Source organism: Haladaptatus rarus, from assembly GCF_054177585.1.
The window spans coordinates 1-57,039 of sequence record NZ_JBPEHG010000008.1; the positions used below are offsets into that span (position 1 = coordinate 1).

The 57,039-nt window shown below is 54.7% G+C and carries 55 protein-coding genes and 4 pseudogenes; 35 read left to right on the forward strand and 24 right to left on the reverse strand.

Going from position 1 to position 57,039, the window contains the following annotated elements; translation table 11 throughout:
- Positions 1-933: 933 nt before the first annotated feature.
- Entirely contained in the window at positions 934-1,680 is a 747-nt protein-coding gene (locus tag ACR3FE_RS16880) for a hypothetical protein (RefSeq protein ID WP_458208534.1), read from the reverse strand.
- A 1,058-nt stretch (positions 1,681-2,738) separates the two neighbouring features.
- Here ACR3FE_RS16880 and ACR3FE_RS16885 point away from each other — a divergent pair.
- Both ACR3FE_RS16885 and ACR3FE_RS16890 read left to right on the forward strand, forming a co-directional pair.
- Positions 2,739-3,146: a nuclear transport factor 2 family protein gene (locus tag ACR3FE_RS16885; RefSeq protein WP_458208535.1), complete on the forward strand. Its 408-nt coding sequence runs from the start codon at positions 2,739-2,741 to the stop codon at positions 3,144-3,146.
- Positions 3,147-3,480: 334 nt separating this feature from the next.
- Positions 3,481-4,383 carry a VOC family protein gene (locus ACR3FE_RS16890; RefSeq protein WP_458208536.1) on the forward strand — a complete coding sequence of 301 codons (903 nt, stop codon included), beginning with the start codon at positions 3,481-3,483 and terminating at the stop codon, positions 4,381-4,383.
- Positions 4,384-4,537: 154 nt separating this feature from the next.
- Here the strand turns inward: ACR3FE_RS16890 and ACR3FE_RS16895 are convergent.
- Both ACR3FE_RS16895 and ACR3FE_RS16900 read right to left on the reverse strand, forming a co-directional pair.
- A pseudogene (locus tag ACR3FE_RS16895) lies at positions 4,538-4,793 on the reverse strand (alpha/beta hydrolase fold domain-containing protein); the annotation flags it as partial.
- A 327-nt stretch (positions 4,794-5,120) separates the two neighbouring features.
- Positions 5,121-6,566, reverse strand: coding sequence for a phenylacetate--CoA ligase family protein (locus tag ACR3FE_RS16900; RefSeq protein WP_458208538.1), 1,446 nt, complete (start codon positions 6,564-6,566; stop codon positions 5,121-5,123).
- Between the two features lie 122 nt (positions 6,567-6,688).
- On the opposite strand from ACR3FE_RS16900, the gene ACR3FE_RS16905 reads away from it, so the two are divergent.
- The 3 genes from ACR3FE_RS16905 to ACR3FE_RS16915 all read left to right on the forward strand — a co-directional run bounded on the left by ACR3FE_RS16905 (position 6,689) and on the right by ACR3FE_RS16915 (position 8,241).
- A complete protein-coding gene (locus ACR3FE_RS16905) occupies positions 6,689-7,063 on the forward strand; it encodes a DUF7475 family protein (RefSeq protein ID WP_458208540.1) in 375 nt (124 codons plus the stop codon).
- Between the two features lie 297 nt (positions 7,064-7,360).
- Positions 7,361-7,825 (forward strand): Lrp/AsnC family transcriptional regulator, encoded by a 465-nt coding sequence (locus tag ACR3FE_RS16910; RefSeq protein ID WP_458208541.1) that lies wholly within the window; start codon positions 7,361-7,363, stop codon positions 7,823-7,825.
- A gap of 134 nt (positions 7,826-7,959) precedes the next feature.
- The gene (locus ACR3FE_RS16915) at positions 7,960-8,241 is read left to right on the forward strand and encodes a HalOD1 output domain-containing protein (protein ID WP_458208543.1); all 282 of its coding nucleotides are present in this window, start codon (positions 7,960-7,962) and stop codon (positions 8,239-8,241) included.
- 208 nt (positions 8,242-8,449) lie between these two features.
- On the opposite strand, the gene ACR3FE_RS16920 is transcribed toward ACR3FE_RS16915, so the two are convergent.
- Positions 8,450-8,848: a hypothetical protein gene (locus ACR3FE_RS16920; protein ID WP_458208544.1), complete on the reverse strand. Its 399-nt coding sequence runs from the start codon at positions 8,846-8,848 to the stop codon at positions 8,450-8,452.
- 84 nt (positions 8,849-8,932) lie between these two features.
- On the opposite strand from ACR3FE_RS16920, the gene ACR3FE_RS16925 reads away from it, so the two are divergent.
- The 3 genes from ACR3FE_RS16925 (at position 8,933) to ACR3FE_RS16935 (ending at position 10,612) form a co-directional block, all read left to right on the forward strand.
- Positions 8,933-9,184: an AbrB/MazE/SpoVT family DNA-binding domain-containing protein gene (locus tag ACR3FE_RS16925; protein ID WP_458208545.1), complete on the forward strand. Its 252-nt coding sequence runs from the start codon at positions 8,933-8,935 to the stop codon at positions 9,182-9,184.
- Positions 9,185-9,619: a type II toxin-antitoxin system VapC family toxin gene (locus ACR3FE_RS16930; protein WP_458208546.1), complete on the forward strand. Its 435-nt coding sequence runs from the start codon at positions 9,185-9,187 to the stop codon at positions 9,617-9,619.
- A 138-nt stretch (positions 9,620-9,757) separates the two neighbouring features.
- Positions 9,758-10,612 (forward strand): hypothetical protein, encoded by an 855-nt coding sequence (locus tag ACR3FE_RS16935; RefSeq protein WP_458208547.1) that lies wholly within the window; start codon positions 9,758-9,760, stop codon positions 10,610-10,612.
- Positions 10,613-11,121: 509 nt separating this feature from the next.
- On the opposite strand, the gene ACR3FE_RS16940 is transcribed toward ACR3FE_RS16935, so the two are convergent.
- From ACR3FE_RS16940 to ACR3FE_RS16955, 4 genes are all read right to left on the reverse strand, one after another.
- Positions 11,122-11,424 carry a HalOD1 output domain-containing protein gene (locus tag ACR3FE_RS16940; protein ID WP_458208548.1) on the reverse strand — a complete coding sequence of 101 codons (303 nt, stop codon included), beginning with the start codon at positions 11,422-11,424 and terminating at the stop codon, positions 11,122-11,124.
- A 19-nt stretch (positions 11,425-11,443) separates the two neighbouring features.
- Positions 11,444-12,295, reverse strand: coding sequence for a DUF7344 domain-containing protein (locus ACR3FE_RS16945; protein ID WP_458208550.1), 852 nt, complete (start codon positions 12,293-12,295; stop codon positions 11,444-11,446).
- 225 nt (positions 12,296-12,520) lie between these two features.
- On the reverse strand, positions 12,521-12,832 hold the full coding sequence (locus tag ACR3FE_RS16950; protein WP_458208551.1) for a HalOD1 output domain-containing protein: 312 nt from the start codon (positions 12,830-12,832) through the stop codon (positions 12,521-12,523).
- 480 nt (positions 12,833-13,312) lie between these two features.
- Positions 13,313-13,705, reverse strand: a complete 393-nt coding sequence (locus tag ACR3FE_RS16955) for a winged helix-turn-helix domain-containing protein (RefSeq protein WP_458208552.1) — start codon at positions 13,703-13,705, stop codon at positions 13,313-13,315.
- A gap of 111 nt (positions 13,706-13,816) precedes the next feature.
- On the opposite strand from ACR3FE_RS16955, the gene ACR3FE_RS16960 reads away from it, so the two are divergent.
- Positions 13,817-14,488: a DUF7509 family protein gene (locus tag ACR3FE_RS16960; RefSeq protein WP_458208553.1), complete on the forward strand. Its 672-nt coding sequence runs from the start codon at positions 13,817-13,819 to the stop codon at positions 14,486-14,488.
- A 328-nt stretch (positions 14,489-14,816) separates the two neighbouring features.
- Here the strand turns inward: ACR3FE_RS16960 and ACR3FE_RS16965 are convergent, their stop codons facing one another.
- A complete protein-coding gene (locus ACR3FE_RS16965) occupies positions 14,817-15,578 on the reverse strand; it encodes an HpcH/HpaI aldolase family protein (RefSeq protein ID WP_458208554.1) in 762 nt (253 codons plus the stop codon).
- 937 nt (positions 15,579-16,515) lie between these two features.
- Between ACR3FE_RS16965 and ACR3FE_RS16970 the strand changes: the two genes are divergently transcribed.
- Both ACR3FE_RS16970 and ACR3FE_RS16975 read left to right on the forward strand, forming a co-directional pair.
- Positions 16,516-17,235 (forward strand): hypothetical protein, encoded by a 720-nt coding sequence (locus ACR3FE_RS16970; RefSeq protein ID WP_458208555.1) that lies wholly within the window; start codon positions 16,516-16,518, stop codon positions 17,233-17,235.
- 99 nt (positions 17,236-17,334) lie between these two features.
- Positions 17,335-17,625: pseudogene (locus tag ACR3FE_RS16975) on the forward strand (DUF7961 domain-containing protein); the annotation flags it as partial.
- Here the strand turns inward: ACR3FE_RS16975 and ACR3FE_RS16980 are convergent.
- The 3 genes from ACR3FE_RS16980 to ACR3FE_RS16990 all read right to left on the reverse strand — a co-directional run bounded on the left by ACR3FE_RS16980 (position 17,561) and on the right by ACR3FE_RS16990 (position 20,729).
- Positions 17,561-18,460: a hypothetical protein gene (locus ACR3FE_RS16980; RefSeq protein ID WP_458208791.1), complete on the reverse strand. Its 900-nt coding sequence runs from the start codon at positions 18,458-18,460 to the stop codon at positions 17,561-17,563. The pseudogene ACR3FE_RS16975 and the gene ACR3FE_RS16980 sit on opposite strands and share 65 nt — an antisense overlap.
- Positions 18,420-19,862 (reverse strand): amidase, encoded by a 1,443-nt coding sequence (locus tag ACR3FE_RS16985; protein ID WP_458208557.1) that lies wholly within the window; start codon positions 19,860-19,862, stop codon positions 18,420-18,422. Before ACR3FE_RS16985 ends, ACR3FE_RS16980 begins: the two co-directional genes overlap by 41 nt.
- Positions 19,863-19,955: 93 nt before the next feature.
- Complete coding sequence (locus ACR3FE_RS16990; protein ID WP_458208559.1) at positions 19,956-20,729, reverse strand: fumarylacetoacetate hydrolase family protein; 774 nt, start codon at positions 20,727-20,729, stop codon at positions 19,956-19,958.
- Between the two features lie 227 nt (positions 20,730-20,956).
- Here ACR3FE_RS16990 and ACR3FE_RS16995 point away from each other — a divergent pair, with 227 nt between their 5' ends.
- Positions 20,957-21,745: an HpcH/HpaI aldolase family protein gene (locus ACR3FE_RS16995; RefSeq protein WP_458208561.1), complete on the forward strand. Its 789-nt coding sequence runs from the start codon at positions 20,957-20,959 to the stop codon at positions 21,743-21,745.
- Positions 21,746-21,855: 110 nt separating this feature from the next.
- On the forward strand, positions 21,856-22,710 hold the full coding sequence (locus tag ACR3FE_RS17000; protein ID WP_458208563.1) for a fumarylacetoacetate hydrolase family protein: 855 nt from the start codon (positions 21,856-21,858) through the stop codon (positions 22,708-22,710).
- Between the two features lie 29 nt (positions 22,711-22,739).
- On the opposite strand, the gene ACR3FE_RS17005 is transcribed toward ACR3FE_RS17000, so the two are convergent.
- Complete coding sequence (locus tag ACR3FE_RS17005; RefSeq protein ID WP_458208564.1) at positions 22,740-23,558, reverse strand: aldo/keto reductase; 819 nt, start codon at positions 23,556-23,558, stop codon at positions 22,740-22,742.
- 301 nt (positions 23,559-23,859) lie between these two features.
- Between ACR3FE_RS17005 and ACR3FE_RS17010 the strand changes: the two genes are divergently transcribed.
- The 7 genes from ACR3FE_RS17010 (at position 23,860) to ACR3FE_RS17040 (ending at position 31,494) form a co-directional block, all read left to right on the forward strand.
- Positions 23,860-24,525: a thioredoxin family protein gene (locus tag ACR3FE_RS17010; protein WP_458208566.1), complete on the forward strand. Its 666-nt coding sequence runs from the start codon at positions 23,860-23,862 to the stop codon at positions 24,523-24,525.
- Between the two features lie 201 nt (positions 24,526-24,726).
- Positions 24,727-25,632, forward strand: coding sequence for an ABC transporter permease (locus ACR3FE_RS17015; RefSeq protein ID WP_458208567.1), 906 nt, complete (start codon positions 24,727-24,729; stop codon positions 25,630-25,632).
- Positions 25,633-25,634: 2 nt separating this feature from the next.
- Positions 25,635-26,675, forward strand: a complete 1,041-nt coding sequence (locus ACR3FE_RS17020; protein WP_458208568.1) for an ABC transporter ATP-binding protein — start codon at positions 25,635-25,637, stop codon at positions 26,673-26,675.
- Positions 26,676-26,812: 137 nt separating this feature from the next.
- Positions 26,813-27,697, forward strand: coding sequence for an oligopeptide/dipeptide ABC transporter ATP-binding protein (locus tag ACR3FE_RS17025; RefSeq protein ID WP_458208569.1), 885 nt, complete (start codon positions 26,813-26,815; stop codon positions 27,695-27,697).
- Positions 27,698-27,806: 109 nt separating this feature from the next.
- Positions 27,807-28,805 carry an ABC transporter permease gene (locus ACR3FE_RS17030; RefSeq protein ID WP_458208570.1) on the forward strand — a complete coding sequence of 333 codons (999 nt, stop codon included), beginning with the start codon at positions 27,807-27,809 and terminating at the stop codon, positions 28,803-28,805.
- A gap of 362 nt (positions 28,806-29,167) precedes the next feature.
- Positions 29,168-30,862, forward strand: a complete 1,695-nt coding sequence (locus tag ACR3FE_RS17035) for an ABC transporter substrate-binding protein (protein ID WP_458208571.1) — start codon at positions 29,168-29,170, stop codon at positions 30,860-30,862.
- Between the two features lie 458 nt (positions 30,863-31,320).
- Positions 31,321-31,494: a DUF5786 family protein gene (locus ACR3FE_RS17040; protein WP_458208573.1), complete on the forward strand. Its 174-nt coding sequence runs from the start codon at positions 31,321-31,323 to the stop codon at positions 31,492-31,494.
- Positions 31,495-31,819: 325 nt separating this feature from the next.
- On the opposite strand, the gene ACR3FE_RS17045 is transcribed toward ACR3FE_RS17040, so the two are convergent.
- Positions 31,820-32,113 (reverse strand): UPF0175 family protein, encoded by a 294-nt coding sequence (locus ACR3FE_RS17045; RefSeq protein ID WP_458208574.1) that lies wholly within the window; start codon positions 32,111-32,113, stop codon positions 31,820-31,822.
- 319 nt (positions 32,114-32,432) lie between these two features.
- Between ACR3FE_RS17045 and ACR3FE_RS17050 the strand changes: the two genes are divergently transcribed.
- Positions 32,433-32,954, forward strand: a complete 522-nt coding sequence (locus ACR3FE_RS17050) for a DUF7342 family protein (RefSeq protein WP_458208576.1) — start codon at positions 32,433-32,435, stop codon at positions 32,952-32,954.
- A gap of 90 nt (positions 32,955-33,044) precedes the next feature.
- Here ACR3FE_RS17050 and ACR3FE_RS17055 read toward each other — a convergent pair whose 3' ends face one another.
- On the reverse strand, positions 33,045-34,778 hold the full coding sequence (locus tag ACR3FE_RS17055; protein WP_458208578.1) for a DUF8186 domain-containing protein: 1,734 nt from the start codon (positions 34,776-34,778) through the stop codon (positions 33,045-33,047).
- Positions 34,779-34,812: 34 nt separating this feature from the next.
- On the reverse strand, positions 34,813-35,058 hold the full coding sequence (locus tag ACR3FE_RS17060) for a hypothetical protein (protein WP_458208579.1): 246 nt from the start codon (positions 35,056-35,058) through the stop codon (positions 34,813-34,815).
- A gap of 429 nt (positions 35,059-35,487) precedes the next feature.
- Here ACR3FE_RS17060 and ACR3FE_RS17065 point away from each other — a divergent pair, with 429 nt between their 5' ends.
- Positions 35,488-35,784: an AbrB/MazE/SpoVT family DNA-binding domain-containing protein gene (locus ACR3FE_RS17065; RefSeq protein WP_458208580.1), complete on the forward strand. Its 297-nt coding sequence runs from the start codon at positions 35,488-35,490 to the stop codon at positions 35,782-35,784.
- Positions 35,781-36,221 (forward strand): PIN domain-containing protein, encoded by a 441-nt coding sequence (locus ACR3FE_RS17070; protein WP_458208582.1) that lies wholly within the window; start codon positions 35,781-35,783, stop codon positions 36,219-36,221. Before ACR3FE_RS17065 ends, ACR3FE_RS17070 begins: the two co-directional genes overlap by 4 nt.
- A gap of 527 nt (positions 36,222-36,748) precedes the next feature.
- Here the strand turns inward: ACR3FE_RS17070 and ACR3FE_RS17075 are convergent.
- Complete coding sequence (locus ACR3FE_RS17075) at positions 36,749-36,955, reverse strand: DUF7567 family protein (protein WP_458208583.1); 207 nt, start codon at positions 36,953-36,955, stop codon at positions 36,749-36,751.
- A 96-nt stretch (positions 36,956-37,051) separates the two neighbouring features.
- Positions 37,052-37,714 (reverse strand): helix-turn-helix domain-containing protein, encoded by a 663-nt coding sequence (locus ACR3FE_RS17080; RefSeq protein ID WP_458208585.1) that lies wholly within the window; start codon positions 37,712-37,714, stop codon positions 37,052-37,054.
- Positions 37,715-37,951: 237 nt separating this feature from the next.
- Between ACR3FE_RS17080 and ACR3FE_RS17085 the strand changes: the two are divergent.
- Together ACR3FE_RS17085 and ACR3FE_RS17090 are read left to right on the forward strand one after the other, a co-directional pair.
- A pseudogene (locus tag ACR3FE_RS17085) lies at positions 37,952-38,677 on the forward strand (SDR family NAD(P)-dependent oxidoreductase).
- Between the two features lie 168 nt (positions 38,678-38,845).
- Positions 38,846-39,760: a glycosyltransferase family 2 protein gene (locus ACR3FE_RS17090; protein ID WP_458208586.1), complete on the forward strand. Its 915-nt coding sequence runs from the start codon at positions 38,846-38,848 to the stop codon at positions 39,758-39,760.
- 29 nt (positions 39,761-39,789) lie between these two features.
- Here ACR3FE_RS17090 and ACR3FE_RS17095 read toward each other — a convergent pair whose 3' ends face one another.
- Positions 39,790-40,068 (reverse strand): hypothetical protein, encoded by a 279-nt coding sequence (locus ACR3FE_RS17095; RefSeq protein ID WP_458208588.1) that lies wholly within the window; start codon positions 40,066-40,068, stop codon positions 39,790-39,792.
- Positions 40,069-40,147: 79 nt separating this feature from the next.
- Here ACR3FE_RS17095 and ACR3FE_RS17100 point away from each other — a divergent pair.
- From ACR3FE_RS17100 to ACR3FE_RS17120, 5 genes and pseudogenes are all read left to right on the forward strand, one after another.
- Positions 40,148-41,397, forward strand: a pseudogene (locus ACR3FE_RS17100) (RNA-guided endonuclease InsQ/TnpB family protein).
- A gap of 687 nt (positions 41,398-42,084) precedes the next feature.
- On the forward strand, positions 42,085-42,825 hold the full coding sequence (locus tag ACR3FE_RS17105; RefSeq protein WP_458208589.1) for a mechanosensitive ion channel family protein: 741 nt from the start codon (positions 42,085-42,087) through the stop codon (positions 42,823-42,825).
- A gap of 553 nt (positions 42,826-43,378) precedes the next feature.
- Positions 43,379-44,389, forward strand: a complete 1,011-nt coding sequence (locus ACR3FE_RS17110; RefSeq protein WP_458208590.1) for an AAA family ATPase — start codon at positions 43,379-43,381, stop codon at positions 44,387-44,389.
- A gap of 33 nt (positions 44,390-44,422) precedes the next feature.
- On the forward strand, positions 44,423-46,639 hold the full coding sequence (locus ACR3FE_RS17115) for a hypothetical protein (protein ID WP_458208592.1): 2,217 nt from the start codon (positions 44,423-44,425) through the stop codon (positions 46,637-46,639).
- A 66-nt stretch (positions 46,640-46,705) separates the two neighbouring features.
- Positions 46,706-47,227, forward strand: a complete 522-nt coding sequence (locus tag ACR3FE_RS17120; protein WP_458208594.1) for a hypothetical protein — start codon at positions 46,706-46,708, stop codon at positions 47,225-47,227.
- A gap of 87 nt (positions 47,228-47,314) precedes the next feature.
- Here ACR3FE_RS17120 and ACR3FE_RS17125 read toward each other — a convergent pair whose 3' ends face one another.
- Positions 47,315-47,665 carry a hypothetical protein gene (locus ACR3FE_RS17125; protein WP_458208595.1) on the reverse strand — a complete coding sequence of 117 codons (351 nt, stop codon included), beginning with the start codon at positions 47,663-47,665 and terminating at the stop codon, positions 47,315-47,317.
- Between the two features lie 79 nt (positions 47,666-47,744).
- Between ACR3FE_RS17125 and ACR3FE_RS17130 the strand changes: the two genes are divergently transcribed.
- A complete protein-coding gene (locus ACR3FE_RS17130) occupies positions 47,745-49,001 on the forward strand; it encodes an aryl-sulfate sulfotransferase (protein WP_458208597.1) in 1,257 nt (418 codons plus the stop codon).
- Positions 49,002-49,057: 56 nt separating this feature from the next.
- Here the strand turns inward: ACR3FE_RS17130 and ACR3FE_RS17135 are convergent, their stop codons facing one another.
- Positions 49,058-49,738 (reverse strand): helix-turn-helix domain-containing protein, encoded by a 681-nt coding sequence (locus ACR3FE_RS17135; RefSeq protein ID WP_458208598.1) that lies wholly within the window; start codon positions 49,736-49,738, stop codon positions 49,058-49,060.
- Positions 49,739-49,949: 211 nt separating this feature from the next.
- Between ACR3FE_RS17135 and ACR3FE_RS17140 the strand changes: the two genes are divergently transcribed.
- The 4 genes from ACR3FE_RS17140 (at position 49,950) to ACR3FE_RS17155 (ending at position 53,858) form a co-directional block, all read left to right on the forward strand.
- Entirely contained in the window at positions 49,950-50,201 is a 252-nt protein-coding gene (locus ACR3FE_RS17140; RefSeq protein ID WP_458208600.1) for a hypothetical protein, read from the forward strand.
- Positions 50,202-50,505: 304 nt separating this feature from the next.
- Entirely contained in the window at positions 50,506-50,841 is a 336-nt protein-coding gene (locus ACR3FE_RS17145; RefSeq protein WP_458208602.1) for a DUF7344 domain-containing protein, read from the forward strand.
- Between the two features lie 578 nt (positions 50,842-51,419).
- Positions 51,420-52,172, forward strand: coding sequence for a hypothetical protein (locus ACR3FE_RS17150; RefSeq protein ID WP_458208603.1), 753 nt, complete (start codon positions 51,420-51,422; stop codon positions 52,170-52,172).
- A 222-nt stretch (positions 52,173-52,394) separates the two neighbouring features.
- Positions 52,395-53,858: an extracellular solute-binding protein gene (locus ACR3FE_RS17155; protein ID WP_458208604.1), complete on the forward strand. Its 1,464-nt coding sequence runs from the start codon at positions 52,395-52,397 to the stop codon at positions 53,856-53,858.
- A 221-nt stretch (positions 53,859-54,079) separates the two neighbouring features.
- Here the strand turns inward: ACR3FE_RS17155 and ACR3FE_RS17160 are convergent, their stop codons facing one another.
- The 3 genes from ACR3FE_RS17160 to ACR3FE_RS17170 form a co-directional block, all read right to left on the reverse strand.
- Positions 54,080-55,264 (reverse strand): inorganic phosphate transporter, encoded by a 1,185-nt coding sequence (locus ACR3FE_RS17160; RefSeq protein WP_458208605.1) that lies wholly within the window; start codon positions 55,262-55,264, stop codon positions 54,080-54,082.
- Between the two features lie 197 nt (positions 55,265-55,461).
- Positions 55,462-56,244: a winged helix-turn-helix transcriptional regulator gene (locus ACR3FE_RS17165; protein ID WP_458208606.1), complete on the reverse strand. Its 783-nt coding sequence runs from the start codon at positions 56,242-56,244 to the stop codon at positions 55,462-55,464.
- A gap of 236 nt (positions 56,245-56,480) precedes the next feature.
- A complete protein-coding gene (locus ACR3FE_RS17170; protein WP_458208607.1) occupies positions 56,481-56,858 on the reverse strand; it encodes a formate/nitrite transporter family protein in 378 nt (125 codons plus the stop codon).
- Positions 56,859-57,039 lie beyond the last annotated feature (181 nt).

Consider the following 57,039-nt stretch of genomic DNA (forward strand, 5'->3'; position numbering starts at 1 on the left):
CGCGTATCTCAGACTGTTCCAGCTTCGGCGGCGAATCCTTCGCAAACCCGGTCGAGAAGTGCTCAAACAAATCTTCCGAGAAGTTGTTTGAGTCACCAACAATGTACTTCACAAGAGCGAAGGTTTTAATAGATTCCGGACGAAGTTCGTACATAATCTGAACCATTCTCAGAGTGCTTTAAATACTTTTTCTGAGCTGGCTGTATATATATCGCGGAACAATCACCCGTCGCTTTTTTTGGTTTAATAAGCATTCCATCACTTTCTAATATAATTGCATATATTTACAGATGGGAGTGAACTCACGGATAAATATTGAAGTGATTTGAAATTGACCATTGAAAGATGCTTGAGCGCGATGAGTTCCGCGAAGTAAGTAGACCGTACAAAGGTTGGTGAAAATCCATGGATGTTGTACCGTTTCTCTAGTCGGATGTCCTCCTCGGGGAAATTCCATTATTTTCTATTGACTGAATCCCCCAAGAGATCGCTTCGAAGAATGGCTGAGTGCCCTGAATCGAGCACGGATATAGACGAACCATTGAAGGAGTAAAGCGAGCCAATTACCATAATTCACTAAGAATCTCTTTTTAATCTTAGTATTAAATATATATCACTCAATTGTGTGTTCGGAACCCAATAATTTTTCTTATCTATTGTCGACTTATTTTGATTCATCTCACGTCGGACACATAATATCTTCGTCCCTTCGGACGTAGTCGTTATCGGTTGCAGTCGATTACAACATCATAATAACGGGGGAGCACAGTGGCGCTCCCCCGTTCTCCCGCAGAAACACCGCAGAAACAACCGCACTCAGCAGTACTCGTCCGTTGCATACACGGCGCGTCGTGGGTGGAAATTGTGTCCCTGTGGTGAGTGGCGTGCAGCGCACGGGGGGTTCACCGAACCCCACGTATTATGACGTTGTAATCAGCCCTCCCGGTGGGCGCGAACCCACCCGCGAAGGTCGGGATGGTTCCACTCGACGCGAATACTCTTCTCCTCGACTTTCGTGGTGGCGTCGATGTCCGGATTGGCGAGATGCCCGTCGACGTACTCGACACCGGGCACGCGGTCGCCCATCTCCTCCATCACGCGATAGCCGTCTGTCGTGTACGCACAGCCGTAGTGGGTCGCCACTTCGCGGTAGTTGAGGTAGACGACCGGTGACCCACTCTCGCGTGTTTTCTCCTCTGCGCGTCCAAGGACGTTAAGATACTTCTCGTGGATCGAATCCTTCTCTGGCCGTTGGGTTGTGAAATCCAGCAAACTCGCATTCTGGTGAGCGCGGTCGATGGTGTCGTGCAGTTCTTGGCCGACGTTTGCAGCTTCGGCGACGATGTTCGGTGAAGTGGCGTCGACACTGCTGTCATCCTCACTTGTGTACTCACGCACGTCGTTGATGATCCGCGAAACGGACGCCCGGATACGCTGGTTCCGTTCGATTTCATCGTCGAGATCGTCGTCCAATTGGTCGGTCTCGCTTTCGAGCTCGTCGACACGCGCTTCGAGTTGATCGGTTCGCTCGCGTTCCTCTTCGAGTTCAGTTTCCAGCGTCTCGAACTGCTGGTCTTTTTCGTCGAGTTCCGTTTCGAGTGTCTCGACGCGCTCAGTGAGTTCTTCGAGTTGCTTTACGACGTCGTCAGCCGTGATATCGGACTGGATCGACTGACTCATCGGTCGTCCACCCCCACTATTTCCGCTGTTTGTTCGGGGCTATGGAGCACGGGGCCTTTGTGATTGCTTCGAACGACGATGTCGACGCCAATCTCCCCGTCAGGGACGCAGTATGTGCATGGGTCGTCAAACGCGAGCATGCCATCACTGACGGGGAAGGTGTGCCACTTCGAATCCGGCCTCTGTATGGCGGTACTACACTCAGGACGAGGGGTGTGGTCGGTGGGCGATTGGTGGTCGTTCATCGCTCACACCCCCGCTCTGGGTCACTGTTTTCATCGGAAGGACGGTGTCCCGTGTGTTCATGTGTCGTGGTGTGTGTCTCAGAGTGGGGAGTGTCCGGGTAGGGAACATCTTCGATGCTAGTGTGCGTTTGCACCCCGGTGTATATGCTGGTAGGAGTGAGTTCGTAGCGGTCACACTGGTCTTTGGCGTCGAGTTCGCTTGCGCTTGCTGGCAACACTAAGTGTTCTACGTGATATTGTTGTGGGCTAGCCTCAGAGACGGATTAGCGAGGGTGCTTCAGCTGGAGGTAGTCGAGTTGCCTATTGGAACCCTCACTGGGCAATCATCAAACCCTCGCCCCAACATTGTGAGTTCACCGTCTGGAGCCAGCCGAAGCACCGGAAAGACACACCTCTCCTCACCATCTGCGAGATCGACTGCCAGCGAACTCACGCGGGTCTCTCCGACCGCCGTAAACACAGTGAAGTCGTCACGAACGTCGGTTCCACGCTCGCTGATCAGTGTGCTATTGGCATCTACCTCCAGCTCGAAATCGTATGTATCAGTGTCGCCGCTATCCGTGATACCGATTCGGAAGCCCTGGCTGCCGCCAGTTTCATTGTGGAGATAGAAGCCAGCAACCTGAATACCGGTCGGCGGCGAGCTGGTAATGAAGCCGAGCCAGTAGCTCCAGCAGCAATGCCACAACGCCGACAGCGGAATACAACAGCGTTTGAGGGGGAGAAGAGCAGTGTCAAATTGTGGTGATGGTGTGCTAGCACATATCTAACTTTATATTTTTGGGTGACGTACACACTACTTGGTGACAAACCATGGCGAGAGCCGCTGCTAAGAGCAATGTCGAACTGGTACAGGACGTCTACAACGCATTCAATGAGGGCGACCTGGACACCCCGATGGCCACGATGGCCGAGGATATCGAGTGGATCGAACCGAAGGGTGACATCTACGGTGGAACGTACCACGGCCCTGAGGGTGTCCTGGAGAATGTTTTCGTCCCCTGTCTTGAGGACTTCGAGGATTTCACAGTCGACGCCGACGAGTTCATCGACGGTGGTGACACGATTGTTGTCCTCGGTACCTTCCATGGGATGCACAGAACGACAGGCAAGCATCTCGATGTTCCCTTTGCGCACGTCTGCGAACTGGAGGATGGTCGTATGACTCGATTCATCGACCACTTAGATACGGTTCTCTGGAATGAGACGTACGAGACGTAATCGGGACACAGGGGGCTCACACCTCGTATTTGCGTCTAGAACGTCACAGACCGTCCTAACAGAGAATTTCACGTTCTACCTACAGGGGCGATTAACCTGATTTACATCAGCCCCGTTGGATTCACATATCATCTTTGGGACTGCTACAGTGGCTTCACTTACACTCCACTAGGCACTCCTATTTCTTGGTTGCGAGCCTCTGTTATCGTGGAGGATTGACCTCCGGGAGGAGCACAGACGATGACTCACAAAACGAGGTCAAGAGGGACGATAACCGTCCCAGAAACGCGAGTGAAATCACCCCGATCGATAGCGAACATCGTGGAGTAAGATCATGCAGAAACTCACACCGAACTTGTGGTTTGATGGGGAAGCCGATGAAGCGGCGGCGTTTTACGTTTCGGTTTTTGACGATTCAACACTCGGAACCAGCAGTCAGTACGATGCGGCGTCAGCAGACGCCTCCGGACAACCGGAAGGGAGCACCATGACGGTGCCATTCGAATTGGAAGGCCAGGGATTTGTCGCGCTCAACGGCGGGCCACAATTCACGTTCACGCCTGCCATCTCGTTCATCGTTAACTGTCCGACGAAAGCCGAAGTGGACGAACTCTGGGCACAGTTGTCGGACGGTGGGACTGAGCTCATGCCGCTTGACGAATACCCATTCAGCGAACGGTACGGTTGGACCGAAGACAAGTATGGCGTCTCATGGCAGCTACTATTCGCCGACTACATTCCAGAGCGGAAGATCGTGCCGTCATTGCTGTTTGTCGGTGAGCAGTGTGGTAACGCGGAAGCGGCAATCGATTTTTACACATCGATATTCCATGAGTCGGGAGTCGGCGAAATCGCCCGCTACGGCCCGGATCAGGAACCGGACGAGGAGGGAACTGTCATGTTTGCCGATTTCACACTCGAAGGGCAACAGTTCGCGGCGATGGATAGCGCAAGAGAACATGAGTACAGCTTTACCGGGGCGATTTCGTTCATTGTTGACTGTCGGAATCAGGAGGAGGTTAACTATTTCTGGAAAGAACTCACCGCGGGCGGTGGAGAGGAAGGGCAGTGCGGTTGGTTGACCGACCGCTACGGCATATCATGGCAGATCGTGCCGGCTGTATTACCCGAACTCTTGCAGGACGATGATGCCGAAAAATCGGGGGAAGTCATGGAAGCAATGCTTCAAATGAAGAAGATCGACGTTGATAGACTACGAGAAGCACACGCAGGGTAAGGCACAGTAGTCTGTAACCTATTTATCGCTATTCCAGATTGTAGAGATAGCACCAGATCGAGTAGCACGTCACCCTCTCAACGGACAGCTCGGTTTTCGGCTGTCGTATCCAACCGTCTGTGTATTGTTCCTGCCGATACTGCAGATAGATGAATCAGGACACCAACAGCGCATCGGTGAGATCACGCCCTACGCCGCAATCGCGTCCTCGGCCCGGTCGATGCCAAGCTGGGTGAGAAAGCCGTGTTTCATGGCCTCGTAGTCACGATACCGAACCGAAATTCCTCGCTGACGAGTCGCTCCGCATACGCTGTCCCACCGTCACGGAGCGGATCGAACCCAGCAGTGAGTATCGACGCGGGTGCCATCCCAGAGAGGTCACCAGCGTGCATCGGATCTGCGTACGGATTTCCCGGCGAACCACGATGGCCTATTCGTGTCACAGCCTTTTGAAGGAGTGAGTCTGTACAACGCAGAGTCGGGTGAGCGAGTGAAGAAGCTTTCCGACGATGGCAATCACTTTACACCAGTGATAGTGCATGATGGCGTGGTGTTCTTCGGTTCAAAACCGGATTCATCAGGCATGGGTATGTGCCACGCAAGGGATCTATATGACCTCCTGCAAGAGGCGTATTGACATCCTCCCCCGCCCTAAAGCATGAGGCTTCCACGAAGTGGATAGTTAACAACTACCTGAGTGCCTCATCTTTGAACGGTCGACCACCGAATCGAGGAGGCTACTCCTCCAGGTCGGACCACACGTGACGGAATTTCCCACTCCGTGAATCTCGTTGTGGAACGTCTGACGTGGCTTCGATGGTGATTCCGGTGATACCCTGGTCATCCAGAAACGCCTGGAGATCCGCTCTCACTTGCTCCCATACGATCGCTTCGTCACACTCGGACGTCATCTCCAGGCGAACGCGAATGACGGACGGTGCCGTTCGAACGAGTTGCGTTCGACGCACCCCGGGCACCTCTTCGACCACGCTCGAGAGTGCAAGCGGAAAGACCGGGCGCTCTCGTCCGTCCGCCGTCTCGAAGTGAAGGACATCACCTTGCCGCCCCTCGACCTCGATGATGGGAAACCCACTCCCACACGAACAGCGCTCGTCATACATCGTGATGCTGTCGCCGAGGTCGTACCGAACGAGCGGCTGCACGCGATTCGCGAGGTTCGTTATCAAAACCGTCTCCGAGGGAACACCGGGGTCGACCGGCTGGTAGTCCTCGTCAACCGGTTCGACGACGACCCAGTCGATGTTGGCGTGAAGGTTCCCGTGGCCACACTCGACCGCGATCGGAAAGAATTCAGTCGCACCATACAGCTCGCGTACTGCACAGTCGAATGCCCGCTCGAGGTCTCGTTTCTCCGACTCCGAGATAGGCTCTGCTGTGGGGCAGACAATTGCGGGGTTGATGTCGAGGCGACCGTCCCGCTGGGTTCGTGCCAGTTCCCGGAGAACGGTTGCGTATCCAACAAGGAGAGCGGGCTGATAACGGTTCAGCTCCGCAACGAGGTCGGTGAGTGGCTGTGTCGGTGAGAACATCCGAACCCGGTTCTCAAGGAATGTCGATTCACGCTGCAGCAGTGCCATTCCGGAGGCGCCGGCAAAGTGACCGCCGGTGACCGCGATTTCGGCCTGTCGAAGGTTGTGCTCGGCGAGACGTCTGAGCGGGTCGATGCCGAAGAATACATCGAGTATCCAGCGGTCGGGGAGAACGTTGAGGAGCGTCAGAGCCATATCGTCCTGGACGAAGATACCGGGCTCGCCGGTAGTCCCGGACGTGGTCCAGATCGGATAGCGGTCGAGAAATCGCTGGCCGATTTTCGACTCGTCAGCAACGAACGCATCGGTCTCGGCTTTCGTGATCGCCGTATCTGTGACAACATCGTCAAAGTTCTCCATCAGCATCGATTTTGTTACAGGAGGAAACGCTTCGAGGTTGGTACTGCCTTCGGGAACGTCTGCATAGTGTTGCTTGTAAAACCGAGACTGTCGCCGGACAAAGGAGAGCATATCCGCCAGCCGTCGTCGCTGCCGTGTCTCTATCTCCGAGCGGGTCGCCCATTTAGCACGCCACACGTTGAGCGTGATCTTGCCTTTCGTGAGTGGATTCATCGTACTGGCTTCGAGAAGCGAGCCATCTTCCTGGCTCCACGTCTCGTGTTCGGTTTCCACTTCACGCGGAACAGACTTTGTTCTTCACCCGTCTTCTCCCAGGCGTTGTATACCGTTCACGTATGGGTGAGTCACTAATGGGCGGCCGATGCGGCTAATCTCGTTGGGATTGTGCAGCATCTGTGACCACTGAGCCAGCCTCCCAGGTTCAACAGCGATCAGCGCTTACCAGTCTTGACTACGTTGGGATTGTTCTCGTGTTTCTCACCGGTGTGATTCATATTTATGAAGGTATTGAAGATCTTGATGAGGGAATCATCGGAATCCTATTTTTATTGGCGGGCTTGGGATTTTTTGGTGCGCTTGTACTGCTCTATCTCGGTATAAATCAACCACTGCTGTACGGTGTCGGGATCATCTACACGGGCATTCAGTTCGTCGCGTATTTCATCCTCCGATGGCCGAATATCTATGATCCACTTGGCCTGTTTGACAAAGCAATCCAAGCGGTGCTGATTCTCGTACTCGCCATACTTTTCGTCCGAAAATGGGCATAATCCACTGCTCGACGAATCCAACGAAGTCGACTCACAACCACGCTCCCTGGTACGCCAACACAAGTACACTGTCACACGCCATCAGCCAGCCGTTGTCGTCACTGCCAGGTTGTGAAAGCTCCCACCATTTGATTTCCTTCCGTCCTCCGCTCGACGGAGTGAGGTCGTTCGCTATTGAGAGAAGCCAAAACTCGAAGCACTACTCACAGCCTGTTTACTTTAAATAGTTCTAGCGACAGTAGTGAGCTATGAGGAGGATTTCTACTACGAAATTGAACCGTGGTACCAGTACCTTCCATGAACAATAAACTACTTGACGAGGTTGATTGGCAAATCCTTCACCTCTTAGAAGAGGACGCACGAAACAACACAAACGCCAAAATAAGTGAACGAGTAGGGGTCTCGCCAAGCACTGTTGGCAACAGGATCACTCAGCTTGAACATAACGGTGTCATCAAAGGCTATCAACCTGAGATTGCCTATGAACGAACTCTCTTTCCCTTTCACGTGCTTTTCATTTGTACAACATCAATCACAGAGCGTACTGCCCTTATTCAACAGGTGCTTGAAATTTCTGGTGTTGTAAATATTAGGGAATTGATGACTGGTGGAGAAAACGTACATATCGAGGTTGTTGGTAACGATAGCGAGGACATTACTCGACTAGCCACTTCGATAGATGACCTTGGTATCGATATTAATGAAGAAATCCTCATCAAAGATGTCTATCCACAACATGCTAATGTCCTCAACCGGAAATGAGGTTTAGACGATACCTGAAACACGTTCTTCTTGAGTGACCGATTGTAGATTCTGGCATGAAGTCGATTCATGCACGTCTTTCTGGAAGTTGTTATCCGCGATATTTTTCACGGTATGAATCCTAGCGGAGCGGGATGAGCAACATTCGCCAGAATGAAATCCAAGCTGACACGATTCCGATGAGGATCGTCACAACGATAGCTGAAGTGGAGGGAGTAGATCCAACCGAACTTGATCCCCCTATCTATGATGTGATCGATCCTGAGGCTCTAGCTGCTCTCTTTCAGACTCCCGGGAATACGACAGATTCCACAGAGGGGTGTGTTATCTTCCCCTATAACGGATACAAAGTCCACGTTACAAATAGTAGAGATATCTCTATTCAAGATATAGACGAACCAAATGAAGATGTGTAGTGAGCGTAAACAATTACCATCCTAATGTGCACGCCATGCAGCCGACGACGTAGCCACGTTCTTTTCTCCACGATACTGACGCCGTTGCCAGAAGCTCTTCATATATCACCGTTCCATCTACACCCACAAACCACCCGCAAACCACGACCTACGTGGCAGTAGTCGATGGTTGTTTCCAGTGCTTCGTGTCGTGGTGTTTTGGTTTGTGTTAGAACGCACGCCTCTCGGGATGGGGATTCTGACGGCGTTCCCTAGTGGCCACTGACGATGGTGTCTGTCCAGTGGATGTGGCGTGATCCGACGCGAACGGCCGGTGTTGTGTGCGCATCCAGCCGTGGCTGTCGTGCTGGAAGAACATGATCCGGCCCTTCGACAGCTGTTCGACGCGCCGACAGGTCCGATACACCTGTTTCCAGACGAGATACTCGTCGGTCGCTGTCGAGAGCATCGACTTGAGGCTGTCTCGCGGCTTCATAAGAATACCCTTGGGTGTGTTCGTCGACCACTCCTGCCAGTGCTCGAAGAGTGCGACGGCACGTCTGTCGCTGGTTGTGACGTGTTCGTCCAGTGCTTCTTCACCGAGCACCGAGAGGCGTTCGTTCGGCATCCAATCATCTGTTGGCGTACTGTCGTCATGGAGATAGTGTGAGCACACACTACTTTTATAGTGGGCGCTCTCCTCGTGTTACGTATGAGCAGTGAACGCGTCGACTCCGAGAGCAAGGTCTCGGGGAACCAAGCGAACATCCCCGCACGGATCCGTCGTGAACTCGATATCGACGATGGCGATAAACTGCGCTGGAAAATCGAAGATAACGGCACGATCCGCGTCCAGGTCGTCCAGCGGCGCAGTGGGACGTTCAGTGACTTCGACGGCTACGACGGTGACGATGAGACTGACGTGACGACCGAACACGACGCATGGGGCGTCGACGACAACTGAATGCCACGCGCACTCGTCGACACGACCGTTCTCTTCGCTGCCGCCTACCGCCGAGACAGTGCACACGATGCTGCTCTCCCCATCGTACAGGGCGTAGACACGGCAGATCTCCCAGAGGCGGTCGTCCTCGATTACGTGCTTGCGGAGACATTGAACGGACTGACGACGCACGCTGGGCATGACGCTGCGACGGATTTCCTCGACCGGTTGGAGGAGAACGCACGCTTTCACATCGAGTTCTTGACCACCGACGCCTTCGCCACCGCGAAAGCACTCTTCCGCCAGTACGAGCGATTTTCGTTCGTTGACGCCTGCCTCGTCGCGTACATGCAGACAGAAGGGCTCGGCTATCTCTACGCATTCGACGATGACTTCGACGCCGCTCAGGATGTCTACCGACTCGATACTGCGACGAATCCGTATCAGCCAGATTGACATCCACCCACGACTAAAGTCGTGGGCTTTCTCCTCGAACACAGGTAAGGTAGTCAAGCTATATATTGCTACGAGACGTTAATTATTATTGGTGAGAAAATGGCCTCGGACACTTCGATCGAGAGAGGCATAGCTACGATGACTGGCGTCGAGGAAATTATCCCTGACCAAGAGAGCAAGTGGCCGCGGCGTACGATACTTAAAGCGATTGGGGGGAGTGCGGCCGGTGGAGCCCTTGCTCCACTCACGATTGGTTCTGCAGCGGCAACCAAGGACTCACAGTCGAAAGCACAATTCGGCCTCGGTGCAAACGAGCCATTCGGTAATGGACGCATCGCAACGTTTGCGCTCCCCGATGTTCGTGGACGCCTTGGAATGCTCGGCGTCCTCATTACCGCGAGAGCGCTCAAGGGGCTCCCAGACGAGCTGCTGAAGGTTCATATGAATCTTCCACAGGTCGCTGGGTCGAACTTCACGTTCATGGGATTGGACTGGAACCCGGGGGGGCATGCCCCAGCCCCGATCTATGGACTGCCCCATTTCGATATCCACTTCTATCTCATGGAGGAAGAAGCAGTCGAAGCAATCAAACCTGGGACTGCCGAGTATATGATTCCCGATGAGCAGCGCCCGTCTGGCTATGTGACCGGTGACGAACTCGGCGCACCACGAGAGATCGTCCCCGAGATGGGTGAACATCTCGTGAATCCGATGGCACCAGAATTTCAGGGTGAGAAATTCACGCACACCCTCATCTGGGGCGCATATAATCCTGCTAATGGGGATGTCGGTGAACTCACGTTCGTCGAGCCGATGATCACGACGGAATATCTCGAATCAAAACCGGACGACGTCCACGCACCGATCAGCACCCCGGAGGTGTTCGCCAAGGCGGGATACTACCCGACCGAGTACGTGATTCGTTATCTCCCCGTGTTCGATGTTTACCTCGTCACCCTCGAAGCGTTCGAGTGGTTCCCTGGCGCAGTGTGAGCGCATACATCGGACACTGGCTGCTCTCGCTAGTCAAAGTACATAGAACGTTGAGATCACGCCCCACCTCTGGAATCACATCCTCGGCACGGTCGATGCCAGGCTGGGTGAGAAACCCGTGAATCATGGCCTTGTAATTACGATTCCGTCTCATGGTTGAGTTGAGCTCTTACAATAGCTCTCCCCTCGCACCCAAGCACAAGTACTGTACACTATCACACGCCATCAGCCAGCCGTTGTCGTCACTGCCAGGTTGTGAGAGCTCCCATCATTGGCCTTCCTTTTCGCTCCTTTGCTCGTGGTTTCCGTCCTACGCTCCCTGATCATGGTGACTGGTAGATGCAAGTGTCGCAGTTGCCCCCTTCTCCACGGTTGGCACGCTGGACGAAGGGACGATGGGCAGGCTCTGTTCCGTTACCGATTCACGTGCGAAACGCAACGGATGCGTCCCCGACCAATGACCACTCGAAACGGAGTGTTCCGATCTATGGTCACCCGTCATCGGGTATCTATTCGTTTCTTCGAACGACGACAAATTCCGTCGTCACGGCCACCTGGCAGCCGTTGTAGCTGAACTCCATTGTCCTTTCTTCATCGAGGGAGTGGGTACTCGAATCGTCAAACAGGCCATCAAGGTGATCGGGATCGATCACATCATAGAGCGGGTCGAGATCAAGGACTGGGGTGTTCGTCAGGGCGGCAGTTGCCTGTACGACGGCTTCGCTCGGTGACTCGGTCTCACCGATTTCGTATGTGATCTCAGTGGGCTGGGAGGCAGTCTCGTTCCCATTTTTGTCGTTATTCGGAGGCATGTCTGTCATTGTGATATTGTCATGAGTGGAGTTCGCTGTGGCAATCTACACTCTGGTAGTCAAGATGATCAAGTCGTGGTCCAAGGAGTTCCCGAACGAGGATGACCAGCGGGTTGTCCTCACCCTCGCCGATCAGTGCCGTCTCTTTGGGGTAACTGCCATCCGAATTCGGCTCGTCCAGAATTGCGAGCATGACCTTTCGGCGGTCGACGAGAACCAAGCGACCGACTCTCGGGTATCCCGGTAGTGCGTTCAACAACCCACGCTGGGGTTCCCAGAGTGTGACGTCTGGCAGGTTTCTGCGGGTCAGGTCGCGGACGTCAGCATTCTGCGACCCCAAGAATATTTCTACACCCCGGTCGATGGCGTCTTCTGCGTGACGAAGACACTTTTCTTCGAGTAGATCGGTGCTGACGTACATGCAGAACAATTCTTCCTCTGTCTCGTCGGCAAGTTGTCTGCCGTACTCGATCGCTGCTTGACGCCCTTCGAGAACCCCGATCGAGTTCTCACTGGACTGTCGATCGGTGTCGAATTGCGCCAGCACCTCGTCGAGCATGTCTCCATCGAACCAATCGACCTCACCCCCGACATCGTTTCGAGACGAAGCGATATTCGTCTCGCGGTCGTAGTCGATTATCCCATGATCTGCGAGTCTCGGAAGCGCATTATGGTGTAACTGGAGCCGTTCTCGTTTGCGCCGCTGCTCAAACTTGTCGGACCGTATCACCGTTTCGTCTTGCTTGACCAGTCGGTCGGCCAGTTCGGTGACGTGGAGCGGCTGTGGAGCATCGTCGAGGAGGGACAATATATCCCGATAGTAGGGATCAGACAGAACTGTTGTCCTCCGTCGGTACTCTCTGCTGGTCATCTTGCCCCTTATTGTAAATGCACAACAATAAGTAGTTGGGCCAAGGACTGCGGAAGATGACGCCCTTCCTCTCAGCACTTCTCCATGGTTGGCACGCTGGACGAAGGGACGATGGGTAGGTTCAGTCCCTTTGCCGATTCACGTGCGAAACGCAACGGATGTGTCCCCGACCACGACCACTCAAGATGGGGTGCTTCCAGCTTTGGTCACCCGTCATCGGGTAATCTATTCGTTTCTTCGAACGACGACAAATTCCGTCGTCACGGCCACCTGGCAGCCGTTGTAGCTGAACTCCATCGTCCTTTCTTCATCGAGGGAGTGGGTGCTCGAATCGTCAAACAGGCCATCAAGATGGTCGGGGTCCATCACATCATAGAGCGGCTCAAGTTCGTTGGGTGGCGTGTTCGTTAGGGCGGCAGTTGCCTGCACGACGGCTTCGCTCGGCAGTTCGGTCTCTCCGATTTCGTATGTTATCTCGGCGGGTTGGGGGGCGGACTCGGTCGCAGTGCTGTCGGTATTCGATGGCTCGTCTGTCATAGTTTTGAGTGGAGGTGGAATGTGGTGTTGTGAGCCGTGCATCCCTAGTTTCGCGCAGTATCTTAATATTCTGCCGTCTTGGTGGATAATTATCACTAATTATAAGAAATTATCAGTATAACTGCGAATTTGTCAACCCACTAGCCAAATTGGTTTAGGAACGTGACTCGAATCGTTTATTGGGAGTGCTGATCGGTTCGGCTTCGACCAGCACACTGGTCGCTATCATATCCCAGGACACCGACCCGTCGCGCACTCTCAAGAGCGGTGGCGAACTGATAACTCTCCACCACTCTCTTTGTGACGCATCACGCTGGTCATGTAGCGAACTCTCTCGCGAGAGTCCGACGACCATGCAGTTCCGACCACGGACACGGTGGCCGGTATCAGCTCTCCCCCTCCCGCTGGGTTATATGCGTGGGAACTAGAGCCATTCAGTGGCCCACTGGTCGAGATCAATAAGCAAGGTGTGAAATCTAATCACGAATAGGCGTCGTTGAACTCACGTTCACGGCGCATCAACTCCTCGACACCGTGCTCGAGGATGCCGCGCCCCATCGCGGTTGGTCGGTAGTACGTGTAGAAGCCTTGACTGTCGGCGGTTCGTCGCTGGCGCTTGTCGACGAGCCCGACGTCGACCAGTTCGTCGAGGTGGTAGTGGAAGTTGTGGGATGCAACGTCGACCGCCGTCCTGAGATCGGCGGCGCTCAGTTCGTCGTTGACGACGAGCGTTCGGAGGATGCGAAATCGCGTTGGGTGACCGATCGCCTGTTGCATTGCGAGGTACTCCTCGAGCGTCAGCCCGCTCTCTTCGGGGAGCGGCGGCTCCGGCTGGCGAACGTCGTCCGTGGGACGGCGGTCAGTTTCGGCCATCGGAATTGCCTCACGTAGACGATTACAGCGCCACGTACTTAGTCGTTCTCTACTAGAAGATTCCTGATAACACCGGGATTTATATACTGGCTGTCCGAATCGACGATGCAAATGCGGGATCGGATTATCGAGAATCTCCCTCGGGCGGTCGGTGACTCGGTTGCCCTCCCCTCGGTTCGACGTGAGCAGTTTCTCGTCTATCTGATGGGCCCCTATCGAACGTTCGACATCGATGCCCTGCTACCGGACGATGCCGATGTCGAGACCGACGTACCCTCGTTTGCGACGTGGAATGACGCCAGCGGCGAGTACGCCGAGGACGAGGTCTTACGCCTCCTCCAAGAGACGCGTGACTGTCTCCGCGAGCGGGGCTTCAACGCCTTCCTCGCGATCGACGTCGGAATCCCACTCGATGAGATGGACGCTGCGACACAGAGTATCGCCTTCGCGCAAGCAAGCAATGCGACCATTTTCGTCGCGCCACAGGTCGGTGATAATCTCGGCGTCGGTATCGAAATTGGGAGCGTCCTCGAGGATTTACTGCCGAGCAACAGCATGCAGGGACCAGCAGTCGATGCCACGCCACCAAAGCATACGCGTCGGGTGATGGTCGTGACCGAACCGACCGTTCGAAGTGCGATGCTGGGGGCAGTCCATGCACGCTGGGACGCGAGTGTCCGGACGTTCACGGATGCCGCCGACTGCTGTCGGCTCTGCGCACAGTTCTGTACTCATATTCAGAACGAAGAACTCTACGGCTCACTCGAACGCCTCGATATATGAGTGACTTTCCGTATGTATTTTCATACCCGTGAATCCGGGCAGCTATCGTCGTATTCGCATGCCTAGCAATTTCCTGTGTTCGTCGTTGGTATCGGATCTCGAGTATTCCCAAGACTGCGACGACGGAGACGACAAACGAATCGTGAATCTCGGCAAACTCGCATTCGAGCAGTGCTGCCCTGATGAGATTCAAAAAATAGCGTTTTCAACCGTTCGCGACGCAGCGATTCCCCAAGAATGAATAAATCAACAGATTCCACTATCATCGCCCAGTCTCTCGTCAGGCAGCGTCGCCGTCAGTGGACTCCTTACTACTGAGGTCATTCACTTATTCGAGCAGATAGTCCTCGATGCCACGACGCATAAAGCTCAAATCAGCTCCAAGAAGGAAAAACGTGAATCCCCGAGCAGACCGCTCAGCTTGTATCTCTGGTGTTCGACCAGCAATACCAGGATACACATCGTTTTTCATCGCGACGTCCAGGACTCGCTCGACAGCCCGCGTTACCGCTGGATGGTCCGTCTCGCCCGGATAGCCAAGTGCGGTTGAAAGGTCATTTTCCCCGATGAAAGCGACATCGATTCCATCGACTGCAAGAATTTCTTCAACAGATTCGATCGCAGCGGGTGATTCGATTTGAATGGCGACGAGTGTTTCATCGTTCGCGCTCGCAACGTAGGTGTCGAAGTTCTCTCCGTATGCGTTTGCTCGTGTGGTACCAGCGACACCACGCTCACCCGTTGGTGGAAAATGCGTTGCCTGAACAATATTTTCGGCGTCACCAGCACTCTCGACATTTGGAACGATCACCCCCTGTGCTCCGGAGTCGAGAGCGTGCTTCGCTGCGCCGGTGGTCGCTGCTTCAACGGAAGGAAGTCGCACGAGTGGCGTGGTATTCGGCTCCACTGCCCGGACAAGTGCTTCAACGCGTTCAGGGGAGTATGGAGCGTGTTCGGTATCAATACCGATCCAGTCGATACTCGTCTGTGAGAGTACTTCAGCCGCACGTGGACTTTGGGACAGAAGCCATGCACCAACAACGTCATTGCCCCGCTCGAGCGCATCCAGGGTGTGGTTCGTAATAGACATACGCATCTGTTCGATGGACGTCCTACAAAGAAGAAGGTGGTCCGGCTATAGAGCGCGGAGAATACCTTCGACTTTCGCCGGAGGATGACTCCGACAACAAGGCCAGTCCACGGTAAGCGTTCAGTCCGAATCTGCAAGCTTCAGAAACGGCCGTCTGCGTTCCCTTGTCTCCATCGTCATCGATGCTCCGATGAGTGAAACTCCGACAATCAGGGCAAAGAGAGCAGAGAGATGCCGACGACCCCTGGCATAACAATCAGAAACATGACGAATGGTCTGATGGCCTGTAATATTTTAATTGATTTATAGAAATGGGTATGATATGCTAACGTAGTCACAAACAGAAGAACTATCGTACTGCTCGGCTATTGTGAGTCTCACGTCCTGCCCATGCCGGCAGTAATTGTCCAATTGACGCTCGTCATCGTGGTTTGTCTTCTTGCGTGTGTGATAGCATAACACGAACTTGCTCACTACGCGGTACACAGCCGGTACGCCGAATCCGTTACAATTAGGTTCGACAGATACGGCCCATACACTGACGCTACGTATTCGACAACTGGTTCAACATTTGGAAGGCGTCTCGGGTCAATTGCACCGACGCTGATCTATGGCATCCTTTCGATTCCACTCGGCCTCTACTATCTGTCAACGTTCCCGCTACCGAACTTTGATTTCGTCGAATGGTCACTCGTGCTGAGTCCTTGGCTAGTCCTCATCGTCCCCTCGCCGTCGGATCTTCACACCTTTCTGTCTTCGTCGTAGGGACACTCCTCGCGATATCGGTAAGGCCGACTTATCCTCTTGTATTGGGCAACTCCCAGTCCGTAATAGCCTAAACAATCGTGGATTGTTATCTGCACATCAGTTCTCTCTCTCGTCCAGGTGCGTGCTCGGCGGTTGCAGAGGAAATACGCACTCAGCAGGGAGACTATCGATGAGAAATACCAACACAACACCGTCATCATCGACACCAGCAGGGCCAGTCCGCCGCACGGTACTCCAGACGCTCGGCGGCGTCGCTGGCCTTCTCGGAATCGGACGTGCCGTCGGCCAGACCAGTACTCGCCACATCCTGACGATTACGGCGCCGTACGGCGCCGAAACCTTTTACCAGTTCGTCCCGACGCATGGCGTCCAAAAACTCGACCGTGACCCCTACGGGAACGTTCCGGCCAGTGCCGTCACCATCGACGGCGAAGACGACATAAAGGGCTGTCTCGTCCACGGGGCGACCAACGGTGGGGCGGATGTCTACCAGTTTATCGGGCAGTTGTCGTACGTCAACTTTAGCGGTCCGGGGTTCCAGGACGGCACCCTCGACGTGTATCTCGATGGACGGCCCGTTGACCCGGCGCGATTCCAGCGTGGGACACCCCCGAGCAGCGAAACCAACACCGACTGTCGAGCGAGCAACCCGGAGCGGCCACAACCGACGAGCACGATTGTCTGTAACGCCCGTCGGGCGACGCAGGTGGTGCACGTCACCGTCGAGACGACGCAGTTCATTCGCGTCAACGGTGGCGACTTCCAGGAAGAGGTGACGGTCGATATCGAACCTGGTAACACGCTGGAGATGCCCTTCGCGGGGACGCTCGTCTGTTTCGCCATCGAGGGCGGCGATCTCGATGTCCAGATACGCTATCGTGAACAGTGACACGAAATCATGGACTGGTCATCCACGAGTTGGCGCACCGTCGAGATCACTGATACGCAGGCGTTCTGGTCGCTAGTATCCAACCACTTTCCGAATACTGAAATCGACGTGAAAACATCACGGGACGTCTCCGCATTCCGGCCTGCGAACATTCTCGCAAACGACCCCGACGACGACAGCATCGTCATGGTCTGGCATCGCGACAACGAAGACGCACTCATTCTCCCCGGCTGGGAGCGGACTGAAACCCTGAAATCGAAAGTCACGACGCAGGACGCCTACTCGGGCGAGGACCCGGCGAAACTCGCACATCTTGCTGCCCGCCCTATGAACGAGTTACATGATCTGGGGCCGAACATAGTCGGTCGAGTTCAGCACGTATCGCATCCTGCTCGCCACGCTCGTCCTCCCCGTCAGTCGCAGCTGCAACTACACGCGAGATATCGACGACTAACCCGTCATCCGGCGCGTCTTCGTAGTCGTACGTCTTGGCGAGATTCGCGTTTTCGAGGAAATCGACATCCGTTTTGCTGATCGTCGGGACATCCACCCGAACGGCCTTCGCTCCAGTCCCCTCCACGGTCGTTGCCGTGAATCCCTCTGCCTCGATGATCTCGGTCATGTACCGCCGAATCGTATCGACGCGCACGGCCTCGGCAGTGCCGAACACACGCTCCCGGATCTGTTCTGCGGTCAGCCGATATTTGCCGCCCATATCAGCGTCCATGGCGAGCCGCACGAGCGCGACTTTGATCCCCTCGATCGTGTCGGCCTTCGACAGGTCGGCGAACTCGGAGTCCGCCTGCAGCCGATCGTACTTGGGGCCAGCCAAGATCCCCGGCAAGCCCAGCTGTTCCATATTCCGTCGAACGTGCTCACGCGGCAGGAACACGTCCGGCGTCGTCGGACTCTCCACATACCCCACCGTGTCGTGGTCGAGTACTTTCCGGGCTAACTTCGCACGAGTCTTCTTCGTTGTCGTCTGTGGCTGCTTTGTTACGGCGGCGATGAGTTCGTCACGGCGGACTGGATACCCGTTATCAAATTTGTTCGCGAGTTCCGACCGAATACCGGCGACCTTCTGCTCGACCGAACTCGCATCACCCCGCTTAATGCGTGCGTACAGCTCGACCTGCTGCAGTTTCCGACGGAGCCGATCACATCGACCGTGCTGACGAACGCTCTCAGTTCGGATACATATCGTGCCACGGCCGCTTGCGTTCAAAGGCGGCACTCGCGGCTAATACGTCGTCATCGGCGTGACGTCGACCGACGATCTGCATGCCAACCGGGAGATTGTCGTCAATGAATCCGGCTGGAATCGACGCGGTCGGATGGCCGGAGAAGTTGAACGGTTGGGTAAGCAACCACCCGCGCAGCGGTTCGATCTCCGCCCCATCAATTTCGGATGGGTAGTCACCGTGTTCGAACGGTGGAACCGCGAGCGTCGGTGTGACGAGGCAGTCGTACTCGCGGAGGAGATCAACAATACCGTCGTACACCCTGGTTCGAACCACATCTGCGCGTTTGTATTTGCGAGTCGAAATCGGATCCGATTCGAGGATGGTCTCGATAGTGATCGGACGTAGCTTCTCGCGATCTTCGCCCCGGAGATCGAATCCGTGTTTGTCCTCTAGATTATCAAATAGGGATTCCCAGCTCACCTTCGCGAACGTGTAGAACGCGTCGAGGATCTCATGGCGATCGCATCCAAAATCGGGATCGGTTCGCTTGACCGTCGCGCCCGCCTCCTCGAAGGCACTTACCGCGTCGTCCACCACTGTTCGCACTTTGGGATCGATTGGATACGTGTCGAGGTCGGGGCTGTACGCGATCGCCAAATCGTCAATCGGCCGCCGCGTTGCCGACACATAGTCGATTCCCTCGTCCGGGAGGCTGAACGGATCACCCGGATGTGACCCCGCCATCACGTCGAGCATGAGGGCCGCATCCTCGACGGTGCGAGCCATCGGCCCCGTGTGGGAGAAGGGCGTGAGATCGGCGAACGCGTTGGGACGCCCCGTTCTGGGGACGCGGCCGAACGAGGGCTTCAGACCGAACACCCCGCAGCATGACGCTGGGGTTCGGATAGAACCACCGGTGTCCGACCCCTGTGCGAGCGGGACGAGCTGGTCGGCGAGCGCTGCTCCAGCACCACCAGAGGAGCCACCGGCTATTCGCTCCAGGTCGAACGGTGTCCCCGTCGGGCCGAGAACCAGATTGTCAGTCGTACAGCCAAGTCCGAACTCAGGCGTGTTGGTCTTCCCAACCACGATGGCGCCAGCGTCCTCGAGCTGGGTCACAAAGGGCTCGTCTCGCTCAGCGATATTGTTGGCGAACAGCTGAGAACCAAACGTCGTACGCACGCCAGCCACGTCGTCGAGATCCTTGATCGCCACCGGGACGCCGTGGAGTGGGCCGAGCGATTGACCTTCTATGACTGCACGTTCAGCTTCCTTCGCGGCCTGACGGGCACGGTCGGCAGTTACTGTCACGAAAGCGTTTGTCCGATCGTTTCGTGCCTCGATTCGTTCAAGTAGGGCGTCAACTACCGCAACGGGTGAGCACTCGCCGTCCCGTATCCGTCGAGCGATACCGGCTGCAGAGAGTGTGTGATACTCTACCATGCTATTGGTACTCCGATGCTACGCAAAAAGATTCCTGCGTTAGAGCGAAACAACTCTCTCCGTTGATCGGCCGAAAAGTACGGATCAAAGTGCTTAGTGATCGGGCATAAAGTCGTGCTCGATGTCCCCCGTAAACTCCTTAGCGACGAAATCGTTACGGAGCGTCCCGACGCCTTCAATCGTGATCTCGATGGTGTCGCCGTCGCTAATTGGACCAACGCCAGAGGTAGTGCCCGTTGCGATCACGTCGCCGGGTTCGAGGGTGACGAGCTTCGTGATCTCTTCGATCAATTCGGGGACGGAGAAGATCAGATTGTCGATGGTGGATTCCTGTTGGACCTTGCCGTTTTTGCGAAGTTCGATCGACGCATCCTTAGGAACGAGATCCGGTGACGCGACGACGGGACCCATAGGTGCAGCGTTGTCGAAGGACTTCCCTCTGACCCAGTTCTGCTCCTGACGTTGGTCGTCACGATTCGAGAGATCGTTGACACAAGTGTAGCCCGCGATGACCTCCTCCGCCCGGTCAGCCGGAACGTTGCGACACTGTTCGCCGATGACAACGCCCAGTTCGGCCTCGTGGTCAATCCGCTCTTTGTCCGGTGGAAGCGTGATGGTGTCGCCATGGGCGGCGAGTGTGTTCGGTGCCTTGAGGAACAGGAGCGGCCGCTCAGGAACGTCTGAATCAGTCTCTTCGGCATGGTCGGCGTAGTTTAGCCCGATACAGACGATCTTGCTCGGTTCGACCGGTGGTAGAATCGTCACTTCGTTCAGGTCGTACCGTTGGTTCGAGAACACCACGCCATCCTCCACCCATTCTCCGAGACGTATTGAACCGGCTGGATCTCGGAATCGAACGCGTTGCATAACACCGTACATGTGATACGCTAGACCAAAAATATTAGTTATCCGGTAAATTCCGGGATTTCAAGCGTTGAGAGCAGTTTGATACTGAGTGGCATACAACGTTGTTACTATTGGATCCACTCATATCGCATACGTAGCAAGCGTAGAGACCGAACGATGAGGAGAGTACGTGACGGGTCTTGTTGACATACCACTAGATTGAATGAGCTACTCGTCGTGAAAGGCATATGGCTGAACGCCGCTATCTCAGTAATCTCATCAACGAGCGACAGGTGGTGCTCGGCGCCAGGGCCACAACCACGGCGCCCGCCGTCGTCGAATTGTACGGCGCTATCGGTTTGGATTTCGTCTGGCTCGATCTTGAACACACAGGCGCGAGTCCCACCGATAGCCGCGTAGTCGAACGGCTAGCACGAGCGGCCGATGCGTCGGGAATCGATCCCCTCGTGCGACTCCCGACGAGCAATCCGACTGTCGTTCGAAAAGTGCTTGGAACCGGTATTCGGTCGATCCTGATTCCACGTATCGACGCCCCGTCAGAGATCCGGCGCGCAATCGAGGCATCGCGGTTCGTCTACGACGGGAAGCCCGGCGCATATGGTGCAAGTGCAGGACGAGGTAGTATGTGGGGGACTCGATCGGCCGTCCAGGTGGCCGAGCACGACGAGACAGTATCGGTAGGATGTATGATCGAGACGCAGGCGGCCGTCGAGAATATCGAGGAGATATTAGCCGTTCCAGAACTCGACTTTGTCTTCATCGGCCCCTCGGATCTGTCCGTCTCGCTCGGCCACCCACTTGAGCAGAACCACCCCGACGTTCAGCGCACGGTTGAGCGGGCCAAAAACGCGTGTTTCGACGCGGACATTCCCGTCGGATACGTCACCGATGACACCGCTGACGCTGAATCGGCCATTGACGAGGGCTATCGGCTGCTCCGAATAGGCGACGAGTTGGGATCAGCCCGAAGCGTCCTCAGGTCGCGATTCAACGCGCTCCGACCGGAACAGCGGTAGACGAACTTCCCAGGGGTCTATGCACACGGGTAGGCAAGCGTATCCACAAGATTGGTGTATGCTAACACAACACAATATCTTTAGAGTACGTCGTCGATTGTGTGGATGCCATGCGCTTGCTCAGATTTGCAACGGAGGATGGCGTTCGGGTCGGTGTCTCCCAAAATGGGGTGGTCGAAGACGTTACTGAGAGGGTCGATGGATTCAGTGACTTACTCGAGCGAATGACGAAGGGTGACTCCGTGCCGGAGAGTAACGAGACATACGAGCCGGCGGCGATCAGTTATCTCCCGCCGACAACGCCGGTGAACACGGTATTCGCGGTGGCCCTCAACTATCACTCCCACATCCAGGAGGCTGGGGTAACCGACAGGGAGTTCGAGCGGCCGCTGATTTTCCTCAAACTATACCGCTCGCTGGTTGGACACGGTGAATCCATTCAGTACCACCGGGATGTCGTCGAGCGCCTCGACTACGAGGGTGAACTCGCCGCAGTCATTGGCAAACCGGCGCGAAACGTCTCGGTGGACGAGGCCTTAGACTATGTCGCAGGGTACACGATTCTCAACGACGTGACCGCTCGGAACGTCCAGCGTCTTCGTGCCGGTGAGAGCGACGCACTGGACTGGTTCTCCTCAAAAGCCATGGAAGGAACGACGCCGGTCGGCCCGACGGTCGTGACGACTGATGAAATCTCAGATCCGCAGTCGTTACGCATCACGTCCCGATACAATGGTGACGTGATGCAAGACGAAGAAACGAGTCTGATGATCTACAGCACGGCAGAACTGGTCGCCTATGCAGCGAGTCGGCTGACGCTCCATCCCGGCGACGTGATTGCGACCGGAACGCCAGAGGGTGTGGGTGAGTTCCAGAACATTTCCATGACGGAGGGCGATACCATCGCGGTTGAGATCGGCGGAATCGGTACACTCTCGAATACCATTGGTGAATCAGAGGAGTAACGAACTTCGTCCGAAGAGCAGGGTTACGATCACCAGTCCGGGGCATAGTCAGGATCGTACTGACGCTCGTCCCGATCCAGTGAGTCAATCGTCTTGATATCCGTATCGTCGAGGTCGAGACATTGTGACTCCCAGTTGTCTCGGATGTGTTCTTCCCCGGTGGCCTTCGGGATCGAGGGGATGGCCTTCTCCCGGTGCCATGCAAGGGTGACCTGTGCTTCACTGACTCCGTGTTTCGCCGCAATGTCCTGAATTTCCGGAACATCGAGCACTGCCCCATTTCCTAGCGGTGCGTACGCAACGGGGGTGATGTCGTGAGTTGCACAGTAATCACGGAGTCCCCGCTGTGGGAGGAGCGGATGAATTTCCACTTGGAGAGCGCTGATTGGCACGTCCGACGCCGCCTGTGCCTCGTCCAGCAGCCCCGGCGACAGGTTACATGCGCCAATCTGATCCGCAACTCCGTCGTCATGGAGGTCGGCGCACGCCCGAAATGTTATCTCGGGGTCGTAGCCACCGCTTGGCCAGTGAACGCCATACAGGAGGTCGACACGGTCAACATCGAGTCGGGTCAGACAGCTGTGTACACCCTCGATTACGTCGTCGTAGCTATATCCAGCGGCGAACTTTGGATGGAGTACCTTCGTCGCTAGGAATATGTCCTCCCGAGGGACGTCGGAATTGGCAATTCCTTCGCCCACCGCTTCCTCATTTCCGTACGCTTCCGCGGTGTCGATGTGACGGTAGCCGATCTCAAGCGCCGTTCGAACGCTCTCTCGACACTGTTCGTGGTCGGTATTGCGGTACGTTCCAAGGCCGAGCATCGGAACGGCCGAGTGTGCAGCCATAACGGGACTTACACTCGCTGAGCGGACGCAAAAGGATTGCGCCAATTAAACGATCAATGCCCAATAGTACACGAGCGAATTGACCGATACGAAACAACCGAGGGACACCAATCAAGTCGAGATCGAGAATGAGTGTGTTAGGTGACTTGAATGCTTCGTCGAGTACACGCTATCGGGGGTCTGATTACTACGCTCGCGATTCGTCTCCTCCGGAATGTTACGGAGTGGCAACCAGCATCTAACCCCATCGGAGAGTTGTCTACTCGATAGGTGTATATCGAATAGCGTGTTACCTCCTCGCATGGGGGATTCAACCAACAACGAATTGTTCTTTTCGAGCGGCGTCTTGGTCGAACGAGATGATACAGTCACCTTATCGGACGACTTCGAGTCGACACTTGAAGAGTACCGGGCGACGGTTTCGGAATTATCTCAGAAGGAACTGTCACGTTTAATTAAAAAACGGGTGAACACGGACACAATGATCGAACCCTTCGTCCGGCTCGGGGAGAAAGATTCGAGAGCCATCGGGGAGCTCTGTGCGCTCTACGATTGTCTGGAACCGTCGTCCGATGAGGATTGGATAGCGCTCCTCCCCGTACTCCGATTCTTCCGAACGCGTTCTGTCCCAACCCACGGAGCTCCCGAACCGTTTGTTTCGATCCCCGCGAACCTCGTACCCCACCTTGCGGAAATCTACGACCCCATGCTGGTGTACGTCTGGCTTGACGACTGTCCCCCATGTGATGCGCTCAAACAGGAACTCGAATCCATCTTTGAACGGCCACGGGAGGTCATGCCGTTCGCAGTGTATGGCCCCGACGACAGGCAATTCCTCGCAGAGATGTACGATGTCACCGCTGGTCCGGCGATGCTCTTCATGCGGAGCGGGAATGTCGACGCGAGGCTCTATGGAGCGTACGAGCGTGCAGTAATCAAAGCAGAGCTGAGAGCAATCCATCGATGACACGCTCGCTGACCGTTCAAATTACACCGAGTACCTAACACCAGTGTGTTCGTTTACTCAGTAGTTTAAACCGCCGAAATCAGCAGAGTGAGAGCATAACACCGAAATTCTTAATAGTGTACGACAATTGTTCTCAATCCGCATACGAGGGGGACCCAGCGCTGGGGCAAAAGATGACGATTCAACGGGTTGGAGGGGCGTATGAGTGTGACTAATGCACTCCGAGACGTCAAGGAGAGTGATTTGGGAATAGTGTTTGCGGGCACAATGCGGAAGTTACTCCGGGAGCGAATCACCAAGTTTGCCTTCGTCACCCTCCTCATTATCCTCATTTTAGGGCTTGTCGGCCCAGCCATCGCGCCGTACCAGTTCAACGCACAACAACGCACCGAGAGCGGCGAGCTGAAACGCTACGTGAAACCATCGCTGGAACACCCACTGGGGACAAACGACCGTGGAGAGGACGTGCTCTCTCGGCTATTGTATGGTGCGCGAACCACCGTCGTCACCGGCCTACTCGCGGGCACGATTATGCTCACCGTCGGACTCTTCGTCGGGGTGACCGCAGGGTACGTCGGTGGCAAGACTGAGAGTCTCCTTATGCGGTTTGTCGACTTCATGTACGGAATTCCGTTTATTCCCTTTGCTATTGTGCTCATCACGTTCTTCGGTGCGGGCTTTTACACCATGATCGCGATCATCGGGTTGGTACTGTGGAGGTTCATCGCCCGCGTCATCCGGTCACAGGTGCTCCAAATCAAGCAACGGCCGTATATCTTGGCGGCAAAGGCGTCCGGTGCGAGCACGCCGTGGATTATCAGGAAACACATCCTGCCCAACATCGCCAACATGGCCGCGCTGTTTTTCGCTATGGGCGTGGGCCTGGCGATTCTCGAACAGGCAGGACTGTCGTTCATTGGCGTGACTGACCCCTTCAACCCCACGTGGGGTATTATGCTCCGAAACGCTCACCAGTCGGGGCGCGTGGTCGACGCGTGGTGGTGGTCGTTCCCACCGGGAATCATGATTTCGTTGACGGTTTTATCGCTCTATCTCCTCGGCCGGGGCTACGAGGCGACGGGTGGCGATAACGAGGTGGTAGTCTAACGATGACCGAACCGATCCTGGAGGTCGAGGACGTGACCATTAAATACCGAACGCGAGGTGACAGCGACATCTACGCGGTCAACGATGCCTCTTTCGAAATTCACGAACACGACTATTTCGGGCTCGTTGGGGAAAGCGGCTGTGGGAAAAGCACCATTGCTGACTCTATCGTCGGCGGGCTAGATGACAATGGCGAGGTTGTCTCGGGGACGATCAAGTACAAAGGAACGGAGATACAGGACTACTCAGAATCGAAGTTCAACAAGGAGATTCGTTGGAAGGAGATCTCGGTCATTCCACAGTCGTCGATGAACAGTCTCGATCCGGTGATGCGCCTCAGTGAGCAGGCCATCGAGATAGCGAAGTACCACACGGATCTGAGCGAGTCCGAAGCAGTGGAACGTCTCAAGGAACTATTCGAGGTGGTTGGCCTCTCTGAGTCGCGCATCCACGACTACCCCCATCAGTTTTCGGGTGGGATGCAACAGCGAACCATCATCGCATTCGCGCTCTTCCTCCGCCCCAGTCTAATCATCGCCGACGAACCGACGACGGCGCTCGATGTGATCATGCAGGATCAAATCCTCGATCACATCAACCAGCTAAAAGAGGACTGGGACATCAGTATGCTCCTCATCACACATGACATCTCAATCGTCTTCGAAAATTGCGATACGATGGCGGTAATGCACGGTGGGCAGATGGCGGAAACCGGAACCGTCGTCGATGTCTTTGATGAACCGAGACATCCCTATGCCATCCTCCTGCAGAACGCCTTCCCGGACATCCGATATCCAGATCGGGAACTGACCGTCATCGAGGGGCACCCGCCGCAGCTGCTGGACAAACCTGACTACTGTACGTTCGCCGACCGATGTCCGTGGTCTGTCGAGGACTGTCACGCTGGTGCCCCGCCCCCGGAGAAGGTCGAGAAGAACGGGGGACATCGCGCGTGGTGCATTCGGGCTGACGAGATGGACGTGCTCGCTGCGGATCACCTCGCGGCGACTTCCGACACGAAGAACATCCTGGAGGACAACTGATGAGTGATGAAACGCCGGTATTGGAGCTTCGGTCACTCGAGAAACACTTCAATGCCTCACCGGGTATCTATCGAGCGATCAGACACCGACTGACGGGTGAGGGATTGACGCTTGTTCGGGCAGTCGACGGCGTGAATATGAAACTCCGGAAGAACCAGGTTCAGGGCGTCATCGGTGAGAGCGGTTGTGGGAAGACTACTCTCCTCCGAACGATTATTGGCATCTACCAGCCTAGCAGCGGGGAAATATTGTTCCGTGGTGAGCCAGTGTCGGAGTTCACCAAAGAGGAGTGGAAGGACTTCCGGCGACAGATTCAGATTATCTTCCAGGATCCGTTCAATTCGTTGGATCCGAAGTTTAGCGTTCGGCGTACATTGGCCGAGCCGCTGGAAATACACAACATCGAATACGACGAGGAACGAATCGAGGAAATGCTGAACGCCGTCGGACTAACCCCACCTGAGAAGTATACCACCCGATTTCCGAACCAACTCTCAGGCGGTGAGAAGCAACGCGTCGCCATCGCGAGAGCGCTGATCACTGAACCAGAGGTGGTCTTGGCAGACGAACCAGCGTCGATGCTGGACGTCTCTACACAGGCAGAGATACTGAACCTGCTGAACCGACTCACGGACGAGTTCGGGGTCTCGATGATCTACATCTCTCATGACCTCTCGACAGTCTCCTACATTTGTGATAAAATCAACGTGATGTACCTTGGGCGGGTCATCGAGGAGGCGCCGACGAAAGAGCTCATCGTCGATCCGAAGCACCCATACACACAGGCTTTGATTCAATCCATTCCGATACCGGATCCCCACTACCAGCGGGAACGGACGAAGCTTGGCGGCGAACCAGGGGATCCGATCAATAAACCTAGCGGTTGCCGGTTCAAAGATCGGTGTCCGATGCGGATGGATATCTGTGATGAGACCCCATACGACATCCAACTTGAGGATAAGGTGAAACACACCGTCGCCTGCCACCTCTACTATGATCACCCGATCGGGAGGGCACAATGAAAATCGACACGACCGAAGGAAGAATGCTCGGCGAACTGAATCACGTGAAGCCAATGAAGATACACGCAATCTTCTACGCCTTCGGAACCTCGTCGGCTGAGGTGACAGCATGAGCCGCCTCCGCTACTTCGTGAAACGGACGATAATTACTGGCGTGCTTATATTTCTCGTGGCGTCGGCACTATTCATCTTCTTCCGTCTAATGCCCGGCGACTATACATCGTTGCTCATCCAGCAAGGGATGACTGCGGATCAAGTCGCGCGACTGGAGGCGAAGTGGGGGCTGAACCAACCGCTCTACAGACAGTACATCAACTACGTGCGGAACCTCCTGACTGCGGACGCTGGCGTGTCGTTCCGTCACGGCACACCGGTCTGGGAGCTGGTACGGCCACGAATCCTCAATTCATTCATCCTCGTCGCACCCGCAATCACCGCGACGTACTTGATTGGTGGTTTACTGGGCGCGATTATCGGTAGATACCGGGGCGGCCCACTGGAAAAGACGAGCATTATCGGTGTCTCAGTGTTCCACTCAATCCCCGATTTCTTCCTCGGAATTCTCTTAATCGCGGCATTTTCCGAGACATTGAATATCTTCCCAACTTCGGGAATGCTGTCGACCAGAACCTCGATTTTGATGCAGAACGAGCCGTTCTACGAGCTCTTACTGCTGAAGGAGTTTTGGATGCACTACGCACTCCCCTTTACCACGATCACGCTCTACTTCATGCAGTATCCGGCGCTCATCATGCGGAACAGCGTCGTAGAGGTCAGTGGTCAGGAGTTCCTCCACTATCATCGCCTGAAGGGACTACCGCGGCCGCGACTATTGTGGAAACTTATCCGGCACGCATCCCTGCCAGTAGTGACGCTGTATCCCATCTCGCTGGCGAGCGCCATCAGTGGCCTCGTCCTTATCGAGGTGGTGTTCAATTGGCCGGGTATCGGACGGCTTCTGGTGGATTCCGTACTCGCTCGCGACTTCCCGGTCATCCAGTTCGTCTTCCTGATTGCCGCGGTCTGGATTATCCTCGGAAACTTCCTTGTCGATCTCCTCTACGGTGTAATCGATCCCCGTGTGTCTGTCGAGGGTGAAGCCGAATAGAAAGGTGACAGATTTCACCCAAGCTCTTGTCCCGTTTGTCGTATTATAAATGTTTGAGTGAACGTCTACCTAACAACATAGTGGAATATTTCCATGAGAGATGATGTCGTGAATTGTTATTTATATATTGGTTTTATGACTGTAGAAAAACGGGGGCAAGCATGGAGTAATACTCTATAGCTTACTATTAGTGGGAATATCACAGACTAGAACAAAAGAAGTCATATATCATATAATACTCAGACGAAAACCTTTTGCCACCCCGGAGGGAGTATTACCCCGGGGCATGGGGAATGCCAACACACGACACACAGGATGAGGTACCGAACGTAAACAGACGTCGTATTCTACAGGCTATTGGAGTGGCGTCAACCGCGGGATTGGCAGGTGTAACCGGCAACGTACAGCAAGATCTTGGAGAGCGAGTTCCAACGCTGACCTTCCAGTACTGGTCGGATCAGGGACCGCCGACGGTATTGTTCGAGGAGACGATTGCAACGATACAGGCAGTCACTGGCGACGTAGGTATCCAGATTGAGACCAGACCGATGACGACCGGTGAGGGGATCGACGCGGTCGCAAACGATCGACGCGGGTTCCACATCGCAGTCAACAGTCACGGACCGTCTCCCGGCCGACTAGATCCGAACGAACTCCTGAACGCCTACAGTATCGAAAACGCCGGCGCGAACGGGAGATACAACCCGTCCAACTACGCCAGTTGCGAGTTCTCGCAACTTGCTAACAGACAGACGACGGTTGGCAATCCGGATCAGCGACAGACTGCAGTTGACGAGGCAATGAGCGCGTTCTCTGCGGACTTGCCGTTCATCCCTACGATCGAGCGGCCAACTACTGCCGCCATCAATACCGATCAAATCGAGGAGATCGAGGCCGGAGCGGCGGGGTTGACCGATACCCATTGGGCCGCACTCGTCGAATCGGGCGTAAGTTCGAGAGGTGGGACGGATGCAGTTGTCGCAAACCTGCCATCCGAGCACTTGACGAGTAGCTTCTATCCCACCGTCGCGGACGGCGACTCGATGGGGCTCTACACGAGTCTCACCCATTCGCCGCTGCTCACGTACGACTCGAATTACGAACTAGTGCCGGTTCTCGCGGAGGACTGGGAGACATCGAACAACGGTCAGCGAACGACGTTCAACCTCCGCGACGCAACATTCCACAACGGCGCGCCCGTGACGCCACAGGACGTGAAGTGGACGTACGAATTCCTGAGCGAGGAGTATCACGCAGGCACCTACCAGTGGACGCTGCTCCCAGAGGAGTTGACGGTCGAGGTTGTCGATGATAGCACGGTCGCATTCAACACGCCGGAGCCGGCACCGACGCTCCTCACCGCGAGCCTCTCGATTTACGGCGTCCTCCCTCAAGAACCCTACGTCAACGCGGGAATCGAGGATAATCCGACGGACTTCGACGACCCAATGATCGGGGCGGGGCCGTATCAGATCGCGTCCTACACGAACCAGCAGAATATGGCGCTGGAACCCTTCGACGGGAATCCGGTTTACAGCGCCGATACGCAGATTCTCCTGCAACTGTATGACAGCACCGACGGCGTCGTCCGGGCGTTCCAGAACGGCGAACTCAACATCGCGGTGGCGCTGCATCCAGAGGCGGGCCAACAACTCCAGGAACAAATGGGCGATAGCGTCCAGATCATTACCGGAGTGGCCCATCTCCCGTACGGCGTCATGCCACAGATGTCCTTCGGCCCAGGGAAGTTCATCGAATTCCGACAGGCGCTCTCGCAGATGATCGACCGGCAGAACATCAACGAGACATTCGCCTTCGGCGAATCCGAAATCGTGACTCACTGCACGTTCAACTCCAATGCTCACCCGTGGCACAACGAGGAGGTGCTCACACAGGTTGGAGGCCAAACGGCGAATGTGGAGCAGGCACGTACACTCCTCGAAGAAGCTGGATGGGGATGGGATAACAACGGTAATCTCCACTACCCACCAGACGCCGAACTGGCCGCGTGGCCGCAGGGCGAAACCCCCAGCGGGGACGACTTCCCTTGCGTCTAGTCCGGTCGAATTGACAACTCTGTTTTTCGATCCAAACCAATCAAAAGCTGATTCTCATCGAAGCTACTGCGCTAAGATACGACGCACGGCCATCTCAAACCAGAGAATATTTTGTTCTACCATGGAGTAGGAGTGTTCGATACCGCGACTGCTCCATCAGATTTGAACTATTACTGTTCCAGCACGATATATACTATTTTTACATCACTGGATGTATCGAGTCATCCATTCGAAGTCTGTTCAGGTTACATCATTCCGTCTTCTTCCCTACCATTCCACGCATCGTCAATCACGTCACTGACCTCACGATGTGAGAAGTGGGCGTAATTAGACACAGCGACGATGACCTGTAATCCTTGAATCCCGAGAATTCTGTGGTATTGAACGGAATAACTGCCGATTTCCGTGCGATAGCCATTTCTTCATGGAGAACCAATATCTATCACGGAGGTAATTCTATGTCAATGGGCACGTTCGATGCAGAGGAGTACGAACGCCGCGAGAAGAAGATCAGCTCCGTTGACGCTGATTCGGACGATCGACGGACGAACTTCGAAGGTCACGTCGAGTACACTGGCGACGACTCGATCGAAGAGCTCCTCGCTCGACTGAAAGAACTGAAGGCAAAGTAGTCTGCAACCTATTTATCGCTATTTTATACTGTTTAGACAGCACCAGATCGAGTAGCACGTCATCCGCCGAGAGGACAGCTCGTTTCTCGGCTATTGTTCCATCCACCTGTGTACCGGCATGATATCGACGGCATCCTTAGTTTCGATTCCGATTTTGATGGACTGGTGACACGATACAGACCCTCCGAGTATTAGTGAAAAGTAGAGCAAATCATCCATACTTGACACGTAATTGTTTACTCGAGTTCATAGATCGTCGCCGTGATGAGGTCGAGACGATCAACTCGGGCAAGCGGAATCAACGCTGCGAAATCAACAACGATCATCAGAGTCGCTCGATATCGCGTTTAAGATCGCTAGTCGTATGTCCAATAGCGATTCTTTCTTCTGAGGCAATCGACAGCATCTCTACATAGCTCACACCGGCAATCTCTGCGGCTTTTCGGATGGTCACCGAGTGGTCGCGGAGTTTGTCGAGCGCTTTCTCCTTTCGCCAGTCAGTGAGCCCCTGCCGAATGACACGACGAAGTACTTCTTCCCGATCGGTTCCCAGTTCTGTTTCGAATTCAGCGAGTAATTTTTCGTCCTCGTCCGGGATACGCGTCGTGACCGTCTTCATCGTTACAATCCATTACATTCCGATACGCTATAATTATAATGCGGCCGCTATTAGAGTCGTTGAGCAAACACGACGGTCAGGATCTGAGCATTACTGGTGCGACGTTCATTTCCCTTCGTGACGGTCAGTATACCGACAATATCCTCCGATCCAAATTCAATTTCTATTAATTAGCTGAACGACACAGTCCACCCGAATATTGCTGATAAAGCTGCGAATACCCTCTGTCGACCGGGTCAGCGAGACCCATGATCTCTACCCACGCCGAATATTTTAAGCGGTGGCATGATATCTAATGCATCAAGCCGAAGACTAGGCTATGGACCCAGACGAACGACTGAACACCCCTCCGAGTCTTGCTGACGAGTGGGCAGCGTCGTGGGAAGGTGAATCGACACGAGATAGAGTGTACACCACTGCACTGCAGCTGTACGAGCCGACACGGGTAGCTGTCATCGCCGACAGAGCAGATGTTTCGAAGGAGACTGCCAGGGACTATCTCCAGTGGTTCACTGAGATTGGGATGCTAACCCAGGTCAACGAGTCCCCGGATGAATTCGTCCGAGATGAGCACTACTTTCGATGGCGGCGGATTCACCGGTTGCGCCGCCTTCCGATGGAGGAACTCGAACAGCGATTGAAGAAGCTGACTGCGAAAGAGCGGCGCTATCGTGACCAGTACGACGCCGAGGGGCCAGATCACGTCGATGCGCTGGATCACGCAGACTATGCCGATGTCGAGGATGTTTGGATGGAGCTACAAGAGTGGGAAACCGTTCGGCGTCGAATCGAAGAACTCGAACAGGCACGGCAGAAGAATGACCCACCTAAATTCGCTTGACCGCCGATACAGGCCATTCTGTAGCGAGAAACCTCTTTGGCGAACTCCCGGAACTGTTCGTATTCATTGTCGTCAAAGTGTCCTCGATGCCTACGACCGAAGATACCAAAACGGCACATAGAACACGACGAAGGCAACCACCGAGACGAGTGCCCCAGCGAGACTTACGACCATCTGATAGATGTTGAATGGCTCTTGTGGGAACTCGAGACGTGCTTGCACTGGCGGATAGTAGGTATCCGTCCCATCGGTGATTACCGTCCCAGTGAACTGCACGGACACGTACGGATTTGCACGCTCGACGATAGCCGTCCCCGACGCGTCTGTCGATACGACATCTTGTGTTGCCCCAGCGAGGCGGAGTCGCTGGCCACTAAGCGGCTCGCCAGTCTTCGCATCAACAACCTGAACACGGGCATGCGTGTCGTTCACCACTTTCGTCTCGATTTGGGCTTTCCCACGAGTTCCCTGCGTCGTCTCCACTGGAATCTTTGTCCCGTGAATATCACGTACGCTCGAAATTGGCTGTCTGGCGTTCCCGATCACGAGTTGTGTATCGCCTTGAGCGGGCACTGACGAGAGGTTCACAGTCTGTCTGAGTGGTGCGGCCTGCTGTGCAAGGACGACGGACTCCGTGTCGACGAGTTCAGGCCGATCCAACGCGACCGCCTCCGATTCGAACACGAACTGCGGGCGAGCGTGTTGTGCAATGAGCTGGGTCTCCAATACGTGCGGCAGGGCGATGGCTCGCTGTCGCTCGGTCTGTCCCCTCGGGTCGGATTGATACCCCGTCGTGTACTGGCGTTGTGAGTAGGTGCTCCACACATTGCGGAGCGTCGTCGTCCCGAACGTGGCTGTGCTCCACAACCGACGCTGGGAGAGCTGCCGTGGGCCACGGAATCGGACGATGAGTTGCTTCGTACCATCCGGATTCTCGATCACCGTCTGGCGAACGCGCAATTGCTGGTTCGTCGTCACCGTTGCGTTCGCTCGGTCTGTAACGGTGTGGCTCAGCACTTGCTTCGAGGCTGTCGTGTTCACGACCTCCCACGACGAATTCGCCTCACCACGAGTGAACCGAGTTACGTTCTTCGAGACGGTCGTCCGAATCGTCGCTCGAAGTGTGAGCGTCGTCGGATCACGAGCACGCGCCTTACGATATGCAATCTGTCGATCCGACGAATTCTGATCCGCCCACGATTGATTGCCGATCGAAAGCGAGCGCGTTACGTTTTGGGAGACGACCGAATAGTTCGTACAGACCTTCTGCTGGCCACTGACACGACAGGTGCGCGCTGGCTCTGTTGCGTAGTCCAGCATGAACATCGCTCGCCCATTGCGCGGGAGAAAATGCGTCCCGTTCTTCCGCGACACATTCGTCCGAGTACCGTTTGGAACGCCGAGAAACGTGATATGGGCATCCTTTACGACCGCGCCGTTCGAGCGATTCGACTGTGGTATCCATCGACTCGTCGACTCGCTCTGTGGAATCCGCTGGAGTTGAGCAGCGCGGTACTCACTCAGTGTCTGATTGTGTGGCCCGACACCGGTCTGTGGGTGCGTTGTTGGAAAAGCAAAGTCACGAATCCGACTGACGCTCTCGAACGATAAATTGGAATGCTGGTCGACGTCAGCGAGTCGCTGGACGACGAACGACGGAAGTGCGTCTGCCTTGGGATCCGGGTCGTCGGCGACGAACACGCGAGCAGCACCGAAATCGAAGTGGTCGTCACCCGCCGACAGCGAACTTGCGGCTCCAGTCTGAAAGACGAGACTCACGAGGACAACGACGGTAACGAACGTCCGGAGGTGACGTCGGTGCATCAACAAATATCCTGTGGGAAAGGGGCGACGGTGCCTAGAACCCGAGCGGGACGATCAGTCCCGGCGCGAAGCTTTTGAAGAGGTTGATGAACACGTTGTAGCTAACCGAGAGGACGATCATCCCGGCCCCGCCCCAGAGGGCACGCCAGCCCCAGCTCATCCGACTGGAACTCTTTCCGCCGATGAACCACATGGCGGCACCGACGAGGAAGAGGACGACGCCAAGTTGACCGAGTGTCGTCGCGACGAACTTTTCGATATCGGTGAGTGACTGGTTCACGTCTTATTGGGCATCCTGTGCTGCAACCATGCCAGTGGTGACGGTGAGGGCAACTAGGGCGACGAGGACGAGTGCGGTGAGCGTCTGAATCCGCATATCAAAGATACTAGGTTTTATCCTAAAAAATTTAGCATAAGACAGGAAATTGCTAGTAGAAATCTTCAGAAAATACACTCGAATTGATAACTCAGATTATGTGAACCCATGACGCGGACGGCTTTCCAGCCTAGAAACGTAACAATCGTACACCCACGTTTTCCCGGTATGACTGAGGTCAATCTTCGATTCTCGAACTCTTTGTTTCCCATGTGTACATGGGGGCGCGAATTTCACCGCTGCTACGGCCTATCTGGCGGCATCTCGTTATAGACGTTCAGGACGCGGGAAGTATTACAAAGGTTAAAGTATTACCATCGGCTACCCATTACTATGAGCGACGCCGAGAAGGGCACCACCGTCACCGTCACGAGCAAAGGGCAGGCGACAATTCCCAAAGAGTTCCGCGACAAACTCCATATCGACACGCCGGGACGGGTTCGGTTCGTCGAAAATGAAAAAGGAGAGATCGTGATTCGACCCGTTAAACGTCCTTCTGAGATTCGTGGGGCACTCGCAGCCGAGGCGGATGAAGATGAGCCGTCGGCCACGGAACAGCTCCGTGAGGAACGCGAGCGCGACAAGGAGCACGCTGAAGCGAAGTTTAGTCGGTCGGAGCGGGATGAATGACGGTTGTCTTCGATGCCGAACCCCTCCTTGCCTTTGCATTCGATGAACCCGGCGCCGTCGACGTCGAACACTGGCTTGACCGCGTGTATGACAGTGAGATCGACGGCTACGTGACGACGATTAACCTCGCCGAATTCCGGTATATTGCCACTCGCAAAACATCGGCAGCAAAAGCGGACGCTCACATTGACGACCTTCGTGAGATGGGCGTGGCCCTCTCCGCAATTGATGACCTATGGCACTCGGCGTCAGCGGTGAAAGCCGCGTACAGTCCATCACTTGGCGACGCCTACGCTGTCGCCGCCGCCAAAGCCCTCGACACCGACGACGAGCAGAATACAACCCTCCTTGTCGGCGCAGACGACGACTATGACGTGTTCGAGGAAACAGCGGGATACAAACATTTGATTGAACGCTTCCGAGATTGCCCGGCCTGAGACGCGCCTGAGCGAGCCAAAGCGGACTGCGAGAGTAAGCAGACGAAGGAAAGTGATCAGCGACGGAAAGAATACACGCTCACGGGTCGTGGCGAATGGGTCGTCGACGAGTACGTCCACTTCATACAAGTGATGACTGAGTAGACGATTTGTGCCGTCGATTTCTGTTATTCTGAGCAAAATGAATCTGCTGGATCGAGGATATCGCTCGTTGCAGCATGCCGGAAGAGTCTGCCATTAGCGACGGGGAGCGACAGCTCGATTGACGTCCCTGTCAAGTGGTCGCTCTGAGCTACCATGATCGTTCTTAGCGACCGATTGACTTGTAATTTCCTGTTGAACTGAATTGAAGCTACTCACGACTGCAACATTTCTCTGAACGGTGATTCATGGCGTGTGTCGGTCACTACACACCGTCTGTCGAGGTTCTTCAACCGACGAATTCCCGCATGGTGGAGGATATGCTTTCGTTCGCAGGGAGTCCCGCGAAGTCGAATGTGATTCTTTTAGGTCGTGACAGTGTCGTATCAGTCGGGCACGCCCCCCTCGTGGCCTCGCTTCTCACACAACTCTTGCAGCTCGATCTGCGTGTTGCGGGGCTTGTAGTACACTCTCTCGAAAGGGATGTGGCTAAATACCTCATGCCCGCAGACTGAGTCCCGGAGGAGTCCGAACAGTACCACACAATGTCGGTCGATCACGTCTCGCCGATGGAGAACGTGCTCCTGTACCATGACGATCCTGTGGAGGCAGAACCGGCCGAAGTCCGCGCAGTCGGTGGTGAGTAATCAGCTGACCAGAGCCAAAGTTCACCGAGACGGTCAGTCGCTTCAACGATCGGTGGCACCGACGTGGAGTGAGGAGAACACGGTCGCCTCGATCTTCCGAAGGTGCTCGCCGACGGTCGTTTCGGAGAGTCCAGTCGACGCCGCGATTTCGTCATGAGTCGCCTCACGGGGCTCCTGGTAGTAGCCGAGGTCAACTGCCACCCGTAGTACCTCGCGCTGGCGTCCGGTCAGCCGAGAGACGATGTGTCGGGGGGCGGGTGTGTATGAACCGGTTCGCTCAACTTCGATCTGGATGCCCTCCGGCTGTTCGGAGAGCATGTCCCCGAAGGCCGCCTCTGTACCGATATATGTCGTCCGGAGGCCGCCGTCGTCGGTGTATTCGACTGGCATGTCGATTAGGTAGGACGACTCGCGCCGGTCTTCCATGAGCAGCCGGGTCAGGTCGTCCACCGCATACCGCGTGTAGGAGAAGAACCCGGCCTCGTCGCCAGTGATCGAGAACTCGAAGACCTCCGGTGACTCTGAGAGGAGCCGACGGAGTCCCTCGACATCGCCGCGGCCCTCGGCGAACATCGCGACGGTGTCGTCGGCGAGGAGTTCCATTCGGTGGATGGCCCGGTACTCTAGGCCGAGTTCGTTAACCCGTCGATCGAGTCGGTTGATCCCCTCCTCGTCGGGGTAGGCCACGACGGTGACATAGCGCATATTTTAGCGATTGGACGCCATCCTAAAGTCAGTGACCATAACCGTCCATGAATCGCCGGCAGCGCGCTCACCGCCCCCGAGTGAGGAAAGCTAATTGATGGATTTAGAGAAGGCAATCATAGAGATTTCGGGCTTCGATCCCAACGTCCGGGGCCGAGCGAGCAATTCCTCTCGGCATTTATCGGCGGGCTACCAATCGTATACATTATCTTCGCACCGGGGCGCTCACGGCAGAGTATGACTACGTCGAACGATGAGACGGTCGTCATTCTCACTGGCGCGAACGAGGGAATCGGTTACCACATGCTGACAGCCTTGGCCGAGGGCAATCATCGGATTGCCGCACTTGATATTGATGGCGACAACGTTCTGGACGTTCGAGACGATAGTGCCGGCCAGCTTCGATACTACGAGTGCGATGTCACTGACACCGAAGCTGTGGACACGACGATGAGCGAGATCATCGACCGATGGGGTCGCATCGATATCCTTGTCAACAATACGGGTATCGCTCGAGCCGCTCCGTTTCAGGCGTGATCGATGGCTGACACGCGTCGTGAGTTCGAGGTCAACTTCTTCGGCTATCAGCGACTGATTCGGGCGGTTCTTCCGCATATGCAAGCGCAGGGATTCGGTATCATCCATAATATGGGATCCGGAACAGCGGATACAGGGCACCCTGGCCTGTCCGGATATTCCGCGACCAAAGGCGCCATCAAAGCGCTGGTTCGCTCACTACAGCTCGAACTCCGACACACCGATGTCTCCTGCACGTTGATGATTCCACCGTCCACGAACACGCAGATGACCGCCGACCTCGAGTATCCAGAGTGGATGACGGTCGACCCCGAGGAGGTCGGCCGCAACCTGGCCGACAAGATCCATTCGACCCGGCCGGTGATTACGCCCGACATGACAACGAGAATCGGTCTATCGCTTACCCGACGGTTCCCGTCCCTCTGACGAAGAATGACCGCAGGGGTCGTCGGAAACACAGAATAGTGAAACGAACGACCTAGCGTTGAACTCCTGTTGACGTTCAAGCGACATCGCCCTAGAGCCCTTTACCATAAGTGTCCATGGATCGCCGGCAGCGCGCTCACCACCCCCCGACAAGAAGGACTAACAACCATGTCTGATCGACTGCCGACGAGCGTCCTTTTGCCGACCACGAGGTGGACCGACGCATGCGCGGAACTGGCCGCCCAACTCGGAGACAACGACGAACTCTTGATCATCCACGATGACGAGGACGACCCAGTCACCGTTCGGGAAGATACCCACGAGGGTGTCCGATTCATCGCCGCCGGCGAGCCGGAAGGCTGTTCAGGGAAAGCCAACGCCATCGCCACTGGGATGGAGGCCGCATGCCACGATCGCCTCGTCTGGACGGACGACGACTTCCACCACCCTCCGGACTGGCTGGCGACCCTTAACGCGGACTACGAGAACCACGGGCCGGTGTCAGAGGTGCCGTACTTCGTCGGGCGGGACCCTCTGTCGGTATTGCTCGAACCCCTGTACGCATCGGCTGGCTCGCTACCCCTCTCCCTCGGCGACCAGATCTGGGGCGGATCGGTTATCTTCGAACGGGGCGACATCGACGAGGCCACGTTTCTCGATGAGCTTCGGCGAACCGTTAGCGACGACGGGCTCCTCATGGAGTACCTCCAGGTGACGAACGTCGGCCGGACGCACATCGTCCCCATCGGAGGGTCCATCCATGAGGCAATCGAACGTCCAGTTCGGTGGACGCAAATTCTCCGGTGGCACTTGCCCGGGGCCATCGCAGGGACGTGGTTCGTCTCGCTGCTCATCCTTGCAGGGGCGATCCTGGCCCCAGTCCCTGCGGCGATAGCCCTGACGGTGCTGCACCTCGGCGTCAACGAGATACTTGGCATCCGCCGGTGGACGGCCGTGCTGGCGTACCCGGCACTATTCGTGTTCGTGCCCCTCATCCTGTACGGGATCATTCGCCGGACGTTCGTCTGGGGCGGCCGACGATACCGATGGCGCGGGAAGTTCGACGTGACGGTTGTCGAATAGCGACCTCCATCCAAGAGCAAAACACGAGATCAAGAAGGGTTCGGTGTTTGTCGATCGCTTTCGATTCTACGCATCGAGAAGTATGGCATACTTTGGTAGTTCTCCCGGACTGCGGTGAGAATGTCCAGGCCGGTCAGCTCCGTCTGCGGCAACTCGTACTCGCTGACGATACAGTCGATGTTGCTGATAGTCGTTGTGTCGATGAGGTCATCCGGCGCGGGGAGTGTCACCGCGAGGTCATCGTGGCTATCTTTCTTCGAGGAGAGAATCCCGCCGTTTACGGCGGGAGTGAATCCGACACTTCCCACCTAATCCACCGACGACGCTCGGGCCGGATATTCCACGCTAATCCACACCATTAAGTAACTAGATTAACATAGGCTATGTATGGCGATTGAGGTCACGCGCACTTATGTTGGTTCCATCCAGAACCACCGACAGGTCTGCGATGGCCTCGACTCGCTCGGAGACTCCGCCTCAAAAATCTGGAACGTCGCACGATGGACAGCAGACCGCGTCTGGGATGCAACCGACAAAATCCCCGACGAGAGCGCACTGAAGTCGCACATGAAGAACCAAGCATGCTGGAAAGATCTGAACGCACAATCCAGTCAGAAAGTCATCGAAGAACTTTCCGACGCTTTCCAGTCATGGTTCGACCTGCGACAGAAAGACGACACGGCAAATCCGCCCGGCTACCGCAAACACGGCGACACCCGACCACGAAGCACGATCACGTTTAAAGCAGACGGGTTCAAGCACGACCCCGAGAACAATCGCGTCCGACTCAGCAAGGGGTCGAACCTCAAGGAGTATTGGTCTGACTTTCTGCTCTGCGAGTACGAAACTCGGCCTGACGTTGACCTCTCGGAAGTCAACTCAGTGCAGAACGTTCGCGCCGTCTGGAACGGCGACAAGTGGGAACTACACATCGTCTGCAAAGTCGAACTCGAACGAACGATTCGGCAGGAGACGGAGTGGCTGGTATCGACCTCGGCATCACGAACATCGCCACGGTCGCCTTCCCCGACGAATACGTCCTCTACCCCGGCAACTCGCTCAAGCAAGACAAACACCACTTCAAGCGTGCCGAGTACGACACGGAAGGCGAGAACGGCCCGTCGGAGAAGTCGATGTGGGCCCGGCGAAAACTCGCAAACCGCGAAACGCACTTCTACCACACGCTCACGGACTCCATCATCACGGAGTGTGTCGAACGAAACGTCGGCACGCTCGCCGTGAGTTGGCCCGAAGAAGTCCGCAACTCGGACTGGGGCAAGACCGGAAATAAGAAGTTGCACACGTGGGCGTTCGACCGCCTCTACCAGTACCTCGAATACAAAGGCAAAGAACGGGGCATTAAGGTGTTGAAAGAGAACGAGTGGGATACGTCGAAGACCTGCTCACGATGCGGTGACGATACGAAATCGAATCGTGTTGAGCGTGGCCTGTACGTCTGTTCGTCGTGTGAGCTGGTCGCCAACGCAGATTGTAACGGGGCGGAGAATATGCGCCAGAAGATAACTCTGAGTCCTCATGGTGAGGATAGGAGTAACGGCTGTGTGGCACAGCCTTCGGTACACCTGTTCGACCGCGAGAGCGGGATGTTTCGCACGAGAGAACAGGTCGTGTCGTAGACCGGCAAATATCCCACCTGCGGGACGGGAAGCCCCGCCGTTTACGGCGGGGAGGATGTCACCAAGGGTTGCTGCGATTTGTTCGGCGAATCCTGACCCATCGAGATACGCCACTCGAATTGGAGTCGCTTGCTCACGGAGTGGCCAAGTGGAACCTGCGTTAGTGTCGGTCGTTTCGTTTGGTTGGGACTGCCATGTCGTCTGCTGGGGATCGTGGGTCTCGAGACACTGCTTCGGGTGGGGATGGAGTGAGTCGCACGTAAGGGCGAGCGCGGTTCGAAGACCGGCGGTGACGCCGACCTGTTCGGCGAACAGGTATCCCCGTACCATGTTCGGGTCGTGTTCCTGGATCTCGGTTAGTGCGCTCGGAAGAAACGAGGTGACGCGTGCATCCATGCTGGCGTTGTCGATGTGCTGCAGTACATCGGCCGCTATCCCCGTTTGTTTGAGTTCGACTGGACGCGCGCATCCGACGGAATCGCAGTGAAAGCTGGTTCTTCCGGACACTTCAATCTAAGTTCCACATGTATGTCATCTACCCCAATTCGGTTTTACATAATTTGTCTTATAATACCATCCGTGAAACGGCTGCGCGTTAATTCGGAATTACTCGTTCGCCGCCGCGATTTAGGCAGCTAACAACAAACCGATTGCAGTGCCACGCAAATGCGTGGAGGAAAACGAACAATGACACAACACGACCTCTTCACCAGCACGGTCTTACAAATAGATGGACTTCCGGGGTGGCTCCAAGACCCTATTTCGGGGTTCATCGCGTTGCTTCCGCGTCTCGTCGGTGCGCTCGTCATCCTGCTCATTGGATGGGTCATCGGACGTGCCGTAGCGGCGGTTGTCCGCAGAATTGCGGATCGTATCGAACTCGACAGAATGGTGCTTGACACGCCGCTCGGTCGGATGCTCGGTGGAACCGAGCGCGCCGTATCGGGAGCGTTCGGCAAACTCGCGGCGTGGTTCATCTACGCGCTGGCGATTCTCGCCGCGGCGAATGTCCTGGCAATTGCGACACTCTCGGAGTGGGTTGCCACCGCTGTCTCGTACCTCCCCGCGCTGATTGCTGGACTGTTGGTCATCGTTCTGGGATTCGTGGTCGCTGATTTCATCGGCGACGCAATCATGCGCACTCGGGCGGCAACGCACACGGCCTACACCCAGTGGTTCGCTACTGGAACCCGATTGTTCCTGTACTTTACCGCCATCGTCATCGGTCTCGACACGATGGGAATCGACGTGGGCATCCTCTATCTGTTCGCTCGTGCCCTTGCGTGGGGCCTCGCGGCAGCCATTGCCATCGGTGTGGGTGTTGCGTTTGGTTGGGGTGGACGCGATTACGTCGCCGAACACATCGAGGGGTGGATGAGCAGTGCGCGACAGGGATCCCCAAGTCCACAACCAAGCGACGACGACTAAGAGGAACCGCTCCAATTTTCAGTAGTAAACAGTAATCATTCTCGTGAACTGAGAGATGCTATGTATCCCTGAGCCTGACACTGTATTAGGTTTACTGTTCTCGTTTTTCGTCTCTGTCGGGGTGATGGCGGGCGCTACGAAAGCCGACTCGCTACCAGCAGTTATCCTCTCCTATGAAGACTGTCGTTCCTGTTCCGGATTTAGAGTTGGGTGCGAATAAGAGCACACGTCGCGGAAGTGGACGAGCCGATAGAAACTGGACTAACGATGGGATTCTGGTCGCAGAATCGACCCACATTACCACGGCACTACGGCGTCCGCGCAAGTGGGAGGGTTCGAATGGAGTTCGTTGGAGTTGTCGAACTCAAGGAACTACTCGTCGAAGCGCACGTCGATTCGCTTCGAGTGCGACCGAGATACCTGCTTTCCGCGTCGCGACTGCGACCCGATGTGATAAGCAATACTTAAATCAGTCCAATTGTATTGAACCATTGTGCCGGATTACGAACGCATGGAATCTACGGCGAGAAGACGAAATCATTGTTAACAGACCATGTCGGACGAACAACGTAACGTTACCACCAAGATGCCGGTGGACAGGGAGTATGATTTCGAGGAGTACCGCCAGACGGACGTTCCGAAGTACATCCAGAACGAGGACGAACTCGACCGAATGCTGGCAGATATCCGCATGCGAAAAGAGACCGGGAAACTCCCCCGGTTCCTACTCGGGGGACCGACGGGATGCGGTAAGACGCACTGTGCGCGCTATTTGGCCTCTCACTTAGATGTCCCCCTTATCACCATTCAGGGAAAATACAGCCTTCACGAGGGCGATTTACTCGGGTCACCGGCTCTCGTCAATGACCAGACGATGTGGAACGACGGAGCGCTCACCAGGGCATTGCTCGCGAGCCGTGAGGAACCGGTCGTTCTTCTACTCGACGAGGTAAACCGGGTTCGACCCGAGGCCAAAGGCGTTCTGTTCAGCGCCCTTGACGACCGAGGGCGTGTGGAACTCGACGGTCGAGGTGGAGAAATCATTCAGGGAGACCCACAAAACTTGATCGTAATTGCGACGGTCAACGAAGGTTCGAAATACGTCACGGAGCGTCTCGACAGGGCCGAGCGACGGCGGTTCGGTAACAAGTTTTCGGTCACATATCTTGGGTTGATCGATGTTGAGAAGGAAGCACAGCTGGTCACTGATCAGACCCCAGTATCGTTGCCGTTAGCCACCGAGATCGTGAAGACAGCGAACGACATCCGCACGCAGGCTCGTGACGAAAACAGGTCGGCGATAAACGCTGGTGTTCCCACTGCGATGGTTCTCTCCTGGGCGCGCACCGCCTTCGCATACCACGACGCGAATCTCGACGATCCGGCGGTCGAGGCAGCACGTGACGCCGTTCTTCGCCCATTTTACGACGAGAATCGCGCCGCGCGGAACCAAGCATTGCAGATAGTAAAGGATCGACTCTCCGGGATACCCGTGGGAAGAGATGCAGTCGAAGATTGGCTCGCCGACAATCGAAGGATAGTGAAGAGTAACGGGAGCGCGTAACTCCCGTCCAGACACGAATTAGAGAAAATCACAATGGTGTTACGGGAAAGCAACGCACTTCGAAATCTTCTCGAAACGCTCTCGAGCGTCCACACCGACGGGAACCGCCTCGACGTGGTGTTCGCCGACCGCTCATTCGTCGTTGATGAGGACACGGTCGCCGTTTCAACCGAAATAGATGCCAGCGTGGAATTATGCGAGGCTAACGAACTGCGGTTCGTCGTCGACACGCTAAGTCATCAAGCTTGGCGCATACGTACCGGAGCACGCAACGAATTCAAGGAGTTCGTGCGCGACTATCCGACGGCCCCGCATGTGGCCGGAGTCGTGCGGAGTTTAGTCGAGAACGTGTACGTTGACAAGCAGCGGACTGACGAGTTCAAAGGACTGCGACGAACCGTCGCGTTCAAAGCTGATATCGTCATGGACGACGATAATCAGCATCCGCCACTGGACACGCTTCCCCGGGAGGCGGCGCTAGTCGAGGGGGTCTGTCAACTCGCCCTGAGTGGGCACACAAAAGGAATCGCGGCAGTTGACGACGGTGTCCGCGCGTTCCTCGATCAAACCCGCCGTCACCTCATAGAAGCCAGGTGCGAACACGACGCGTCGCGACGGCGGAAGCGGGCGCGACGGGTGACCGATGCGCTTTTGTCACGGGTTGCCATCCCGAAAATCGCCGATGAGTACGCGAAGGACACGACATTTCCCACTGACTTCACTCCCACCGTTCGCCGTGTCTCCCGGGGCGCGGTCGAACCAATAACCGTGCGTACAGTTCTAGGCGACGCGCTGAGAGACGTCTCCTCGACTCTTGTTGCCGTCAGTGTCCTGTTCGCCAGCGGCGTTCTTGGCGCGCTACGCCGGCTACTTGGGAAGCTCCGGATACTTGATCTCCTGAGGTGGGTGGCCAAAAAGGCCGGAATGCTCGGGGTGTGGCGCTGGCTCCTCCGCACGTTCACCCCCGGACTCGTCAGTCGTGCCAGCGAGGAGGAGCAGTACGATGCAACTGCAGCCACGCTGTACCGCCGACTCACCGCAGCAGGACATTCCGTGGAGGGTTTCTTGACCGTTGATGGAACGCTACCACACGACGTCGACCCCGAGACGGTTCAGCCAGGACGCATCGATGTCGACGCACTCCGCATGATTTCGCCGGAGGCTCTCAGAACGCTGAACCACTCCGACCTCTCTGAACTGAACCCACCCTCTCCGTCCGGGAACGAATCCGAGTTGGGCGACGGCGCGAAGCAAGCGACCGCGGTGACCGTAGACGCAATGATGGACGTGACGGAAGAAGGTACAGCCGCCGACTGGTATGGGTGTAGCCATCGTTCGCACAGACGGCCAGACATGAATACCGGACATCGGCGGCGTGATTTGCAGAGGACGGAAAGACTCGCAGAGAACGACATCGCAGCACGAAAAGCGGCCCGTGACGCGGGGACGCCGACGTACAGCGACGCGGCGGACATCAGGACTGAACTCGACAGACGGGGGCTCGCCCGGGATATAGAGGAGGCGTTCTCCACGTTCGGGACGCGCACTGTCGAGCGGAGGGCGCGGCGTGGCGAGCGTCTTGACGTTCGAGCGGCCGTTCGCCAGCGCGCTGGTGCACTCCATAAACAGGACGTGTTCTGTCACCGGCGGCAAGCCGACACCAGTGACCGAACGGTCGGCGTCTCAATCGACTTGAGCAGGAGCATGGATGTCTTCGAGGCGAAGGTCGCCTTGGGCGCGCTCTTCAAGGCCGCCTCTCTCATCGGCGACGACGTCGTCGCCAGTGGGTTTGGAACCGATAGGGAAAACGGGAATCGGATCAAGACACCGCTCGTAACGGGCCCCAACGAGGAGTTTCAGTGGCACCACCTGAACGCTATAGGCGAGATGGACGACACGCCGACTGCCTCGGGAATCGAGGACGTCCGCGGTCTCCTCAAGAACGACGATAGCCGAGAGCGAATACTTATTGTAATTACGGACGGGAAACCGAATATCCCACTTGACGGAACAATGTCCAATCGGGAAGAGGCGGTGAAGGACGCGAAAGAACAGGTTCGGCGAACTCGTCGCCGTCGTGACACCGTAGTCATCGGCATCGGAGTCGGCGACGAAATAGATGAGGGAACCCTGCGGGAAATCTTCGGTAAGTGGGGATACGTACTGGCCGACCGGTCGAACCTCTCCAAGCGACTCGTTGACGTGTATCGCGGTCAAGTCGAGACCACTCGCCGGAGGAATGATATATGATATTTATCGAAACGTTTGATATAAGTTCTCAAGAAAGTATTTACTGTTCAAAAAAGTGATTCAGCTATGAACAGGCGCCGACTACTGGTTTTAGGCACCACCCTCGTCTCTGCACTCCTCGCTGGCTGTTCACGCATTACCTCCTTCAAACCCACTGACGAAATCTCCACGTTTCGTGTCGAATCAGACATTTCTCCCCTCCCAACAACGGAACAATATATTCGCGGCCAACCCGATCTCAGTGAGATAACTCTCTGGGCGAAATTGTTCCCGACTGCAACCAATGCACATCAAAATCTCCATCTTTCGCGCTTACCGCCTGAAGAGGCGCACCGCATCACGACCGAATATCGGGACGCAATCTGGATCGTCTTCGTCGCTGTTCTCCCAGAAGGCCAGCGATTCACCTCGGGGAGGGCCACTCGACAAGATGATACGCTCATGTTCCCCCACCCTGAGCGCACTGGGTCTGTCACCGATGTTAATGAAATCCGATATGTGTACACCTATTACAAAATACGCCGAACGATTCCGTTCACCACGCTCCCATCCACCGTATCGGTGTCGATGACGTGGGATGAATCATAAACACGTGAGTATCCCATTAGAATGGGTGATAAACGCCCACGAACACAACAGCCAATGTGTGCGGAAGGAAAGATACGCACTCTGTATTCAGTACGACCGCTGAAACCTATCACCGTATGAGAATTTTAACAGAGCCGTCTTTTTCGTTGTCGTCTGTAGCTGTGTCGTCACGACAGCGATGAGTTCGTCACGGCGGACTGGATACCCTTTCTCGAATTTGTCCGCAAGCTCTGACCGAATACTGGCGATCTTCTGCTCGACCGACCTCGCATCGCCTTGCTTCACCCGTGCGTACAGTTTGACCTGCTGCAGCTTCCGCCGCAGCCGATCACATCGACCATCGGTGGCGAACGCCAGTAAGATACGCGAGAGGTACTCGCCTTTCGTGTCGGACTCGGGCGCACGCGTCTCGAAAGAGGCGGAACGAAAAGAATCCAAACTCTTTTCGGGGTCTCTTCTAGCACTCTCTATTAATGGATCGTCCCACACGTGGACCGGGTTCATCCTCGTTGGTGTCGTGCTTCTTTCTACAACGCTCGTGGTCAGCGCGGCCCTCGCTCCAGATATCGGTTCCGCTGGAGGGAACGGTGATCGCCAGACGGTAGTCGGCTCACAAGGCGGTGGCCCCGGCTGGCACAAGTACGGAAGCGTGTATCACCTTACTGGACGAAATCAAACGTGGCGCGAAGCGAGCGCGGGAAGCTACTTCGACGTTACAAAAACAGACAATGGAACGGTGCTCGCGGGGTTCATGGACGACGGCTACCAAAAATGCGGGCCCTATGACTCGCCTTGCGCGCGAACTGGATTTCGTGTCATCGACCCCACACCGTCACCACACGTCGTCTCAGAGTACAGCTTCCCTGTCCGCAACCAAAAGAACAGCGAGGTTCACGACGTCGAGCGCCTTCAGTCAGGCGAATATCTGGTGACTGATATGGAGCACGAGCGCATCTTTACAGTGAAGAACGGGACTGTCACTTGGCAGTGGAACGGCAGTTCGTTCTACGATGCGCCAGCCGATCCGACGAAAACGGACTGGTTACACATCAACGACGTTGATGCCATCAGTGACGACCGCTATCTGGTGTCGCTCCGAAACGCAAACCAGTTACTGATTATCGAGCGAGGAAACGGCGTCGTCGAGGTAATCAACAAGGATGCCAAGGCAAGCGATGACGGGAGCTGTCAAAAATCAGGGCAGCTAGCCGATACCGATGGTGACGGCGACATCCGATGTGGAGACCCCACCGTACTCGACCATCAGCATAATCCACAGTGGCTCGGCGATGGGGCAGTGCTCGTTGCTGACAGTGACAACGATCGTATCGTCGAACTTCATCGGACTGCCAGTGGTGAATGGGAACCAGTGTGGACAGTCGATAGCGCCGGTGGCGTCCCGTTGAAGTGGCCACGAGATGCTGATCGGCTCCCGAATGGGAATACGCACATCACTGACACGCTGAACAAACGAATTGTCGAAATCAATGCTTCAGGACGAGTCGTGTGGAGCACACAAACACCACGGATTCCATACGAAGCCGATCGACTGCCAGTCGGTGAAACAGTCGGTGGGCCACAACACGATGGAAATACAGATTCGGTGGTCACACAGCGGCGTGACGTGCCGATACTCTCGACGATGCTCGTAGTACTCCGGGCGATTGTTCCTGTCACACCGTTCTGGTTTGGCATTCCACAATTGGTTGTGTCCCTCGTCTCAGGTGGCCTGATACTGGTTGGAAGTGCCCTTCATGTTCGTCGGAGACTGTGACAAGCATCGATATACACAGGTACGTTCGAAAGTTGGAGTCCGTATAAGTTCCCGATTCACACTCTACCAAGCCTCTCACTCTTAGTGGGCACGTCGAGATCGCCGATGGTTGAGTGAATTAACGTCTCAGTTCCTCGCCGAAGTCGTTCTGAGAGTGCTTGGTGACTGATTCCCAGTTGCGCAGCCACTTCTTCGCCCGATATAGATTTCGGAATCGAATAATAGCCTAAGTCGGCCGCGGTGAGCATCGTTTCACGCTGGAGGTCAGTGAGACCGTAGGTATCCTTTCCTCTAGCATCGGTACTATACAGGTTGATGAGATTGAAGGAGAGGTCGTGATCCCGGCAGAAATCAGCGTATTGCTGGACGCTCTCTCGGTCTGGAAAGTGAATCTGAACCAACCAGCCGTCCCCTGACCGTTCCGACGACATGAAGACAGCACCCTGTTTGGCCCAAATCTGGTACGTAACAACGTCTTCGCCGCGTTGGGTCAATTGCACATTATACAGTTTTGTTTCGTCTACCTCAGTCAAGACGATCGGATCGGTGACAGTTGGATCGGCTTCGAGACCGGCGTCGAATGCACTGAAGTCATCGCCACTTGTCCAAAAAATCATCGTCGTGGGAGTCATCATCGTCGCTGCCTGCTGTATTATCGAGATAGCCATCTCGGGGACTTCTTGCAATGCTCGTTGGAGAATCGGTGTTTCTAGGTAGAAATTTGCGATGACGGACATCCTAGTTCTCGTAGGGGCGGAACCAAGAAAAGGAGAGCGGCGAGTTAACTCGGTCTCCTGCCCGTTCTCGTCGAAGTATCCACTTCGTCGAACTCACTTCCCGAAATCTATCGCTCCACGCCTAATCCAAGATGGAATTGATTATTGGCGGTTGTAATAGTCAGAAATTAATATAGAAAAAGTTACAAGACGGACAGCAAAACGGATCTATATGAACCCAGCGTGGTTTGTTGACTGGGTGTTTCTCATCGTCGCAGCAGGTACTGCCCTCGTTGGAGGATATCAGGCGATCGTCCACGGAGCCCATGCAAAAGCACTTCGTACCGGCGCAATCAGTATTCTGTGGTTCAGCGTGATACTAATCGACGGGTACTACGATATTCTCGTCTCAATTATCGCCATTGGAACTATCGTTCTTGTACGGATACTCACGCAAGATCGCGTGGGGATACAGCGTCCGTGAACTGCCTCAGGGCCTGACCTCGAGGCATTCGCCTTGTATCTCTGTAGACAAACGTCAGCTGGTATTAAGGCACTTCTATCGTACGATCTGTTCAATGTCATATGGAATATCCAGATTAAGCATTTCCGATGTCTACGCTCAAAGGAAATCGAATCAAAGAGCGCTACGTGCGTTGGGAAGCGAAATCACAGTTTGAACAACGGTCGATCCACGACCGACGGTATTTCGAGAAGGTGGTCAGAGTCGTCTTTGTAGTCCACTCCTCATCGAAAGATGGGAAGAAAGGATTCCCAGGGGAAACTCAATGATTAGTCCACAAGAGTCGGTATTACTGACGAACGGCGATGAGGTTGTGACCGATCTAATCCGATGTCAGATCGTCATGATTGCAAATGAACAGCCATCCCATGCAATCCACCTTGATGAACTCGTTTCGATTCTTCTCGATGCCGCGGCAATCAAAGACAGTATCCAAGGTGTACAGCAACTACAAATGATCCTTCATCATTCCCACCTGCCGAAACTGGCGGATATGGGCATTCTGAAGTACAACTCAGCAACCATGACCATTGAATTCTTCCCATCGGTTCGCATTAAGAGATTGAACGAACAGAAATGGAGGCACTATGGATCGGTGTGACGAGTGTATTTCGACCTACACCGGCTGCAACGGGTGGTTCGCAGCGACGCCATCGATGAGGTATCCTTTACATATTAGCCATGGCTACTGAAAAGTATTCGATATCGGTCGAACGGTGGATGGCAATTATTATTGCGTTGATTAGCGGGCTATTCGGATGGATTTTACTTGACCAAATCCCCCCTGTTCCTCGCTTCATGCTTGTCATCGTAGTCGTCTTGTACAGTCTTTGGATCGCCCATCAGGAGCAATCATTCTCAAAGACGAAGTAGTAGAATTGGTTCCTGTAGTTTTCTGTGTACTAACCAACCAATTGTGAAATCGACGTTGAGTTTCACTTCTATCTTTGGACGTACATTGAGTAAGAACCTTGCCTGAGGGATTACTGTCGGTGGTTGCGCTACAATCAGCGGCAGTCAATTTTATAAAATGCTTTAAATGAACTTACTCAAATATTGGATTAATATACGAATTATTGCTCCGACTTTCGAAGATGTGGTCAGAATTTGTTTACAAACACGACACCAGGTATCATTCAATATGTCACTCCACATTGATAGGAAGGTGAAATAACTCCAATGACTAATGAGCTTGACGAACTCACTGACAAGGTAGAACAGTCGCTTACAGATTTCGAACCTGCCTCCCATGAAGACGGAACCGAGCACTCCCTCGATGAGCTTATAGAGCGAGTTCAAACCTCCATCGAACGGCTCGAAGAAGCCTTTGAGTCCGCGGAGACATTCGACGAGGTAACTGCGGCGGCCCAACAACTGTGGACGGTTCTCGATGAAGGGGAAGATGTACTGGATAGCTTTGAGATAAAGGAGTTTCTCAAAACGGTTGATATCACTCAATTACCGGACGTTATCGACCTCTCCAATGTTCCGGATGCAGTTGCAAATGGACGACTTCGGAAAGCACTCAACTTGAAAGCGCTCACCAAGGCAATCGATTTCCGTGAGTACTGGAATTCACAAGAAATGCAGCAGGTTTGGGAGGAAAGTAAAGAGTTCAACGATGCAGTAAGTGATGCGACCGATGGCGATGACGAGGGAGAACAGAAGGGGCAGGAACCTGTTGATGGGGATGACGAAATAGCGAAGTTGGCCACAGATGCGACTGAGGGAAAGCTGCAATCAGAGCTTTTAGAGAACGTGGAGCAGTTCCACGAGAAAATAGCCGAAGCTCGTGATCAATTACAACAGCAGATCGAAGAGAGTGAATTAGGGTCCGGAGATAATCAACAGCCGTCGAGAGGGTACTCAACGGTACCAGAAATCCGTCCGGATATCGATGTCAACACCGGGCATTCCACAATACCGAAATGAAAAACAGAATAATCGACAGAAGGATATCGAAGGTAGGCCACCAACGTCAGAAGTCATCAACTCCCTCTGTCCGGTTATCAGGTGCGCGTCATACTCATCATGTTCGGAGAGGGACTCGGAGGTTCAACAAAATACAAGAGTGACATCTTGACAAGTGAAATCGGAGCGGGCGCCAGCATCTCATTGAGAAGCAATTCAAAGACAGTCGGTACGGGGGAAAATATGAAATCACAGAATAGATCCAGCGAAGAAAGTTCATGTTCTACAATCACGCGGCGGGGGTTTGTCCGAACCGCTGGCGCACTGAACGGAGTCAGCGTTAGCGGTTTGCCGTTATCGCGTGGTGCGGCTCAAAACGGGACAACAGTGCAATGGGCTTCAAGCGCCGACTTCTGGGAGCTCTCAGAGACATTCCAGAACGCACTATGGGAGGCGGGATTAGATAGAAGCATTTCGCTCGAAATCATTCCCGGGCCATCTGAGACAACGGAAGTTGAGCAACAGTATACAAGATGGCTTTCGGCTAATTTAGAGGAACCAGACCTCCTCATGACGGATAGCGGCTGGACGCTCGATCTCATCATCCGACGGCAACTGCTCAATCTGAGCGATCATCTGCCCGACAAAGTGGTGAAACGCATAGAACGCGACTATTTCGAGACCAGTCTTTCAACTGCAAAGGGGCCACGCGGCGACCTCTATGCGGTACCGCTCTCTCCCGACTTTCCGACGATGTTGTATCGGAAAGACTTGGTCGAAAACGCAGGATACAATCCAGATGGTGAAAACTGGGCGACGAATTCCATTCGGTGGAAGCAATTCTCCCAGGTCACTCGGGACGTCCTCGACCGCACCAAGAATGTCCCGTATGGCTTTACTTTTCAGGCGAGCCAATACGAAGGGCTCTCCTGTTGTGATTTTAACGAATTCATGACGAGCTGGGGCGGTGCGTATTTCGGAGGACAAAGATATCTTTTCGGGCCAGTCGGCAAACGACCAATCACCGTAAACACCAAGCTAACGATCGATTCGCTCCGAATGATTAGAACGTTCATGTACGGTCAGAATGACAACCCTGCACTCGATGGGTATGCTGGAGGGATTGTCCCTCGAGGAGTCCTTTCGTGGATCGAAGACACATCGCTGGGGCCATTTCTCAATGGTGATGCTGTGATGCATCGCAATTGGCCGTACGCGATTCTCAGTGCTGGAGACAAGAGTGTCTTCGGTACTGATTTAGGGGTGATGCCGATTCCCTATGCAGTTACGGAGCAGCAGGCGAAATATCCCGGGACAGGGGGGCCGACTGCTGCGCTCGGTGGGTGGCATGTCGCAGTCAATCCGCACACGAAGAAATTGAAAGAGACGTTGCAAGTTATCGAAGCAATGACGCAGGAACACTTCCAACTGGCACTCCTCCGGAATATCGGGGTGTTGCCACCGAATCGGAAGCTCTTCCAATCCAAACAAGCAAAGCAGGTGCCAGTGATGGGGCGATATCTGGAGCCACTTCGCATTGCGGGTGAGAATGCAATTCCCCGCCCTATCACGATAGCATGGGCACAAGAATCGGGAAAAATCGCTGAGAATGTCCATGCCACATATTCGAGACTTGCATCGCCAGAGCAAGCAATGGCCGAGTTGGAATCGCAACTCCGACTCATCGAAGACTACAACGAAATCTAACAACCTGCGAGGGCAAGTTCCCCGACCCACCGGGGTCGGGGGTGAAGCCCGATACTCAACCTAGTGTTCCGTCTCCTCGATATATCGTTCGACTACTTCCTCTGACACCGCGCCCAACCCCATCCTATTCTCTCGCAGAACAGGGAGCGCTAGCGCACGGGCTGTGGGAACCAAAATAAGCCTCGGACCACCGCACCCGAGGCTGTTTACCAACTCAGGTGCTAACCGAATACAGAAGAGATAGCTCGCAATAGCACATAGGAAACCACGATTGAGAGAGTAAAAGAGCAAAACCAAGCGACGGCTGTATACAGAAGTTTTCCTCGACTCACTCGTGCTTGGCCTGCGGCAAAGCCACTCCCAATCACCGCACTCACGACGATTTCATTGAAAGACATAGGAATCCCATAGTGAATTGCAACTTGTGCGATTGCAAAGGACGGCATGAGTGCAGCGATCGCACGACGTGGGCCAAGTGCAGCATAATCACGAGAGATTGCCTTGATCATTCGCGGCGCACCCATCCACGAACCAATAAGTAGTCCGAAACCACCGCCGAGAAGCACTGCAACTGCTGGAATTGCGAGAGAATTATAAAATGGAAGAATCGGGCCGATTGCAAGCCCAACTTGACTCCCCCCTGCCGAAAAAGCAACGATGGCACCTAGAAGAAAAAGAAATCGGCGTTGCGCAGCAAGTACATCTCGCTGGAAATCTCGAATTATAAATGACATTGAAATAAGAGATAAACCAAACGTGAATGTTAATCTCTCAGCTACTGGTGATATTGAGATAGAGGCCGCAAGCAAACATACAATCGATTCGCCCTCCGGAGCGGTACCTAAAAACGGGAATTGAATATTCACGATGATTGCACTGACAATCCCCCCAAGAATCGGAATACTGTATCCGTCTAGAATTGTCTCTTTCTGAAGCAGCCGAGTGGTAATATACGCAGTGCCGCCGCCAAGAAGTGGAGTGAGAAGCCACAGGAGGCTAATTTGTTGATATTTCGACCACGCGGGATTACCTCCGAGTCCAAGACCGACACCAATCACTGCACCAGTCGCTGTAAAAGATGTTGCAATCGGATAGCCGGTAAAAATCCCGACTACCACAAGACCTGCGGCTACGAACAGGGCGACAACGATAGCGGTTGGTGTTAGTTTGACACCCCGAATCATACCAGCGGCCATTGCCTCAGCAACGCTCGTTCCCTGCATTACTGCCCCAATGAATGCGAATATACCTACTAGAAAGGCAGCACGCATGGTTGAAAGAGCCTGTGCCCCAACAGCTGGAGCAAACGGAGTAGAGCCACTGGACCCCGCGCCAATCGTCCACGCCATAAATAAACCAGCCCCACCTGCAATCACGGCCAGGATAAGCGTCCCCACCGAAACCATAGGAGTGTTCCAACGGCGATGCTTTTGACTGCCATGGCCATTTTCTGTTCGAAGTGTCGCAAAGAGTTCACCATTTTGACCAGCCGATACCTTTCTCTGTTCTCAAAATTCTTCCACGGCTAAATCAGTAGATTTCCGCCTCGAAAATCCGTGATGAGTGGAATTGCTGAGGAAGGGTCACGGAATGGAAACGTGACTTAACCGAGACCCGTAGAGGATGCTTGTGAGTCATCAGTCGAAATCTCTTGCTTATTCACGATACCTCGCACTTCATTTGGCGTTGAGATTGTAATTGCATTCCCGTCTTGGCTACGGACAACAAGCTCATCGTCTGCCAGTCGATTAAGGTGGTACGAGACCGTTCCTAATGAGCGATCAACAACAGCCGACAATTCCGTCACTGTGAGGGGTTCATGTTGGATAACGGCTTTCAATATCGTTGCTGGCGCATCCTCATTGAGGGCGGCAGATAGACGGTGATTGGATTCATCTATCGGATAGAGCCGATGCTTCCCCCGATGGGATTTGCTTGACGTTAGTCGCTCTTCTTCAAGAATTCGAATGTGATATCGAACAGTTGAACGAGGGATTTCTGTTTGTTCGCTGATTTCCGAAATCGACGCCCCTGGAGATTGTTTGATTGCCTCATGGATCTTCATTCGGACATTATTCTCAAGGGGATCTGAATCATCATACCGGCTATAACTGTTGACGACCGTGGTGCTCACAGATGCCACGCTCACATCATCTAATCCACTCCGTTCTATTATCTGACTCATTCGGACGGATGAAGGCATATGTTGGGTAGCTGGCGATGTGATCTGATTTGCGGCCTTGTCTTCTGAACCATTCCTCACTGTTTGGTCGGAATGGTGCATTCCACTGTGTGTTGGAGTGGCTGTTACGAACGCAAGTGGCCCAACGCTAAGGATAAGAAATGCAACAAGCACACGCAACCCAATAGAGGTTCGTTTTCTCATTATTTTTCTCTCCGTTCACCCGTTTTCATTCTCGCTGTCTGTTGGAAGTGAATGCAGCCGGTTCTCGGGCGAGTAGTTGAAGCAGAACCCCAATTTATATATACTTGTTGGCAAATCAAGTCATTTGATAGCACTTGACTTTCCAGTTAACGAGTCGAAGATATTTACCGTAATTAATATATGATTATAGTTAGTATAGAAAAATTATATTCTAATTTGAACGAGTTTAACTATATTTATTTAGTTTTTACGTCTGTGTCATCCTTCGAAACCGGAACGCGTGGTCGCCCTACATGCCACCCGAAGAGCCATTCACGAAGGCTCAGCTTCGGGGCACGTGTTTTTTCTGAAAATCGTCGTTGGCTTGTTTTGGCATAGTTGACCACTGCGACTAAGAGTACTCCGCCGAGGGTGTTACCGAGAAGGACGGGAAGCCAAAAATCCACAAACACAACGAAAAGACTGGCACCACCCTGGAAAACTAGATACAGTGCATCGCAGGCAGTGACAACGACGTGATAGAGTCCCGTTGCTGGAATCGTATAGATGATAATGTAAACAAGAAGAAGTCGAGTCACAGAGTCACGGGATGCGTGATCGAGCCACTTGACCACGAACAATCCGGGCTCGGCGAGTTCACTTCAGGGTGACCATCGGATCCCGACCGTCTGTCCCCTTCTTTACCTGTCCGCTCCCACTAATCGCATTCTGGCTGTGTTGAAATGCATGTTACTCGATATTTTTCCACAACCGTGCTGAATACACAGCGCGTTTTCACCATCTTCGGAACGACTA

Coding starts and splice junctions, on each gene's coding strand:
- ACR3FE_RS16880 (WP_458208534.1), bottom strand. CDS start 1,680: ATGAGTCAGTCGATCCAGTCCGATATCACGGCTGACGACGTCGTAAAG.
- ACR3FE_RS16885 (WP_458208535.1), top strand. CDS start 2,739: ATGGCGAGAGCCGCTGCTAAGAGCAATGTCGAACTGGTACAGGACGTC.
- ACR3FE_RS16890 (WP_458208536.1), top strand. CDS start 3,481: ATGCAGAAACTCACACCGAACTTGTGGTTTGATGGGGAAGCCGATGAA.
- ACR3FE_RS16910 (WP_458208541.1), top strand. CDS start 7,361: ATGAACAATAAACTACTTGACGAGGTTGATTGGCAAATCCTTCACCTC.
- ACR3FE_RS16915 (WP_458208543.1), top strand. CDS start 7,960: ATGAGCAACATTCGCCAGAATGAAATCCAAGCTGACACGATTCCGATG.
- ACR3FE_RS16920 (WP_458208544.1), bottom strand. CDS start 8,848: ATGCCGAACGAACGCCTCTCGGTGCTCGGTGAAGAAGCACTGGACGAA.
- ACR3FE_RS16925 (WP_458208545.1), top strand. CDS start 8,933: ATGAGCAGTGAACGCGTCGACTCCGAGAGCAAGGTCTCGGGGAACCAA.
- ACR3FE_RS16930 (WP_458208546.1), top strand. CDS start 9,185: ATGCCACGCGCACTCGTCGACACGACCGTTCTCTTCGCTGCCGCCTAC.
- ACR3FE_RS16935 (WP_458208547.1), top strand. CDS start 9,758: ATGACTGGCGTCGAGGAAATTATCCCTGACCAAGAGAGCAAGTGGCCG.
- ACR3FE_RS16940 (WP_458208548.1), bottom strand. CDS start 11,424: ATGCCTCCGAATAACGACAAAAATGGGAACGAGACTGCCTCCCAGCCC.
- ACR3FE_RS16945 (WP_458208550.1), bottom strand. CDS start 12,295: ATGACCAGCAGAGAGTACCGACGGAGGACAACAGTTCTGTCTGATCCC.
- ACR3FE_RS16950 (WP_458208551.1), bottom strand. CDS start 12,832: ATGACAGACGAGCCATCGAATACCGACAGCACTGCGACCGAGTCCGCC.
- ACR3FE_RS16955 (WP_458208552.1), bottom strand. CDS start 13,705: ATGGCCGAAACTGACCGCCGTCCCACGGACGACGTTCGCCAGCCGGAG.
- ACR3FE_RS16960 (WP_458208553.1), top strand. CDS start 13,817: ATGCGGGATCGGATTATCGAGAATCTCCCTCGGGCGGTCGGTGACTCG.
- ACR3FE_RS16965 (WP_458208554.1), bottom strand. CDS start 15,578: ATGTCTATTACGAACCACACCCTGGATGCGCTCGAGCGGGGCAATGAC.
- ACR3FE_RS16970 (WP_458208555.1), top strand. CDS start 16,516: ATGAGAAATACCAACACAACACCGTCATCATCGACACCAGCAGGGCCA.
- ACR3FE_RS16985 (WP_458208557.1), bottom strand. CDS start 19,862: ATGGTAGAGTATCACACACTCTCTGCAGCCGGTATCGCTCGACGGATA.
- ACR3FE_RS16990 (WP_458208559.1), bottom strand. CDS start 20,729: ATGCAACGCGTTCGATTCCGAGATCCAGCCGGTTCAATACGTCTCGGA.
- ACR3FE_RS16995 (WP_458208561.1), top strand. CDS start 20,957: ATGGCTGAACGCCGCTATCTCAGTAATCTCATCAACGAGCGACAGGTG.
- ACR3FE_RS17000 (WP_458208563.1), top strand. CDS start 21,856: ATGCGCTTGCTCAGATTTGCAACGGAGGATGGCGTTCGGGTCGGTGTC.
- ACR3FE_RS17005 (WP_458208564.1), bottom strand. CDS start 23,558: ATGGCTGCACACTCGGCCGTTCCGATGCTCGGCCTTGGAACGTACCGC.
- ACR3FE_RS17010 (WP_458208566.1), top strand. CDS start 23,860: ATGGGGGATTCAACCAACAACGAATTGTTCTTTTCGAGCGGCGTCTTG.
- ACR3FE_RS17015 (WP_458208567.1), top strand. CDS start 24,727: ATGAGTGTGACTAATGCACTCCGAGACGTCAAGGAGAGTGATTTGGGA.
- ACR3FE_RS17020 (WP_458208568.1), top strand. CDS start 25,635: ATGACCGAACCGATCCTGGAGGTCGAGGACGTGACCATTAAATACCGA.
- ACR3FE_RS17025 (WP_458208569.1), top strand. CDS start 26,813: ATGAAACTCCGGAAGAACCAGGTTCAGGGCGTCATCGGTGAGAGCGGT.
- ACR3FE_RS17030 (WP_458208570.1), top strand. CDS start 27,807: ATGAGCCGCCTCCGCTACTTCGTGAAACGGACGATAATTACTGGCGTG.
- ACR3FE_RS17040 (WP_458208573.1), top strand. CDS start 31,321: ATGTCAATGGGCACGTTCGATGCAGAGGAGTACGAACGCCGCGAGAAG.
- ACR3FE_RS17045 (WP_458208574.1), bottom strand. CDS start 32,113: ATGAAGACGGTCACGACGCGTATCCCGGACGAGGACGAAAAATTACTC.
- ACR3FE_RS17050 (WP_458208576.1), top strand. CDS start 32,433: ATGGACCCAGACGAACGACTGAACACCCCTCCGAGTCTTGCTGACGAG.
- ACR3FE_RS17055 (WP_458208578.1), bottom strand. CDS start 34,778: ATGCACCGACGTCACCTCCGGACGTTCGTTACCGTCGTTGTCCTCGTG.
- ACR3FE_RS17065 (WP_458208580.1), top strand. CDS start 35,488: ATGAGCGACGCCGAGAAGGGCACCACCGTCACCGTCACGAGCAAAGGG.
- ACR3FE_RS17070 (WP_458208582.1), top strand. CDS start 35,781: ATGACGGTTGTCTTCGATGCCGAACCCCTCCTTGCCTTTGCATTCGAT.
- ACR3FE_RS17075 (WP_458208583.1), bottom strand. CDS start 36,955: ATGGTACAGGAGCACGTTCTCCATCGGCGAGACGTGATCGACCGACAT.
- ACR3FE_RS17080 (WP_458208585.1), bottom strand. CDS start 37,714: ATGCGCTATGTCACCGTCGTGGCCTACCCCGACGAGGAGGGGATCAAC.
- ACR3FE_RS17090 (WP_458208586.1), top strand. CDS start 38,846: ATGTCTGATCGACTGCCGACGAGCGTCCTTTTGCCGACCACGAGGTGG.
- ACR3FE_RS17105 (WP_458208589.1), top strand. CDS start 42,085: ATGACACAACACGACCTCTTCACCAGCACGGTCTTACAAATAGATGGA.
- ACR3FE_RS17110 (WP_458208590.1), top strand. CDS start 43,379: ATGTCGGACGAACAACGTAACGTTACCACCAAGATGCCGGTGGACAGG.
- ACR3FE_RS17115 (WP_458208592.1), top strand. CDS start 44,423: ATGGTGTTACGGGAAAGCAACGCACTTCGAAATCTTCTCGAAACGCTC.
- ACR3FE_RS17120 (WP_458208594.1), top strand. CDS start 46,706: ATGAACAGGCGCCGACTACTGGTTTTAGGCACCACCCTCGTCTCTGCA.
- ACR3FE_RS17135 (WP_458208598.1), bottom strand. CDS start 49,738: ATGTCCGTCATCGCAAATTTCTACCTAGAAACACCGATTCTCCAACGA.
- ACR3FE_RS17140 (WP_458208600.1), top strand. CDS start 49,950: ATGAACCCAGCGTGGTTTGTTGACTGGGTGTTTCTCATCGTCGCAGCA.
- ACR3FE_RS17145 (WP_458208602.1), top strand. CDS start 50,506: ATGATTAGTCCACAAGAGTCGGTATTACTGACGAACGGCGATGAGGTT.
- ACR3FE_RS17150 (WP_458208603.1), top strand. CDS start 51,420: ATGACTAATGAGCTTGACGAACTCACTGACAAGGTAGAACAGTCGCTT.
- ACR3FE_RS17155 (WP_458208604.1), top strand. CDS start 52,395: ATGAAATCACAGAATAGATCCAGCGAAGAAAGTTCATGTTCTACAATC.
- ACR3FE_RS17160 (WP_458208605.1), bottom strand. CDS start 55,264: ATGGTTTCGGTGGGGACGCTTATCCTGGCCGTGATTGCAGGTGGGGCT.
- ACR3FE_RS17165 (WP_458208606.1), bottom strand. CDS start 56,244: ATGAGAAAACGAACCTCTATTGGGTTGCGTGTGCTTGTTGCATTTCTT.